The following is a 49,432-nucleotide window of genomic DNA, read 5'->3' on the forward strand; positions in this document are numbered from 1 at the left end:
GGAATGACTGGTTCTGATAGAAGAGAAGATATCGTCCGGCGGATACAGGAGAGCGGCCGGCCTGTCCCTGCAAAGGAGCTGGCCGCTCTCTACCATGTGAGCCGGCAGGTCATCGTGCAGGATATCGCGCTGATCCGCGCCGCGGGCTATGAGATCATATCCACCAACAGAGGATATATACTCGGTACGTCGCCCTTTGTCAGCCGGGTGATGAAGGTGCAGCACACGGACTCCCAGCTGGAGGAGGAGCTGTGCGCTGTCGTGGACCTGGGGGGGACAGTGGAGAACGTCATGGTCAATCACAGGGTGTACGGGCATCTTGAGGCGGATCTGCACATTACCTCCAGGAGGAGAGTGACGGAGTTTATCAATGGGATCAGAAGCGGTAAATCCAGTCCTCTGAAAAATATCACCGCAGGCTATCACTACCACAGGATCACAGCGGACAGCGAGGAGACTCTGGACATGATCGAGGACGATTTAAGAAAAAGGGGGTTCCTTGTGGAGCCGAAGGAGGATGGAGGAGAGGAGCATGACAAGGCTGAGTACACTGTGCTACATTGAACAGGACGGAAAATACCTGATGCTCCACCGGACCGTGAAGAAGGCAGATGTCAACAAAGACAAGTGGATCGGCGTGGGCGGACACTTTGAGAAGAATGAAAGTCCGGAGGAGTGCCTCCTGCGGGAGGTGTGGGAGGAGACGGGATACACCCTCACCTCCTGGCAGTATCGGGGGATCGTTACCTTCATCTACGGGGAGGATACCACAGAGTATATGTCCCTCTACACGGCGGACGGGTTTACGGGTGAGCCTCATCCCTGCGATGAGGGACAGCTGGAGTGGGTGGACAAGGAGGAGGTTCTCCGGCTCAATATCTGGGAGGGGGACAAGATTTTTTTCCGCCTCCTGAATGAGGGCCGTCCCTTCTTCTCTCTGAAGCTGGTCTACGACAGGGCGGACACACTCCTTGAGGCCGCCCTGGACGGAAGGCCTCTGGAGCTCTTCGATATTTTAAATGAGGACGGCACAAGGCGGGGCTTGTGAGGGAGAGGGGCGTTGCCCGCCTGGAGGAAAGCCTTCACTCTCCAGGAGTCGGAGGAGGAGGCTGGATGAACTGAAAATGGTGGGAGATTTCCTGTTTGACAAAAAAGAGAAGGAGCAAGGGTAAAAGATGGGAATGGAAGATATTAAGATAAAGCTGGAAAATGAAGTGCTGGAGGCCCAGGTCAGCCTCCACGGGGCGGAGCTGAAATCGCTGAAGCAGAAGGCGAAGGGGACTGAATACATGTGGCGTGCAGACCCTGCCTACTGGGGAAGGACATCCCCGGTCCTCTTCCCCTTTGTGGGAGGCGTGCGAGACAAAAAATACAGGATTGGAGACGCGGAATATCCTATGGGACAGCACGGCTTTGCCCGGGATAAGGACTTCGCCCTCGTCAGTGTGACGAAGCAGGACGCCTGGTTTGCCCTGGAGGACGACGAGGAGACAAGGAGAGTGTACCCCTTCCCCTTCCGCCTGGAGATCGGCTACCGCCTGGAGGGCAGGGAGCTCCTGGTGATGTGGAGGGTGACCAATACCGGCACCAGCGATATGTATTTTGCCATCGGCGCTCACCCGGCTTTCTGCTGCCCTGTGAGAGAGTGGGAGAAGCAGACCGACTACAGCATCTGTATCCGGGACAGGAAAGGGGAGAAGCTTCCCTCCTTTGTGAACCGGGTGTTTGGTCAGGGGGGACTCGCCACGGACCAGGAGGTCACCTTTGAGCTGCAGGACGGCTGTCTTCCCGTCAGCGAGCATCTCTTTGACGGGGATGCCCTCATCCTGGAAAGCGGGCAGGCCGGCAGCGTCTCTTTGGCGGACCCGAAGGGAAGAGAGTACCTGCGGGTGTCCTTTGACGCCCCCCTCGTGGGGATATGGTCCCCACCGAAGAAGCAGGCCCCCTTTGTCTGCATCGAGCCATGGTACGGGCGCTGCGACAGAGAGGGCTTTGACGGGGAGCTGAAGGACAGGGAGTGGGAGAACAGCCTGGAGCCGGGAAAGGCCTTTGAGGCGTCCTACCGTATCCAGATACTCAGGTAGCGCCCCTGCCGGGATTTTGCATACAGTAAGGCCCTGCGGACTGCAGGGCCTTTTCGACACTATTTTTCTCCGTTCAGAGAGAGGAAGTAAAAGAAGGAATGGTCTATGACTTCTGTCCCGCCTTCCAGGCTCCCCGGCGTATCTGCATAAGCTATGGCGGCCTGCTCCTCCACCTGTGTCTGGATATCTGCCGGCGCCGTGGCGATAGCATCTCCCTCTTCATAGAGGGGGAGTATCTTTCCCCCCTTTCCTACAAAGTAGGCACCGCCGGAGGAAATCGTGACCGGATTCAGCTCTTCTGCGGGGTCGCCCCGGTAGACGGAGGGCTCCGCTGGCAGCACAAAGCAGAGGGTGGAGACCGTGTCTGCCTGGTGGAAATCGGACCAGTACTTTTTCAGGGAGAGCCCGTTGCTGTCCCCCCAGGAGGAAAAGTCCAGGGCAGGCCCGTCCCCCTGGTCAGTGAGGATATAGGTGCTCTCAAAGGATGAGATGTAGGAGTGGACGGAAAAGGTAACGCAGACAGAGCCATCCTCCAGCTGGTATGCGTCATGGACCTCGATATCCTCCACGGGAATCCTCCTGTCCAGGAAGGGCACAGCTTCCAGCACCTTTTCCCTGGCAGCGTCGATGAGAGGTGACTGGGAGGAGGAGAAGACGGAGTAGATGCTGTAGGGGATGAGCAGGAGCAGGACGGCCGCGCTTGCAAACAGGATCGGCCGGTAGATAAGCCTTTGGCCGGCCTTTTTAAAAAAGCTCCAGTCCTCCGCGATCTGGGGGGAGCCCTCTTCGCCGGAAGAGATTTCGGGGAGCTCCCCGCTCATCTGTTCATAGTATTCCCGGCAGCCCTCGCAGCCGGAGAGGTGGTCCTCCACCATGTCTTTGGTGGCGTCACTGCATACGCTGTCCTTGTACAGCGGGAGCAGGTCCCGTATGATATCGCAGGAAATTTTCATAATATACACATCCTTTCAGTCGTTTACTTCAGGCTGCCTTCGGACAGCTCTTTTACGATCTTCATCCTGGCCCGGTAGTAGGTGACCCTGGCCCAGCTCTCCTGTTTGCCGAAGATATCTCCGATTTCCCGGAAGCTCAGCTCTCCCAGGGCTCTCAGGGTAAAGACTTCCTTGTAGGGCTCGTCCAGACAGTGCAGGACCCGGTAGATGGAGAGGCTTTCTGCCTTTCGGATACAGGCGTCCGATATATCCGGCACAGGAGCCTGCCGTTCTGCCAGGCTGTCTCCCGCGGTTTCCTCGCGCACCAGGCGTTTTTCCCTGCGGAGCTGGTCTATGTAGAGATTCCTGGCAATCTGGCACAGCCAGGATGTGACAGAGCAGTTTCCTTTGAAGTGCCGCATCTCTTTGAGAGCCCGGAAAAAGGTCTCCTGGGTGATTTCCTCTGCCGTGTGGGAATCCTTGCTCATGGAGAGGACAAAGAGATACACATCCTTAAAAAAACGCCTGTACAGCTCCTCAAAATCAATCTTCACCGTGTCATTCCCTCCCCTCTTTGCACATTAGACGAAAATCCTGCGACTTTGTTACAGATTTTCCTGAAAAAGTTTCTTTTTTTACAGAAACCGCTATATATGGTATGATAGCGTCAGCATGAGAAATTGTCTACCGGAGGGTGTGGGAGGAGAGGACTGTGCGCTCCGGGGCAGAAGGGAGGGAGAGAGACATGAAGATAGAGATCATAGAGGACGACCGGCTCCTGGGGCAGGCCCTGGAGATCTTTCTGAAAAAAGAGGGGTATGAGACAGTCCTCGCCCGTTCCTGCCGGGAGGCCCGGGAGAGGCTGGACCCCTCTGTATCTCTCCTCCTGGTGGATATCACGCTGCCCGACGGGGACGGGATCGGTCTGTACAGAGAGCTGACAGAACGGGGACATATGCCCGGCATCTTCCTCACTGCCCGGGATGAAGAGGAGGATATGCTGGCCGCCTTCGACGCGGGGGCCGATGACTATGTGGTGAAGCCCTTCCCCATGAAGGTGCTCTCCCGTCGGATAAGAGCCGTGATGAGGAGAAATGAGGGCAGCGCCGGCCGGGCCCTCACCTGCCGGGAGCTGATCCTGTATCCGGAGAGGAAGGAGGCCAGTCTGGCGGGACAGCCCCTCCCCCTGACGCCCAAGGAGTACCGGCTGCTGGAGCTCTTTATGAGAAATCAGGGGCGGGTCCTTGGAAAGGAGAGCATCCTGGAGCAGGTATGGGACGTGGACGGACAGTTCGTGGGGGAGGGGACTGTGAGCGTCACGGTGAACCGGCTGCGGAAAAAGATCGATATCTGTCCCGGGCAGGAGAGCTACATCCAGAATGTCTTCGGCCTGGGATACCGCTTTGGAGAGTGAGAGGGAGGAGAGGCTATGTGGATGTGGATCGCGGCGGGAGCCGTTCTGGGGGCAGGGGCTTCTTCTGCCCTTGTCCTCTATATCCAGAGAAGGAGGAGGGCGGCGGAGCTGGAAGAGCTGGCCGGCCTTGTGCGGGACGTGCTGGATGACAGGGAGATAGAAGAGAAGGCGGCTGGGGAAGAGACCCTCTACGGCCGCATAGAGCATATGCTGGTGCGCATACAGCGCATGAACCGGGGGCGGCAGGAGGAGCTTACGGAGAGCAGGAGCCGGGTCCAGAAGCTGATCACGGAGATCGCGCACCAGATGCGCACACCCCTGGCAAACGGAGGCACCTATCTGGAGCTCCTGGAGGGTGAGCTTTCAGAGAGGGAGGACCCTGTGGCCGACCCCGTGCCCATGTATCTGGAGGCTCTGCGAAGCTCCCAGGAAAAGCTCCGCTTCCTGACCGAGGAGTTTATCAGGATTTCCCGGCTGGAAAACAACATTATCCGCATCCGGAAGGAGGAGAGGGATATTGCCGGGACGATAGGGGATGCTCTTGCCCAGGTGCGCCCCATGGCGGAGGAGAAGGGCGTGAGGATTTCAGAACATCTGCCGGAGGGTCTCTCCTGCCCTCACGATCCGGGCTGGTTCGGAGAGGCCCTGTGGAATGTGCTGGACAATGCGGTCAAATACAGCCAGGAAGGAGGACGGATATGGGTGGAGGCATCCAGAGGCGAACTGTACCTGACCATCCGTGTGGCGGATGAGGGCATCGGCATCGACGAGGGGGAGGAGGCCCGGGTGTTCCAGCGGTTCTACAGAGGAAGGCGGACAGCCTCCTATGAGGGGCTGGGCGTGGGCCTCTATCTGGCTAGGGAGATCACGGCCAGGCACGGAGGCTTTATGGAGATACAGCGCAGGGACCCCGGCGTGGAGGTGAGGGTGTGCCTGCCGATCGGATTTGGAGAGATTTAGAGAAGACTGCATTTTTGTTAGGAGTCTGTAAGATTTATCCTCTATACTGAAAACAGAATACGGCGGCAGGGGCGCGTGTCCGCTCCTGCCGCCGCTGCATTATGAAGGAGGACAGGAAGATGGAGATAGTAAGAGCCGCGGGCTTAAAGAAATATTACGTGACAGACACCTATGAGGTCCGGGCCCTGGACGGGGTGACCCTCTGTGTGGAGGAGGGGGAGTTCCTGGCCGTTGTGGGCACGTCCGGCAGCGGCAAGACCACCCTTCTGAACCTGATGGGCGGCCTGGAGGAGCCGACGGCGGGCGGGGTGTGGATACGGGGAAGCAGCCTGAAGGATATGTCCCGGGAGGAGAGGACCGTCTTTCGCAGGAGGAATATCGGGTTTGTCTTTCAGCAGTTCAATCTGGTCCCCATGCTGGATGTATATGAAAATATTGTCCTGCCCCTGCGGCTGGACGGGGAGGAGCCGGACGAGGCCTTTCTGGAGGAGCTGGTGACGGCTCTTGGCATAAAGGGGAAGCTGGGCCGGATGCCCCAGACCCTCTCCGGGGGACAGCAGCAGCGGGCGGCCATTGCCCGGGCCCTCGTCACCAAGCCGGCCATCCTGCTGGCCGATGAGCCCACGGGCAGCCTGGACTCTGTGACGGGCATGGAGGTGATGGGGCTTCTTCGCACCTGCGCGGACCGGTTCCGCCAGACTGTGGTCCTTGTGACTCACCAGGAGGCGGCAGCCCAGATGGCGGACCGGGTCCTGCGCATGTCAGACGGAAGACTGTCGGGGGACAAAGGAGGGGGCAGGCTATGAGAGAGTACAGAGGGAGAATGGCCGGGAGTGCCCGGCAGGCCATGAGGATGCTCTCACGGCGGGGCGCCCGGGCGGCTGCGGGGAGAAACAGGATCCTCTTTTTTGCGGTGCTCTTTTGCACAGCGGCCATGGCCGTTATCTTTACCTTCTCCACAGGAAGGATACAGGCGGAGCAGATACGCTCTGTCCGGCAGGCGGGGACGGCGGCTTCCACCTGCCTTGACAGGGCGGACATGTCCCAGTATGAGTCTATCCGCAGCCTCTCCTATATCCAGGCTGTGGGGAGAAAGACCTATGCCGGCCGGGCAGTGAGTCCCAAGGGAGAGGGCTATGTCTGCCGGCTGTCGGCCCTGGATGAGGTCGGCTGGGAGGTCATGGAGAGCCCTGCCTACACGGAGATAGAGGGCCATTACCCGACCGGAGAGCAGGAGATCATGCTGCCGTTGCGGGCGCTTGACGACCTGGGGATCAGCCGGCCCCGGGAGGGAATGGAAATCTCCCTGGAGGTGGAGAAGGGACTTTTTGAGAAGAGCCGGGAGACCTTTCTCTTAAGCGGCTGGTACACGGACTACACGGAGGTCTCCGGTGGGGAGGCCCAGGGCTATATCTCCGTGGCAAAGCTGGAGGACTGGGGAGGCAGTCTGAAGGAGGAGACGGAGCTTCTCATCCTGCAGAGGGATACTCTTGACGGACAGCAGGCGGAGGAGCGGCTCTACCGGGATGTGGGGCTGGAGACGGACGCCCAGCGGTTCACAGGAGGGAACACGGCCTCCTACGAGGCAGTGCGGCGCCTGGCCGGGGGTTACGGGACGGCGGCATTGGCGGCGGCAGTCATCCTGACAGGCATGTTCTTCCTCATCTACAATGTGATGCAGATCTCCATGGCCGGGGATGTCCGGCAGATGGGACTTCTGCACATTCTGGGCATGACGGACGCGCAGCTTCGGGATTTTTATCTGGGCCAGCTAAAAGGTTCGGTCCTGGGCGGGGTGCTGGCGGGGACCGCCCTGTCTGCCATCCTTCTGCTTACGTGGGTGCCGCGGATACTGGGGGAGAAGTACCTGAGAGACTGGGGCGGAGCCGAAAGCGTCACATTTTTCCACCCCGGCATCCTGGCAGCCTGCGCCGCCTTTGCCCTGCTGGCAGCAGGCGGGGCGGCTCTTCCGGTCATCCTGAGGGCGGTCTCCCTGAACGCCCTGGAGGCCTCCGCCTACACCGGGGGAAGACCGGGAAAGAGGAGAAAGAGAAGAGCGGTCACAGGAGAGCAAAAGAGGAGAAGGCCCCGCTCACCAAAGAGAGAGCTTGTCTTCATGGCCTGGCAGAATGTGACCCGCCACCGGGGCAGGTTCCTCCTCACCGTCCTGTCCCTGTCCCTCGGGATGGAGGCGGCCCTGGGGGCTCTTGTGGTGGCCCGGGGTGCGGACTACAGGGGCGCCGTGGCCAAGAGGCCGGATTTTGTAGTGGCGGGGAGCTCCTGCTATCCCGCGGAGGAGGGGGAGGGAGACCTGGGAGGAAATCTGGAAAAGGACCCCTTCCTCACAGGCAAGGACGGATTTTCTCTTCTCTATGACAACGACTATGATGAATTCTCTCCCATCAGCCCGGAAGTAAAAGAGCAGCTCCTGACCGCGGAGGGCGTGGATCAGAGCAGCGTGAAGCTGGCAGAGGGCGGCTATCTGTCTCCCGCCTTCAGCAGGAAGGGGCTGGAACCCCTGAACGACAGCGGTGACAGCGTAGAAGAGCTAGAGGAGGAGTACGGAAGCACCGGACTTCCGGTGGAGGTCATGCTGGGGGCAGACTTCTGCACAGTCCAGATCCTGTCGGAGGAGGAGATACAGGAGCTGACAGATTTTGCCAGGGAGCAGGACATGGGGCTTGACATGGACAGCCTGGCGGGAGGAAACGGCGTCCTTCTCCTCCATGACCACATCCTGTCCCCGGCCAGGGAAAAGCTGGCCAGAGAGAGCGTGGGGGAGCCCATCACCTTTTCCGCACTCTGGACAAAGGAGGAGAGGGAGAGAAGGATGGAGGCCACACAGGAGGAGCTGGAGCAGATGGGAGAGGTGCAAAGACAGACCTCCCAGCCCCTCACTCTGTGCGGCTACATGAACACGAAGGCGGAGGGGTTCCCGGATTTTCCCAGGAGCTGGCACGGGGAGAACATCCTCTATTTTGTCACCAGCCGGGAGGGATTTGAAAAGCTCCCCACAGAGGCAAAGACGCTCCTTGTGGAGCTGGACGCAGAGGATGGCCGGGAGGCGGATGTCCAGAAGGACATCGAGAGGATCACCGCGGCGGAGAACAGGAAGAGGGACGAGGCGGGGGAGGCCGGTGTCTTCTTCATCAGCGCCGGGGACCTTCTTGAGGAGGCCGGAAGCTACATCTTTGTCAGCAACCTGGTCTTTGCTGTCATCGCAGTCCTTCTCATCTTTGCCGGGCTCCTGAACTACTTTAATGTCTGCGTCACCGGTATCTTGTCACGGCGCGGGGAGTTTGACATGATGGAGAAGATTGGCATGACCAGGCGGCAGCAGCGGTGGATGCTGGCGGCGGAGGGGGGCTTCTATGTCCTGACAGCGGCAGTTCTCCTCTTGACGGCGGGGAGCGCCCTCCTGGCAGTCCTGGGGGCCGTCATGGAAAGGAGGATATCCTGGTTTGCCTTCCACTGGCCCGCGGGTCCGGCGGCGCTGATGACGGCAGGGCTTTTTGTCATCTGCCTGGGAGTGCCCTTCCTGGCCTGCAGGAGGGGGAGTTTAAGCCGGTAAAATATGGAAACAAATAGGGAAACACAGCGGGAAGCAGAGACAGGAGCAGCGGCCTCTGCTTTTTCGCATAAGTTTTACTTATAGATATGAGGAGGCGAAGAAGCTGATGAGAGAGTATGCGCCGGAGGCCTCCTTCGCATCCTGGGCTTTTCGCTTTGCGGCCAGCCAGGAGGGCGTGGCGCGGGTACTGTCCGGCATGAATACCGTGGAGCAGGTGATGGACAATACGGCCACGTTCAGGGATTTCAGACCCATCACAGAGGAGGAGCTGGGGATCATCCGGCAGGTGACAGGGATCATAGAGAAGCATACGCCCATCCCTTGCACGGCCTGTTCCTACTGCACCCACGGATGTCCGAAGGGGATTGCCATCCCGGAGTATTTTGCGCTGTACAACAGCATATCCCGGACCACCGGCAGCTTTTCCAGCCATGCGGTCTACTATAACAATATGAGCCTGAGGCACGGGAAGGCCAGCGACTGTATCGGCTGCAGGCAGTGCGAGCGGGCCTGTCCCCAGCATCTGCCCATCACTGACTATCTGAAGGATGTGGCGGCCAAATTTGAGGCGGGCAGCAGCTTCCCGACAAGGAAATAGATGAGTGAGGAGCCGAAATAGAAGATCAGGCGGTTAAAGTAGGCAGTAGACAAACCGCCTTCCTTTTTGCTAGACTGTAACTGACAGACAGGGTACGGTCAGTGAGAAGGAAGGTGGTCTTTTGCTGCTCAGACAGATGAAATTGTTCTGGGTCAGGGAGCAGAGCAATTACTATATCGAGGAGTTTGCCCGGATGCTGAGGGGCCTCCTCGGGGAGCCCCGGGATGACTTTCGGGGGCAGGAGAGATGAAACAGATTAATTAAACATATTTATCATAACAGAAAAGGAGAGCGGACTATGAATTATCGTGAACTGGGAAATACGGGGCTGATGGTCAGCGAGATCGGACTTGGCTGTGAGGGATTTGCGGAGGACGGCTGCCGGGGGGCAAAGCTGCTCCTGGACGAGGCACAGCGCCAGGGTATCAACTACTTTGATCTCTATACATCCAATCCCCAGGTGCGCTCCGCCGTGGGGGAGGCCCTCCGGGGGAGGAGGGACAGATTCATCATCCAGTCCCATGTCTGTTCTGTCTGGAAGGACGGCCAGTACAAGCGTTCCAGAAACATTGATGAGGTAAAGGCGGGCATGGAGGAGATGCTCCGCCTGCTCCGGACAGACTATATTGACGTGGGGATGATCCACTATGTGGACTCCATGAAGGACTGGCAGGAGATCGCGCAGGGGCCGGTGCTGGCCTATGCAAAGGAGCTGAAGGAGCAGGGCGTGATACGCCACATCGGCCTGTCCAGCCACAATCCTGAGGTGGCCCTGGCGGCGGTAAAGAGCGGCTCCATCGAGGTGCTCATGTTCAGCGTCAATCCATGCTATGACCTGCAGCCGGCCAGCGAGGATGTGGAGGAGCTGTGGGCGGAGAAAAACTATGAGAGCCATCTGGTGAACATGGATCCGGAGAGGCAGGAGCTCTACGAGACATGCCAGAGGCAGGGAGTGGGCGTGACGGTCATGAAGGCCTTCGGCGGAGGGGACCTGCTGGATGAGAAGATGTCCCCGGCGGGAAAAGCGCTGACAGCGGTCCAGTGCCTCCACTATGCACTGACCCGCCCGGCGGTGGCCACCGTGCTGGCCGGGGCCCACAGCGTGGAGCAGCTTCGGGAGAGCCTTGCCTACGAGACGGCGTCGGAGGAGGAGAGGGACTATGCCCCCGCCTTTGCCTCCTTCCCCAACATAAGCTGGGAGGGACACTGCATGTACTGCAGTCACTGTGCTCCCTGCCCGAAGAGGATCGATGTGGCCTCTGTCACGAAATTCCTGAACCTTGCGAGGGCTCAGAAGGAGGTGCCGGAGACCGTGCGCGAGCACTATGAGGTGCTGGAGCACCACGCCGGAGAGTGCATCCGGTGCGGAGCATGCGAGACCAGATGTCCCTTTAAGGTGCCCATCATGGAGAATATGGCCAGGGCAGCGGAAATGTTTAGAAAATAGAGAAATACCGCCCGGATCAGGCGTTGGCTCTGGTCCGGGCGTTTTTTTGCATCCTGCGGGGAGAGGGAGCTGTAAAAGAGCATCTGGCTGAGGCTGTGTCCGCCTACGGCGCTAATGTGATGCTTGCCTACGGCGGAGGCTCCGTGAAAAAGAACGGTATCTACGACGAGGTGAAGTCCATCCTGGAAGGTGCGGGAAAGAAGGTGACAGATTTCTCCGGCATCATGTCCAATCCCACCTACGCCAAGGTGCAGGAGGGAGCGAAGCTCGCAGAGAGTGAGCATATTGACTTTATCCTGGCAGTAGGCGGCGGCTCTGTCATAGACTGCTGCAAGATCGTCGCGGCCCAGGCCAGGACAGACAAGGACCTGTGGGAGATGGAGATGAAAGAGCATAAGTTCCCCACGGACGTGCTGCCCATGGGAGCCATCGTCACAGCCTCCGGTACCGGAGCTGAGATGAACGGCGGCGCGGTCATCACCAATGAGGAGAAGGTGGTCAAGGCAGGCATGGCTGACGCGGCGCCCAGATTTGCCATCCTGGACCCGGCCTGCACCATGTCTGTTCCCAGGATGCAGGTGATCTCCGGCGCATTTGACACCCTAAGCCACGCCATGGAGACGTATTTCGGAAGCTCCGATGAGGACAATGTGTCCGATGATGTCGCCCTCGCTGTCATGAGGAACACGGTAGTCAACATGAAGCGCCTCATGGGAAATATCGATGACATCCAGGCCAGGGGCAACCTGATGTGGGACTCCGCCATGGCAGAGAACGGTATCCTGAAGGTGGGGAGGGTGACTGACTTCCAGTGCCATCAGATGGAGCACCAGATGGGAGCCTACACGGACTGCAACCACGGTCAGGGACTGGCTGTGATCCATCCGGCCTACTACCGCCATATTGTCAAGGATGCGGAGGAAAAATTCGCAAAATTCGGCAGGGAGGTCTTTGGCGTTGACACGGCGGAGAAAGCGGTGGAGGCACTGGCGGATTTTATCCGGGAGTGCGGCCTTCCCACAAAGATGAGCGAGCTGAGGTCAAAAGCGGAGATCACGCCGGAGCTCCTTAGAAACGTGGCGGACACATGCAACATCATCAAGACTGATCCGAGAGAGCTGACACACGATGAGATTTACGACATTCTGATGGAGTGCATGTAGGACAAAAGCGCAGGCAGGGCAAATGTCCATGCATGCGTGCGCACGGGAATGTGCAGCAGGAATATAAGAGGTGATCTTCAGATGCAGACATGGCTGATCACCGGCTGTTCCGGCGGCCTTGGCAGAGGGACTGCCAGGGCCGCTTTAAAAGCCGGAGAAAATGTGGCTGTGACAGGAAGGAATACTGAGACGCTCAGGGAGCCGGCCGGACGAGATAAGGCAGTGGAGCAGAGTGAGCAGCCGTACAGACTACAGATGATCTAACTGTTTCACTTGACCGCGTGGTACGCAAAAAAAGGAGAGCGAAAATGGTACAGGCAGATACAAAAGTGGTGGACGTGATCGACGACGCGGTCCGCTTCTGGGAGAAGAACAGAACGGGAAAGAAGGCGTAAAACCATGAGAAAAAAGGAAATATCGGAAAAAGAGCTGTTCGAGGATATGCCGGTCCCCAGGGCAGTGGCGACGCTGGCCATCCCCACCATCATCAGCCAGGTGGTGACCATGATCTACAACCTGGCTGACACCTTTTTTGTGGGGCAGATAGGCAATCCCTATATGGTGGCCGCAGTCTCCCTTGTGTCCCCCTGGTTCAACCTGCTCACAGCCCTGGGCAATCTCTTTGGCCTGGGAGGGGGCAGCCTGATATCCAGGATGATGGGGAAGAACAACCACAGGGACATCAAGCACGTCTCTGCCTTCAGCATCTGGGGCGGGGCGGCGGTGACTCTGCTTTTTTCTCTTCTCACCTGGCTGCTGCGGGAGCCTCTGCTCAATTTCCTGGGCGCCAGCTCCGACACCTACGGCTATGCCCAGAGCTACCTGGACTGGGTGGTGGTGCTGGGAGGCGTGCCCACCATGCTGAGCCTCTCCATGGGGCATCTGTTGCGGAGCGAGGGGCACGCCCGGCCGGCCAGCATGGGCATGATGTTCGGCGGCATACTGAACGTGATCCTGGATCCGGTGCTGATATTCGGGTTCCATCTGGATGTGGCTGGGGCGGCTATGGCCACGGCCCTCTCCAATCTTGCCTCCCTTGTATTTTTTGTCATCATGTACATAAGGCTTGGGGACAAGACATCCGTATCCCTGCTCCCAAGGTACTTTACCCTGCGTTTTATCCGGCCTGTCTTCTCTGTGGGACTGGCCTCCGCACTGGCCACAGGGCTTGGGAATCTGTCCAATATGGTGATCGTAAAGCTGGCCTCGGGATACGGAGATATCCCTGTGGCGGCCTACGGTATTGTCAAGAGGATCGACCAGTTCCCGCTGAACGTGTCCATGGGGCTGTGCCAGGGATTTATGCCCCTGGTGGGCTACAATTACGCGGCGAAAAATTATAAGAGGATGCGCTCGGTCTCCTTCTTCTCCTGGAAGACGGCCGTGGTCATGTCCGCCTGCTTTGTGGCCTGCTTTGCCGTGTTCGCACCCCAGATCCTGCACCTCTTTATCCCGGAGGCCCAGACAAGCACTCTGGGAGCCGGCTTCCTTCGGATCGCCTGTCTGGCAGTGCCATTTACAGCGGTGAATTTCCTCATCAGCTACACACTGCAGGCCATGGGCAAGGGAACCCAGTCCGCCATCCTCACCTTCAGCAGACAGGGACTGCTCAATATCCCGCTGCTGGTCATCATGGATATGACCATTGGCCTCTACGGAATGATATGGACCCAGCTTGTGGTGGAGCTGATCATGCTCCCGGTATCCCTTGGCATGTACATGCACACATGGAGAAAACTGAAATAGCGGCAAAGAGAAAAGGAGGACTCCAGTATGAGACAGAAGCTTGTGATATTCCTGCTGGCAGGCGCGATGGCCCTGCTGTCAGCCGGCGCCGGGCAGGCGGAGACGTCCTGGGCGGTAACGGAGGGAACGCAGGAGTACAGGGGGTTTGCCCTGGACAATGTGCTCCACTCGGAGGAACAGGGGGATATCCATTTCAATCTGTATGTGCCGGACAGCTACGACGGCAGCAGTCCTGTGCCCGTCTTCTTTACCCTGCCAGGCTATGAGGGCCTGTATTTCCAGGGGGTGGGCGAGAACCTGTACAGGGAGGATTTCGGCTTTACAGCCCAGGAGTATGACCCGGACATGATCATCGTGGCCCCTCAGCTCTCCGGATGGGATGAGGAGTCGGCGGACCAGACCATCGCCCTGGTGGAATATTTCCTGGACGCCTACAACATCGACAGGGAGCGGGTCTACGGGGAAGGCTACTCTGGCGGCGGGGAGACCATGTCCCGGGTGATGGGAAAAAGGCCGGACCTTTTCACTGCCTACCTCCAGTGCAGCTCCCAGTGGGACGGGGACTACGAGCCGGTAACGGAGAGCCGCACGCCGGTCTATATCGCGGTGGGAGAGGATGACGAGTATTACGGCTCCGGACCCTCCCGCGAGGCGTATGAAGCTCTCCGGGAGCTGTATCTGCAGGAGGGACTCTCGGACCAGGAGATCAATGAGCTCCTGGTGCTGGATGTGAAGGGGGCGGATTATTTTGAGAGCCGGGGCGCCTCCAGCCAGCACGGCGGCGGAGGCTTCTTTGCGCAGGACAGTGAAATTATGGGCTGGCTTTTTGGAAAATAGCGTATTAAAATAAATAAGAGACTTCATCCGTTAGGAGAGGACCAAGGAGGAGAGGCCTATGTATAACCTGCAACTGGAGACATTTATCGTTGTGGCGGACCTGGGGAGCTTTAACAAGGCGGCGGAAGCCCTCTACATCACGCCCCCTGCCGTCACGAAGCAGATCAATCTTCTTGAGAAGGATCTGGGCCTGAAGCTCTTTATCCGCACCCACCGGGGCCTGGCCCTGACAGAGGCGGGAAAGTCTCTGTATAAGGACGCAAAGTACATTATCCAGTACTGCAAGGAGTCTGTGGAGCGGGCGAAGAAGGCCATGCAGGAGAAGGACAATGTGATCCGGATCGGTACCTCTCCCATGACGCCGGCGGCTCCGCTTGTACAGACCTGGTCCAGGGTGCAGAAGGAGTACCCGGACATCAAGCTCCAGATGGTCCCCTACATGAACAGCCAGGAGAGTGCCAGGGAGATACTGAAGAACCTGGGAAAAAATATCGACATCGTGGCGGGCATTTTCGATGAGACCATGCTCAAGCTGCGGCAGTGTGCGGGGCTGGAGCTCTCCAGGCAGCGTATCTGCTGTGCCGTGTCCGTCAACCACAGGCTGGCGGAGAAGGATGTCCTCACCTTCCAGGATCTGTACGGCCAGAATTTCCTCATGATGCACCGGGGGTGGAGTAACTATGTGGATGAGGTCAGAGATGACATATGGAAAAACCATCCCCAGATCCATGTGGTGGACTTTGACATCTACAGTGTGGACATTTTCAATCAGTGTGAGAACAGCAGCGATATCCTGATGGTGGTGGAGAACTGGAAGGACGTGCATCCTCTCCTGAAATTTATCCCTGTGGAGTGGAAATATACCATCCCCTACGGTATCCTGTACTCTCCCCAGCCCTCTGAATTGGTAAAGCGGTTCCTGAAAGCTATCAAAAAGGCAGTATAAAACAGCTGTATCACAGCTATAAAGCGAAAGGTATCAACTGGGAAACAAAAGGAGACTTCTTATGAGGTTTCTTTTTTATTACAATGAAACCAGGAGCAGAGGAGGAAGTATATATGAATAATTTTATATATGAGAACAGGACAAAGGTCTACTTCGGACAGGGATGTGTGAAGGAGTTCCTCACCTGCCTTTTGAGGGACTATGACACAGTCATGATGGCCTACGGCCAGGGCTCTGTGAAGAGGAACGGGATCTATGACGAGATTTTGAACATTCTCATGAAGGAGGGAAAGAATGTAGTGGAATTTTCCGGCATCATGCCCAATCCCACCTACGAGAAGGTCCTGGAAGGGGCAGCGCTGGCAAGGGACAGGCAGGTACAGGTTATCCTGGGGATCGGCGGGGGCTCTGTCATGGACTGTGCCAAGGCGGTTTCCCTTGCCGCCAGGTGCAGCGGGAACGCCTGGGAGAACTACTGGGCGAGAAGGGGCATCATTGACTTTGAACCCATACCGGTGGGTGTGATCCCCACCACGGCGGGGACAGGAAGCGAGTGCAACGGCGCCGATGTCATCACCAACGGGGAGCTGAAGATAAAGACAGGCTACGACTACCCGAGGTGCAATCCCAGGTTTGCCCTGATGGACCCTGCCTACACCTTCAGCGTGCCTGGAGAGCAGCTGGCGGCGGGCGCCTTTGACAGTCTCTCCCACGTCATGGAGACCTACTTCAGCGAGCCCGACGAGCAGAACGTCTCTGACGAGATCGCGGAGGCGCTGATGCGCAGCATCATAAGGAACGTCCGCCTGGCAGTGAAGGACCCGGAGGACTATACCGCCAGGAGCAACCTGCTGTGGGACTCCACCCTGTCAGAGAACCGGCTCATCAAGCTGGGAAAGAAGTGCGATTTTTCCTGTCACCTCATGGAGCACCAGCTGGGGGCTTACACAGATTGCGGCCACGGGCAGGGGATGGCAGTGCTCCATCCGGCCTACTATCGACATATCTTCAGGGACGGGCTGGACAAATTTGGAAGGTTTGCCGCCAATGTGTGGATGATCCCGCGGGAGAAGAAGAGCAGGGAGGAACTGGCCGCAGCCGGGCTTGATGCCCTGGAAGCGTTCATCCGGGAGCTTGGCCTTCCCACATCCCTTCGCCAGCTGGGAGTCAGAGATAAAAAGCAGCTTCCGGTCATTGCAGGCTCCTGCCATTTTTCCCCGGGAGGCTACCGGAAGATGATGCCGGAGGAGATACTGGAAATCCTTCAGGAGTGCTTTTAGGGAGGAGTTTGCGGGAGGCTGGCGTACGGTCGACCGCTCTTTCCGTTTATCTATGCAAAAATTTAAAAATTCTTAAACATTTTCCCAACATTATTTAAAAAAATCTCCTGTATATTTAAGTCATTAAAGACAGGAACGGTATTTGGCGGACTGATGAGAAGCTGAGCAAGACTTCCGCAGTGGGAGGGAAAAAGATGAATATGAGAAATTTTGTCATGAAGGAGAAGGAGGCCCGGGATTGCTGCATTTCAGAAGAAAACGCACAGGTCGAGATACGTGACGGGTTTAACTGCAACCTGGTAGTCCAGCACTACACAGAGAGCAGAAGGGTCATCATCTACATTCCGCAGAGCTGGCAGAAGACCATTACGGTAGAGGTAAACGGCGGGGCGATATTCTGCCGCCAGAGGGAGCCCTACAGAGGGCTCAGGCTGTCTGTGAAAAGGGGAAAGATATTTTGACATTTTGAGGGATCTGTCTATACAGAGCGCCTGTATTGAGAATGGCAGGCGGCGCTCCGTTCTGGTATAAAAAGTATAGAATAATGCGGAAACGGAGGAGTTGCTTTGAATATCCTGATCACCCTTGACGAGAACTATTTTCCCCGGCTGCGTGTTCTCCTCACGTCACTGAAGATGAACGATCCCGGGGAGCATTTTGACATCTATCTGCTGTACAGCGGCCTGTCGGAGCGGATGCTGCGGGCAGTGGAGAGATGGTGCCGGGCTGCGGGCTACGAATTCCACCCCATCCGGATGGACGGGGACCTGTTTGAAAATGCACCTGTGAGCAGCAGGTATCCGACTGAGATGTACTACCGCCTGCTGGCGTCCCGTCTGCTGCCGCAGGAGCTGAACCGCATCATCTATCTGGACCCGGACATACTGGTCATCAACCCCCTGCGGCCCCTCTGGGAGACGAACATGTCCGGATGGCTCTTCGGAGCCGCCGCCCACACGGGAAAGACGGAGCTGGCCAACGATGTGAACCGGCTCCGCCTGGGAGTGGAGCACGATTACTACAATTCCGGGGTGCTCCTGATGGACCTGGAGCTTGGGAGGGAGGAGATCATCCCGGAGGAGATATTCCGGTATGTGGAGGAGCACCGCATGGAGCTGCTGCTGCCGGACCAGGATCTGTTGAACGCCATGTTCGGGGAGCGCATCTTCCCCCTGGACGACGCTGTCTGGAACTACGATGCACGCAACTACAACAACTACGTCATGAGGAGCTCCGGGAAATACAGTGTGAAGTGGGTCATGGAAAACACGGCCATCCTGCACTTCTGCGGGAAGGCAAAGCCCTGGAAGCCGGGCTATATCTACCGTTTCGGGGTGCTGTACCAGCACTACGAACAGCTGGCCGGACGCTCCTGGCAGCCCTATCTGTAGCTGCGCTATATACTTACAGGTTTATACAGAGAAACTAAACGAGTCTTCTTAGGAGGACTCGTTTTTTCTATAATAAAACTGTAAAAGCCAGTTTCAATATGAAAAGAAAGGACAGTGAAGATATGAAAAAGCAGATTGCGGCCATACTGACTGCAGCCGTATTTGCCCTTGGCGTGACCGCCTGCGGGGCCGCCGCGGATGAGATTACTTCCTGGGCGGAAGGCCTGGGGCTGTAGAAGGCCCTTTACAGGGACCGGCGGCGTAAATGGGTTGCTGGTCTTTTCAGATGAGAAGACAAAAGGAGGAGAGAAAAATGGTAAAAAAAGTATTGATCATATCGGCAAGCCCGAGGACGGGCGGCAACTCAGACCTGCTCTGCGACCAGTTTAAAAAGGGAACGGAGGAAGCGGGAAACACGGTGGAGAAGGTACAGCTGCAGAAGCAGAAGATAGGCGGCTGCCTGGCCTGCTACGGCTGCCGGGGAACCGGCGTCTGTGTCCAGAAGGATGATATGGAGGAGCTGCTTGACAAAATGGTAGAGGCGGACGTCCTTGTCCTGGCCACACCCGTATATTTCTACTCCATGGACGGCCAGCTCAAGACCATGATCGACCGGACGCTGCCCCGGTACACCCAGATAAAGGACAAGGAGCTGTATTTTATCGCCACAGCGGCAGCAGGGCGAAGAGCCATGGAGAGGACCATGGACGCCATGCAGGGCTTTGCCGACTGCCTGCCGGGAGCCCGGGTCATGGGCCGCATCTACGGGGAAGGCGTGTACCAGAAGGGGGAAGTGGAGGCTACTGCCGCCTTTGAACAGGCCTATGAGGCGGGCCGGTCTCTGTGACAGAGAAAAATCAGACAGGAAAGAAGGAATGAAGAAGATGAAGAAGCGTATTTTGGGAAAAGACCTGGAGGTGTCAGCCATTGGGCTTGGATGCATGGGGATGAGCCATGCCTACGGGCCGGCGGCGGACAAAAAGGAGATGACGGAGCTGCTGGCGCAGGCCGTGGACAAAGGATACACCTTTTTTGACACAGCGGAGGTGTACGGGACGCCGGAAAATCCCCACGACAACGAGGAGCTCCTGGGGGAGGCGCTGAAGCCGTACCGCAGCCAGATCGTGCTGGCATCCAAGTGCGGCATCCGCTTTGACGAGACCTCCGATGCGGTGAACAAGCCCCTGATACCGGACGGCAGGCCGGAGACCATCAAAAGGTCCATTGATGGCTCCCTGGAGCGCCTGCAGACAGACCACCTGGACCTCTACTATATCCATCGGATCGACCGCAGCGTGCCCATTGAGGAGACGGCCGGGGCCATGAAGGAGCTGATGGAGGCCGGGAAGATCACCCACTGGGGGATCTCCGAGGCGGACGAGGAGACCCTGAGGCGGGCCCACGCAGTCTGCCCTGTGACGGCGGTGCAGAACCGGTACTCCATGATGTACCGGAACTACGAGGCCCTGTTCCCGGTGCTGGAGGAGCTGCAGATCGGCTTTGTGGCCTTCTCCCCGCTGGCAAACGGCTTCCTGACCGCAAAGTACGGCAAGGAGTCAAAGTTTGAGAAGGGCACAGACTACCGCAGCGCCATGCCCCAGTTCACCCCGGAGGCCATAGACAAGAACCAGGAGATGATAGGGTTTATCCAGGAGATAGCGGGGAAAAAGCAGGCCACTCCCGCCCAGATATCCCTGGCCTGGATGCTGGCAAAGGAGCCCTGGATCGTACCGATCCCGGGGACGAGAAAATACGACCGGCTTGTGGAGAACGCGGATGCCTCTGAAGTGGAGCTGACGGACCAGGAGGTGCAGGAGATTGACAGGATACTGGACACCGTGCCCATGTCGGCTGTGTTCGGCGGATTGAGAGTGGAGGAAGAGAAGACAGGAAAATAGTCCGAAAACAGAAAGGAAGATGCGTTATGGAATATGTGACACTGAACAAGCTGGGCCTTACCTACATGGACCTGTACCTCATCCACCAGCCTCTGAACGACTACTACGGGGCGTGGCGCGCCATGGAGGAGCTCTATAAGGAGGGGAAGATACGGGCCATCGGCGTGTGCAGCTTCTATCCGGATCGGCTGGCGGACCTGATATCCTTCAACGAGGTGGCTCCGGCAGTGGACCAGGTGGAGGCAAATGTCTTCTTCCAGCAAAATGAGTCCCGGAAATATATGCAGTCCAAAGGGGTTGTCATGGAGGGATGGGCGCCCTTTGCGGAGGGAAAGAACGACCTCTTCCACAACGAGACGCTCATGAAGATAGGGGAGAAGCACGGGAAGAGCGTGGCCCAGGTGGTCCTTCGCTGGCTCCTCCAGAGGGGCATCGTCTGCATCCCCAAGAGTGTGAAAAAGGAGCGGATGGAGCAGAACTTCGACGTGTTTGACTTTTCCCTGGACAGCGAAGACCTGGCCCAGATTGGGGCTCTGGACACGGGAGTGAGCTGCTTCTTTGACCACCATGACCCGGCTGTGGTGGAAAATCTGGCCGGCCTGGTGAGAAACGTGTAGGGGAGGTGCCGGTTTGAAAAAGAAGGTTGCCATTGCAGTGATCGCAGTGCTCTGTATCATTGCCTACTATCTGTACCGGATGTGGCACATGCTCAGCACTACCATGGGAAGGGTGGAACAGACACAGGAGCACCAGTCCCACAGGGCGTCCGGCGGGTCTTCGGATGAAGAGGACGTATCTGTTGTCTATATGACAGAGGAGATCACGCCGGAGGGGCTGATGAACGCCTATCAGGCTCTGGGCGTGGAGCTGACAGGGGACAATATTGGCGTGAAGCTGTCCACGGGAGAGCCGGGCAGCAATTATCTGGACCCGGACCTGATCGCAGACCTGGTGCATCACGTGAACGGCACCATCGTGGAGTGCAACACGGCCTACCAGGGGTCCCGCACAGAGACCCAGATGCACTACCAGGTGGCCAGCGACCACGGCTTTACGGATATTGCGGATCTTGTCATCATGGACGAGGACGGGTCTGCCACTATCCCTGTGGAGGGAGGCACCCGGATGACGGAAAACCTGGTGGGAGCCCATTTTCCCGAGTATGACGGCTTTCTGGTACTGTCCCATTTTAAGGGGCATGCCATAGCCGGCTTTGGAGGAGCCATCAAGAACATTTCCATAGGTATGGCCTCCCAGGAGGGGAAATGCCTGATCCACACAGACGGCCAGAGCCATACAAGTCCATGGGGTGGTGCCCAGGACCCCTTCCTGGAGTGCATGGCGGAGGCGGGCAAGTCTGTCCGGGACGCGGTGGATGGAAACATCCTTTACATCAATGTGCCGAACCGCCTCTCGGTGGACTGCGACTGTGACTCCAGCCCGGCGGAGCCGGATATGCACGACATCGGAATCCTGGCGTCCACCGATCCTGTGGCCCTGGACCAGGCCAGTGTGGACCTGGTCTACGAAGCGGAGGACGGGGCCTCCCTTGTGGAGCGGATGGAATCCCGCAATGCGGAGCACGTCCTGCAGCACGGGGAAGAAGTAGGCCTGGGAAACAGGAGCTATGAGCTTGTGTCCATAGATGAGCAGTGAGAAAATAGTGGGATAAAGGAGTGGAAGGAGGCGGACATGGCGGAAGTGCTGGAAAGAGAGTTCATCTACGTCAGCTATTACTTTATGGTGCAGCTCCGGCAGATATTCCTCTACTGGGTGCTTGGAATGGTGATCGGGTCTTTTATCTCCGTCTTTGCCAAAAACGCTATCCACAGCCTTTTTGCGGGGCTGAGGGACAAAAAAATAGGAATCTGGGGCGTTGTGCCCGCAAGCTTCCTTGGCATCCTCTCCCCTCTGTGCATGTACGGGACCATTCCCATAGCAGCCTCCTTCTCCAGACAGGGGATGCGGGACGACTGGCTGGCGGCTTTTATGATGAGCAGCATCCTTCTCAATCCTCAGCTGGTGCTCTACAGCACGGCTCTTGGGGGCACGGCCCTGGCTGTACGCGTGATAAGCTGCAGTCTCTGCGGGATGGCGGCTGGCGCGGCGGTGCGCTTTGTCTTCAGGGAGAGGGAGTTCTTTCACTTTGACGGGTTTGCCCCGGCAGCCAGCAGGGACACTGACCCCAGCCCATTGTGGCGTTTCCTCAAAAACCTGGGGAGGAATGTCCGGGCTACAGGACTCTATTTTCTGATGGGAGTCCTTCTTTCGGCCCTGTTCCAGCGCTATGTGCCGGCGGACGCCTTTGCGAGCCTGTTCGGGGAAAACGAGGGGTTCGGCCTCCTGCTGGCGGCCACTATCGGCGTGCCCCTCTACGCCTGCGGCGGGGGAACCATCCCCCTTCTGCAGCAGTGGCTGGCATCAGGGATGAGCATGGGAGCTGCCGCCTCCTTCATGGTCACCGGGCCGGCCACCAAGATAACAAATCTGGGAGCCCTGAAGATCGTGCTGGGACTTCGGCATTTTCTTCTCTACCTGGCGTTCGTCATGGGATTTTCTCTCTTAACGGGACTTGCTGTAAATATCATCGTGTAGGGCGGGCCCGGAAGCGGAGCGCTCCGGATAGCAGCCGGGAGAAGAGGCGCCGGAGTGCGCGCAAGGGTACATACCAAACCTCTGGGTTAATACTAAAAAACTAATAGAAACTTCTGATACACTGCCTTTTCTTTTATACTGGAGCTGTAAAAGAAAAGACAGTTTTTCTATATTGGAAAGGAAGATTTCTATGACATCCAAGAAAAAATATGCAGCTCTGTTCCTGACCGCTGCCCTGGCGGCCTCACTCACCGCATGCGGGGCAGGGGAAAATCCAGACTCCGGCAGCGCAGGAGAGAACACAGATTCCGGCAGCAGGATACTCATTGCCTACTTTACGGCTGCTGAGAACAGCGGTGTGGACGCGGAGGCCTCCGCGAGCTATTCCGATGTGGACGGGGAGGCCAAGGGAAGGATGCAGGCCTTAGCCGAGATGATCCAGGCACAGACCGGAGGAGACCTGTTCTCTATCCAGACTGAGGAGGTGTACCCGGCGGACGGAGGCGACCTCATCGACTATGCGGCGGATGAGCAGGATGAGGACGCCAGGCCCGAGCTCTCCACACACATCGAAAGCCTGGATGACTACGACACCATTTTTGTCGGATATCCTAATCTGGAGCAGGGTTTTGCCCGTGTATAGAGTGTATAGCGTTTGAAAAATGAGGTAGAAAACTACGCTATACACAAATAGAAAGACATACTGTGTATAGCGATGATATAGATCAAGAAAGAGTGAAAGGAGACTCTAAGCATGAAAACGAGATTATTATCATTACTTATTGCAGGTGTTATGACAGCAGGTTTGCTGAGTGGATGTGGTGCTTCAGAAGATACTCAGGATCAGAGTGACAGTACGGCACAGTCCGATCAGTCTGCAGATGAAACAAGTTCAGATACAGAAGCGAATACGGAGAATACGTCAGACGGCGTTGCATCAGATGGGAAAACGCTGGTGGTTTACTATTCCGCAACAGGAAATACCGAAGCAGTGGCAAATTACATTGCAGATGCCACAGGAGGAGATTTATTTGAACTGGAGCCGATAGAACCTTATACAGATGAGGATCTGAATTATAATGATGAGAACAGTCGTGTATCTCAGGAATATGCAGATGAAAGCCTGAGAGATGTGGAACTGGTTTCTGCGACGGTAGAGGGATTTGATGAGTACGAAAATATTTTTGTGGGTTATCCTATCTGGTGGCAAGTAGCTGCATGGCCGGTAAATCAGTTTATTGAGAATAATGATTTTACTGGAAAAACTGTAATTCCATTCTGTACATCGGCGTCTTCTGGAATAGGAGATAGCGGACAACTGTTGGAGGAAATGGCAGGAACGGGCAACTGGTTAGAAGGTGTGAGATTCCGGTCAAGCGCTTCTGAAGAGGATGTTGTAGTTTGGGTAGATAGTTTAGGATTGTAATTAAATATTCGTTTTTTAAAGGCATGATCTGAGAGAAGGTCATGCCTTTCTGGATTTTTTTAATTTTGACCAGTAAGTAGTTTGCAAGATTATCTATTTCAATTAAGCAGAAAAATGATATACTTTAATAAAAAGTATGGAGTCTAAATACATGATTTATACAGATAAAACAAAGCCAGGAATGGGTGATCCTTATTGGTATGAATGGTCCGTAGGACAACAGTATATTATTGATATGCTTAATCCAGATAATAAGATTTTGTATGTAGAACTGCAGGCAAATGTTCAACTTGGATTAGATGATGTAGTTGTTACATATGAGAATGGTAAAAAACTATTTGTTCAAGTCAAGCACACTCGAACAGAGAATACGCTTACTTTTGGAGATCTTGTTTCGGTTAATCAAGATAAAGAAGAAACTAGCAAATATTCTCTTTTGGGTGAACTTGCAAAATCTTGGAATGATGAAAAAAATAATTATCAAGATGCAAAGATTCTTTTATTTACAAATAGAAAAAAAGGAACGCGTCCTGCGTCTGCTGGGGAAAATAGATGTATTAAACGTCCTGCATTAAAGAAATTTTTAGAGTCTTTACATGAGCAACTACTTAGTATTAAAAGCTTTGAGGAATTAAAATTTCCAGGCTATGAAGATGCTTGGGAAGAATGGAAGAATCAGTTGATTTGTATCGAAGATGATAAAGATAAATTAGCCTTTTTGAAAAATCTTCATATTAAAACTGATCAAATGGGGTTGGAAGAAATAGAAAAAGATTTACTAAAGCGTTTAGAGGTAACTTTTAATGTTAATGGCGCTATTGCGCAAATTTTGCTAACAAGGTTGGATCATGCATTAAGAGAGTGGACTTCATCTATAAGAAAAGGTACAAGAATTACAGGGGAAGATGTATATAACAAGCTTTCACTGTCTGAGAATTATAGTACTTATAATCATGATCTTATTCCAGCTGATCCGTTTTTTGAAAGTCGCAATGGCTTAGTAAATGAAATTGAGGGGGAGATACTGGAAGGGAACAGCAAGGTGCTTTTCTTGTCAGGGATTCCTGGAACAGGAAAAACAAACATTATCAGTAAAATATGCAATAAACGTTCAAGTGTTGTAGATATAAGGTATTATGCATATGAGCCAATTAATCCAGCTAAAGAATATTTGCCGATGGATGTTTCACAGCGTGTCAACATAGTAAACTTTTGGAATGAACTATTTAATCAGCTTAGAAAAGTATTAAAAGGCAGTTTGCTAAAATATCATGTTCCTGTAGTAAATGATTTAATGGATACAGAAGAACTACGAAATAAATTTTTTGAAATAGCATCAGCATATGCTTCCGACTGTGGACGAACTTTTGTAATTGCGATTGACGGAATTGATCATGCAGCAAGGGCAGGGGTTTATGAAGATACTTTTTTGCCAACATTGCCCAATCCTGAATATATGCCTGCAAATGTTAAAATTATTCTTGCTGGCCAACCAAAAGAAAGTTATCCCAATTATCCTTCTTGGCTATTTTATGATTCTATTTATGTTAAGCAGATAGAAGCTCCGCAATTGAGTGGGAAAGATATAATGTCATTGGTTGAGGATAAGTTCCCAGGGCATACAAGGGAACAAAATTTCCAAATGACCGAGTTGATAGAGAAGTACGCAGAAGGAAACACTTTAGCTGCTATTTTTGCGACTCATGAAGCTGTGAAACAGCCTAATTTGATTCTCTTGGAACAGAACCTCAAAAATAGAAAATTAAGTGGAAATATTCAAGAATATTATAAAGCTATATGGGATGAGGCAAAAAGTAGAATCTCATCTATTCCATTTATTGACTATAAAATTGCCGGTGCGTTTGCTTTTTTTAATGAACCTATCACAGCTGAAAAATTGCATAATATATATGCAAAAGAGTCTGTGTCAATCTCTATATGGGAAAACGTCTTAAAAGCATTAAGTCCATTGCTTGAGGAGCACGATGGTAAGTATGTTATTTTACATAATGATGTGAGAGTATATCTTTCGGGAGTAATAGGTTTAGATACAGATCATGTAAAAGAAATTTACGGAAATTTAGTAGATTATTATTTGAAATTAGAACAAAAGAGCAGGGCTTATTACTATGATATTTTCAGATTTCTAAAAGGAGCTGGACGTGAGGACGAATTCGAAAAGGTATATTCAGCGGATTTTATAATTGAAGCATATGTAAATGGAGTGGAAACTAGTGAATTAAGAGAACTATCAGCAGAAATATTAAAAAATATAATTTCAAAGAAAAAAATAAATTGGGATCAGATGCGAACATTGGCAATTGGGTATATGACAATTGACCAAATAGAAAAAAGCCAATATGAGATAGAGGATTGTGATTTTCGGAGAACTGTACATGTAATGGACATCCATCCATATGAATGTTTTGTGGAGCCGGTAACATCATGGAATATTGATATATTAAGTAATGTTTTGACTGTGATAAAATCGTTATATTTGAATAATGAGTGTCAAAGGGCTATTGGTTTATTTTGTCGTTGGTTTTCAGGAACTAATATTACACAAATATGGACAATCATTAAGTATGCTCAGGAAGAGGAGGATTTTCTTTCTCCAAAATTGAAAAAATTTGCGGTAGATTTTGGGGAGTGTATTGGTTTATCTGGAGCGTTGGATATCATGAAAGGAAGCAGATTGTTGGCAAAAGATAATAGTCCTTTTGTCTATAACCTTGTTGAAGCTATATTAAAGTATGCGTTCCAGCATTTGCGCGGTAAGAAATTAGTAAATGTATTAGGAACGTTAGAAATAATTTATATTAATCCACTAGTTGAAGGAATAAAGAAACTCTTAGATGAAAACAGATATTCTGATATTCATTATATAGAGAGAACTGTTTATAAAAGACTATTTGATAGTAGTATGGGTATCTTAATAGATACTTTTATGCAGATAATATCTAGCAGAATTTATTGGTCAGCAGAGGATACAGATAAACTATGGGATTCGATTAAAAAAGTTGAACTGCCGGATGAAACGATTGAAAATCTTATGACCTATTATAGTATGTATGCAATTGTAGCGGCATATTTACAAGAGGGAGTATCAAGAACAGAAATTGCTTCTGTAATAACAGATAGATATATGGCGAATCATTCTTATCAGAAGAGAGCATATTTTGGTGTGTATTTTAATAATATGTGCTTTTTAGGCAAATGGTTAAAGAAAAAGCATTCAAATCAAGAACTGTTAGAAGATCCTCGCGAATTAAGGCAACTTATGAGTGCATTGTTTTTGAAAACATGGCATCCAAATGACAGGGATTTCGAGACAATGTATTTAAGAGCCTATATTCTTAAAGCTTACATTATCCTTTCTTCCAAGGGCGGTATGCAGTATAAGAAGGTCGTAGATGAAATATGCATACAGATATTTTCTACTAATCCAGTTAATCAATTGCTTGAGGCGGGGATATTTTATTATCAAAACGATAAAGAACGCATACAGATGTGGTTTGATGATTGGTTGAAAGAAAATGGAAAAGTCTGGACTGAGAGTTTGAGTGAAAGAAATAGAATAATCCAATCATTTATTCGGGTAAAAGAGAAATATGATACAGAAGATGTAATTGATGTATCTGAAGCGTTAGAAAAGGCTCAATGGTCAGTCATTGGATATGTGTCTCATAAAGAATATTCTGGAGATGATATGCTACAGTGGTATAGTAGGTTAGTTGAATATGATGATAGTTATATATTTAAGTATGCTGAGACAATAAAAGAAATTTCAGATAAGATGGAAGAAATAGGGGATAATCGTCTTGAATATAGACTTAATTGCAAAATCTATTCGGATTTATTTGGATGTGGAATCCTTAAAATCAAAGATATATTACAAAATCAGCATTATTTATCACAAACATTTTCAACACCCTCTTATTTTGTAGAGGGACTTATAGGATATTTAAAAAAAGCGCATTTAGACGAGAGTGAATTAATTGAGATATGGGCAATTGGAATGGGGTTATTGGATTGGAGAAATGAGGATAACCATGATACAATTCATTCTTTGCAAAGAGCAATTGAAATCTGTGCAGAAAGTAACGGAATTTATACAATTTATGATCAGTTAAAATATTATGGTGCCGCATATATTGATTTGATTGGTGATCCCGTAAAGTATATAATCCCAGATCGGTGGTGTGATGGAAAAGTCTGCAAAAGTACAAAAATAGTTTCAGAGGCTGATATTGTAGCTTATATGGAAGACAATAATAATTCGTTGAGCCAGTCTGAACTAAAAGAAAATGTAGAATTATTGAAAAGCGAGGGAGCTATACATGACAAAGTATTAGAGAATTTATTGAAATTTGAATTTGAAAAAGAATCATATAGTATACAACATAATTCTCTTATTGAATACCTGATGGAGGTTGTTGGAGAGGACACCTCTGATCAGATCATAAAAGCGTATTTGGAAAATGTATTGCAGAAAGAACATAGATATTTTGAGTATGATTTGCCAGAACTTGTTAAATGGAAGATTTTCCAAAAAGGGGAAGACTATTGCAAGTCTGGTTTAGATGACATTATTTGTATGCAAAGAAGTTGGATGACTGCAGCAGGACACTTTGAGGAGCCAGAATTATCGGAAAACTATAATTTTTGTAGTTTGATTGATTGGAAGAAATCTACTAGCATAGGGACATTATTTTACCAAATTCTGAAAAATATAATCTTATCTGAGGATGCAGATGCTGTGCGAGTTGCTTTGACAGGATTATATGCATTAATAAAGAACAACAATCTATATATTGAAAATATAGAAATAGATTGGAATCAATATCATTATCGCGCGAAAGAATGGTTAATGATGCTATATGAATTATTATGGCACGAGGACGTTAAAAGCAAGCCTATACTTCAAAAAATTATAGCTTTACATAGGGCGGATGAAGATTTTAATGTAGCTCTTTATGCCAATTTATTATTTGAAAATATGTGTCCGGAGCTATTTTCGGGGTATATAAAAAAGACACAGCAATACTTCGGCGATATTCCGGCTTATGGATTAAAACGTTTGATTAAAACCAAACGAAATACAACCTGGATTAATGGTTCGGATTGCGTTATGGAGATGAAAGAGCTTATTGAAAACAAATTGAATGTAAATTTAGATGATGTTGAAAAAAGAACAGCGGATTATTCACATACGATTTCGGATATTCAAGGACTCATTAAATTAAATCGGCCATCTTTAAGTTACAAAATCGTTGTTGATAAAGTTAATAGAGCATTCCTAAGGGTATTATATAAAGATTGGGTTGCTGGTAGGTGGGATTATGAAGAGATGACAATTGCAAGGACAATTTTATCTGCTTCTGAGCCATTTATTATGTTAGTGACACCAATGCATTGGAATTATAATAATGGGGCATTAATAGACAATGTTGAAAAATTTCCAGAAATTAGCAAGTCGAGCCAAATTAAGAGTATCAAAGAAATCTTGAATACCGGATTGGCAGAGGATGAAATACTACTTGGTGGATGTGTGGTTGATTATACCTATAAGAAAGAGATTTTGGGGTACTTGCTTTCCTATTGGAATATACCTGGAATGAAACCAGAATATGCTGCATACTCATATGAAAGAAACTCCCGAATGTTTTTGCAATGCCGATATGATTTTATCGAAGATACACATTTCAATATTACCTTGCATCATAACGGAATAGAAAGCTTTAAACAGAGCAACATTGTCTGTGGATTTAGCAAAAAGGCACTTGAATTTTTTGAATGGCAAGTTGAAGTATGCTATGATGGATTAAAAGTGATAGATAATAAAGGAAAAATAATTGGACGATTTGAAACTTATTATGGAAATAGGGGAAGTATCGGAAACCGCTATCATAGCAACCAGCCATATTTGCAACGATGGATTATATATAAAAAAGAGTTGGAAAAAACCTTATATCAAGTTGGTGTACCAAATTTAATAAATGATGTGGCAGATATAGTGATTAAGGAATTTGATTAGGGATATAAGTATCAATATTACTGCCCTAGAAATCAGCGTTTTTGAGAGGATTGTCATATGGACAGTTATAAAACAATAAGAGGATATTATGGTGAAATTTACACCTCTAATGGGCGCTAAAGTTCCAAAGGGACAAAATGGCACTTTGGATGGCACTTTAAATGACGCTTTGGAAGAAAAATATTATTTATAATAAAGAAAAATTCTCATATAACGCAGTCACAGATTGCCCTAATGCTTGATTGTTCCGAACGAAAAGTAAAACGTCTTATGAAAATGATGCAGGAAGATGGAATGATTGAATGTGTCGGTGGTTGTAGATCAGGACAATGGATTGTAAAATAGGATTTTACTAAGAGAAAAGATATGAAGAAAAAACTTCCGCTTGAACAGGAAATCTATCTGCCGGAATATCTCAGCGGTACTGTTGCCAGATCTTTTGAAAAAGAAGTGGACCAGAGAATACTGTACTGGGATTTCAGCATAGCTCTTGATGAAAAGATTAAGATGCAGATAGAATTACTTCTGAACGAGATTGTAAAATCAATAAAAAATCGAGAAGAGAGACGAAACAGGTACTTGCTTCCACTCAAGTGCCTGTTTTGCTATGCTGAAAAAAGTGGATTGAAAGATATTATGAAGATGGAGAAGGCTCAGGAGCAGGAATACTCTTTCATGCTTAAGCGGCAATATGGCAATCCTTGTTCGAGTCCGAAAAAATTTATTCTATTTTGCCGCAAGTTGTTGTTTCTGGAATCTAAGAATATAAACTGGGAAGCTAATGTCTGGTTTACGGAAAGGCTGAATATTTCCTCAGAGAGATATAGCCGTAGTAATGCTGTTGAGAGTTTTTCCTTTTTAGACATTCATTTTTACGAGAATCGTCAGGGTCAGGGCTTGCAAAGATACCTGAAATATCTTTTGACAGTTACATCTTTAAATTTAGGAACCATCCGTATTCATCATACCTATATCAAAGAATTTTTAAGTTTTCTGGAAGACTGTGTGGAAAGGTCATAACAGATATTGATCGCAATTCCATGGAAGAATATTTAAAAAGCCTGTCCATGAGTCATATTACTGCTCAGAGTTATAATAATAAGCTGCAGGTCATTTCAATATTTTTACATTATTTGCAAGTGACAGATTATATTGAAGAGTTTTCAAATCCGATTCCACTGTATTATAAGAAGAGTTATCCGGGTGTAAATGAAATCGATAACCTGGATCAAAAACTTGATCTGCTGATAGCTCAGAATTCCCGGAGAATCTGCGGATTATGAGCCTCATCCTGCTTACTACAGGTATAAAAAAGGGCCAACTGTTTCTTTTGAGAAATGCAGATTTTTACTATGAAGATGAAAATAGTTGGATGAAGGTACCGGATACCACCAGAAGTATACCAATTCCGGATGTTTTGCATTGGCTTGTTCTGAGATTTTCGGATAGAAACCACATACCTGTGGAGAAAATCTGCTTTTCCTAAATAACGGCAAAAGGTTTACTGCTGAAGGATTTCAAAATGCGATTATGAAACAATGCAGTCCGATATTTTGATGGATGTGTATGTGTTTAAAGGTAATGGCTACCAAAAAGAAGTGTGTAAAGCATTTTATAGAAGTGGCACTTCGATTCAGGTAATTCGTGATTATATGGGTTATCAAACAGATGAAATTGTAAAGAAAAATATCGGATTGCTGGATGAAGAACTGGTGAAAAAGTCGATGGAGTTTTATGCAAAAATGGAAAGCAGCCTGGGAGAAAATTTAGTGATGGCAAAATACGATAAGATGAATGAGGCTAATCGGCAGGAAAGCAGAAGAAAAATTGAACTTGCTGTAGAAGAAATACGCAGAGCTGCTTCGGAAGGTAAAGTGCTATCGGTGTCTGAACTTTCACAAAATACAGGGCTGTCCAGAGGTTTCTTTTACAAAAATGAACAAGTAAAGTCTGTGCTGGAGGAAGAGCGGGAAAAGATAGATCAGGGTAAATTGGCGCAGATTAAGCGGGAAGTTCGCGAGAAAAGCATGGAGAAACAGGTGGAAATCTATCAGAATGAGATAAAAAAGTTGTTAGAAGAAAATGAACGCTTGAAAAGAGAGAATATAATGCTGACAAGAAAACTGGAAAGGCTGACAATGAAATAGGAGATCAGATTATAAGAAAGCATGAGAATGCTGAAAAAGTGTGTATTGTGTTAAAATGCTAAAAATAGGCATTTTTTATAAATCAACCGGTTTTATACCCCTATCTGGTGGGGCGAAGCTGCGTGGCCGGTGGACAGCTTTGTGGAGAACAACGACTTCACAGGAAAGACAGTGATTCCCTTCGCGACCTCCGCTTCCTCCGGACTTGGCGACAGCGGACAACTGCTGGCAGATATGGCCGGGACAGGCGACTGGCAGGAAGGCATGAGATTTGGCTCCAGCCCCGATGAAGCGGATGTGCAGGAATGGGTGAGTGGACTGGGACTGTAAATATTGAGAACAGAATAGTCAGAAATGCGGGCGGGGTGTATGTGCATCCTGCCTTTTTATGTGCCATTTAAAGTGCTAAAAGGTATTTTTAAATGACATTTTGAATTTCTTGAAAATAAGTAAAAAGATAATTCACTTATTGTGAGGAACAATAACTATGCTGATATTCTGATAGATATTGCTATGATTCTATGATATACTATGTGGAAAAAGAAGCCAAGAATGCATAGGACAAAGGCTGCTTCTTTTGTGGGCAGGATAATATCAGAAAAGCGGAAACCGCTCATTTTATTATATATTAGGAGGCAGATACCATGCCATTATTTGACAACAAAAATAGAATCTTACAGATTGAAACACAAAAAGAGGAAATTTTTAAGCTTATGGAAAATCCGTTGATCAGTCAGCCGTTTGTCGAAGATTTTGCTAAGAGGTTTTCCTGGAGTACAAATGCAATCGAGGGGAATACACTGTCGCTGGAAGAAACAATTGCAGTGATCGATTACGATGAAGTAAGATCGAACCATACTTATTCAGAATATACAGACGCAAAAAATGCGCACTATGCAATTCAGAAAATGCTGCTTCCCTTTGCGAAAGCAGTCATTGATGAAGAGTGGATCCAGAAGGCGAATGGCTATATCAGACATATGCAGGGAGAGTATAGAGATACCACGGTTTATATTGGAAATCTGTCGGAAGCTGTATACTATCCGCCAGATCCGCAGGATATTCCGGGGCTTATGAAAAGCTGGATCAGAGAAACAAATATAGAAGCGGTGACAGTGAAAGAGATTTTTGAAAAAATTGCAGCCGATCATGTCCGGTTTGAACGGATCCATCCTTTTGCAGATGGAAACGGAAGAACCGGGAGGATGATCATTAATCAGCAACTGATCAATAACGGGTTGCTGCCTGTCTCAATCCCGCCGACCGGAAAGTACAGAGAAGCATTCAGAAGGTACGACAAAAGGAAAGACCTCTCAGAAATGGTCTATGTTTTGTTGAAAAGCGAACTGGAATCTTTTGAAAGAGTCCGCAGCCTGGCTTTGAAACTTTCCAAAGATCGGGAGAAACAGAAAAAGGAAATGAAACATATTTAAAACAGATAGAATCGATAGGATCTGTAACAGAAGGTCATCCGGACAAAATGTAACCCAATCGTGGACATTATACTGGATGTGTGTCTGAAAGAAGATGCCACACTTTTATATCCTGTTAAGCCCAGTAAAATCAAGGACTAGGAGAAACGACCTTCGGTTTAGTATCCGATCTGGTGGGGGATTGCGGCATGGCCATGAATACCTTTGTGGAGAACAATGGTTTCACAGGAAAAACAATGATTCCGGTCAGGAGCGGATGTTCAGGAATGGGTGAATGGACTGGGACTGTAAATATTGAGAACAGAATAGTCAGAAATGCGGGCGGGGTGTGCATCCTGCCTTTTTATGTGCCATTTAAAGTGACAAAAGGTATTTTTAAATGGCATTTTGAATTTCTAAAACTGTGTTTAATAAGATATTAATAGGACATTAATAGGGCAATATGTCCTGTTAAACAGTGATGTAGATGGAAACAATATGAATAAATCAGATGCGATGGACAAAGAAAATAATTTTAAGTATACTAACGATAAGTAAATAAAATATTTACTTAATGAAAGGAAAGCGATTATGTTATATGAATATTTGAAAGAAAATTATATTCCAGGAGAACCTATTTTTACCGGAGATATTGATATCCCAGGGATGACAGAAGAAAATCTTAGATATCATTAAAAAAACTTACTGACAGTGGAACCATATGCCGATTTGAACCGGGAGTATACTATTTCCCTAAAACGGATATTTTCGGTGAGCGAATGTCTTTGTCCCCGGATACAGTAGCTGTTCATAAGTATATCTTGCGCAGGGGAAAGCGGGTGGGTTACTATTCCGGCTATACATTGGCAAACCGCATGGGATTATCCACGCAGGTTCCGCTTACTCAGGAGATAAGCAGCAATTTTGCTCCGGCATTGGTAAGGAAAATAACGATTAAAAACAGGCAATACCTTATCAGAAGACCAGTGGTGGAGGTGACGAAAGAAAATGCGCCGGTGCTGCAGTTTCTGGATTGTCTGAAGGATATTGAAAAATGCACAGAGATGGAGCCGGAAAAATGCGGAAGGATTTTGACAGAATATGCCAGAAAAAATGCTATTACAAAGAAAAAAATCGACAGGTTTATTGCAAATTATCCGATTAAGATATATAAAGCAATATATGAAACGGAGGTGGAGTATGTATCTTCATAAGGATAGAGAAATGTTTAAGGATATGGTGGAACAGACTGCTGAGCAAAGTGGAAGAACACCTATAGTAGTAGAAAAAGATTACTATGTTACACTGATCCTGAAATTATTGTCAGAGCAGCTTGATCTGTGTATTTTCGATGGAGGGACGTCTTTATCCAAAGGATATCATGTAATCAATCGTTTTTCTGAAGATATTGATATTACTTTCAAAGAGCATATAGGAGAGAGTAGAAGGAAAAAACTTAAGAATTCTTTTTAGAAATCAAACAGGTAAAAATATGGATAATAAAGATAAGATCATTCAGGAACAGAGAGAAGAAATCCGTTTATTAAATGAAGAAATTAAGTGCCTTCAGTTACTTTTGTCCCAAGCAGGTATTCCCTATGGAAAAGGTATTCAGGAAAAGGAAAGACCGGCTGCCCTGCAGAAGGATTCTGTCATGAGTAAAACGGAAACAGTCAGGGAGCAATTTATCATCCCGGAAACAATCACTCAGAAGCACGTCCAGTATTTCTATTCTTTTTTCAAAGGACGGAAAGATGTATACAGTAAAAGGGCAGGAAAGCCGAATCCTAAGACCGGGAAAACAGGATATTATACGCAATGCTGGAATTACTGGAAGCCGGGTATTTGTCCGAAATATGAAAAAAAGAAAATAAAATGTGCGGACTGCCCGGAACAGCATTACAAAGAGCTTACAGGCAAAGTGATCATGCAGCATTTGACAGGTGCAAGAGAAGACTGTTCGGACGTGATAGGCGTCTACCCGATGCTGCCTGATGAGACTTGCAATTTCCTTGTATTTGATTTTGACAATCATGATGATACTACGAATGGGGATGATTATGCCAATACAGATGAACTCTGGAGGGAAGAAGTAAATGCTCTGCGCGAGATTTGCAGGATTTATGGAGTGGATATCCTGACGGAGCGTTCTCGTTCTGGAAAAGGAGCGCATATCTGGATGTTTTTTCAGGAACCTGTTCCGGCGAGAACAGCAAGGCTTTTTGGCACTGCACTTCTGACAAAAGGAGCGGAGTCTGTAAATCAAAAGAGCTTTCGGACATACGACAGGATGCTCCCGGCTCAGGATCATATGCCTGTGGGCGGACTTGGAAATCTGATCGCGCTTCCTTTACAGGGACAGGCATTAAAAAAGGGAAACAGCGCATTTATAGATCAGGATTGGAATGTATATCCGAATCAGTGGCAGCAGTTACAGAACGTAAAGAAACTGTCGAAAGAATATATTGATAAGAAGATAAATGAATGGTCAGAAGAGGGAGTCTTAGGCGCACTCTCAGATTTTGAAAATATGGACGAAGAGGAAAACAGTCATCAGACTGCAAGTCAGAAATCTGGTAAGAAGTCAAAACCCTGGAAGAAGAGAAAACTTCAGTTTTATCCGGAAGATGTTTCCGGACAGATTCAACTTGTCCTTGCAAATGGAATATACGTTGAAAAGGAAAATCTTCAGCCAAGGCTGCAGAACACCTTACGTCGTATGGCTGCGTATAGCAATCCTCAATATTATAAAAATCACGCGATGGGGTTCTCTAACAGAGATAACCCGAGGATTGTGGCATGTTTTGAAGAGTTTGATGATTACATCAGCATTCCACGAGGCCTCAGGGAAATCCTGTCAGAAAAGCTGAAGGAAGCAGGAATCCCGTATGAGGTCAGTGATGAGAGACAAAAAGGAAAGAGTATCTGTGTGGATTTTTCTGCGGAACTTTATCCGGAGCAAAGAAAAGCGTCAGAACAAATGCTGCGGTATGAAAATGGAATCCTGCATGCAGCGACCGCCTTTGGAAAAACAGCAGTAGGTGCATATCTGATTGCAGCAAGAAAGATGAATACTCTTATATTGGTACATAATAAGGAAATTATGAATAACTGGGTGGAAGATCTTCAGAAATTCCTTGATATTAACGAAGAACCGCCTGAGTACACGACGCCGAAGGGGCGTGTGAAACGGAGAAAAAGTGTGATCGGAACCCGCTATGCAGGACATGATTCCATGACAGGGATTATTGATGTGGTGATGATATCATCTCTTGGAAAACCTGGAAATATTGATACAGTTGTGAAGGATTATGGAATGGTACTCATAGATGAATGTCATCACTGTGCATCGGATACCGCAGAGGCAGTAGTGAAAGAAGTCTCTGCCAGATATGTTTATGGCCTGACCGCAACTCCCAAACGGGATGACGGACAGGAACAAAAAATATTTATGCAGATCGGACCAGTCAGATACCGTTTCAGCGCAAAAGATAAAGTGAAACTTCAGGGAATTGCGCATTATGTATATCCGAGATTTACAAGGCTGATCAATACTACAGGACAGGACTGGAAGATCAATGAAGCATATGCCGCAGTGCGCGGCAGTGATGTGAGAAACAGGCAAATTATATCTGATGTAGAAGAATGTCTGAGGCAAGGCAGGACTCCACTCGTTTTGACAAAATTCAGAGATCATGCAGATATATTGCTTGCTATGCTCCGGGATAAGGCGGATCATATATTCCTGCTTAAAGGCGGCAGAAGCAGAAAGGAAAACGAGCAGATCCGTGAGAATATGAAAAATGTTCCGGTAAATGAATCAATGGTTCTTGTTGCCATCGGACAATATATCGGAGAAGGTTTTAACTACCCAAGGCTAGACACAATGATGCTGACAACTCCCATTGCCTGGCAGGGGAATGTGGAGCAGTATTCCGGAAGACTACACAGGGATTATGAAGGCAAACGGAAGGTCATCATATATGACTATGTGGATGCGCATATCCGTGTATTGGATAAAATGTATTATAAAAGACTGAGAGTATATAAGAAGATCGGATATGAGATCGTTATGAATGAGGCAGAGAAAAAGCAGGAGACTAATGCCATATTTGACAGCGAATCCTATACGTCTGTATTTGAAAGAGATGTGGCGCAAGCCGATACGGAGATTGTGATTTCCAGCCCTGGAATCGGTGTAAAGGGGGTACACAGAATTTTAAAAACTTTGGAAGAACGACATGATAGCGGTGTGAAGATTACACTACTGACGCTGTCGGCGGACAATTACCCACAACAGCGAATTGAAAAGACGAAAGGACTGATTGCCGAACTGATAGAATCGGGAGTGACTGTGCTGGAGAAGACGGGGATGCATGAACATTTTGCTTTGATTGACAGAGAAATCGTCTGGTATGGAAGTGTGAATCTGCTGTCTAATGCAAAGGAAGAAGATGGTTTGATGAGAGTGAAGAGTAGGGAGATTGCTCAGGAACTGCTGGAGATTGGGTTTCTGGAATAACTATTCTGGGGAATGTGGAAACACAAAACACACTTTTGTATACCGTTAAGCTCAGTAAAATCAAGGGCTGGGGAAAACGACCTCCGGTTTAGTATCCTATCTGGTGGGGCGAAGCTGCGTGGCCGGTGGACAGCTTTGTGGAGAACAACGACTTCACAGGAAAGACAGTGATTCCCTTCGCGACCTCCGCTTCCTCCGGACTTGGCGACAGCGGACAACTGCTGGCAGATATGGCCGGGACAGGCGACTGGCAGGAAGGCATGAGGTTCCGGTCGGGTGTTGATGCGGCGGATGTTCAGGAATGGGTGAGCGGACTGGGATTGTAATTGTCAGGAATAGAATATGCAGAAATGTGGCAGGGTGTATATGCATCCTGCCTTTTTTGCATGGGAAAAAGAAACAGTTACAGGGCTATTTTCAAAAAATAAAATGTATTGCTTTTTTGAAAGCGATATCTTGCATATACTCTATGCAAACGATATAATAAGCACAACAAGACGGTTTCGAAAAAATAAAAAAATATAATTTTTGAAAGTGGTGACAATATGAAAATAATTACGAGAAGAAAATACCTTGATAGGATTATTGAACTGAATGGAACGCCTGATATTAAAATTATTACTGGTATTCGACGCTCAGGCAAGTCGAAGCTGATGCAGGCGTATATTGAATATTTGAAAAGTCGATGTGAAAATATTAACATTATTTTTATTGATTTTATGGACCTGGCATATGAAGAAATTAAGGAATACCATGCATTGCATTCCTATGTGGAAGAAAATTATCAGGCAGGAAAAATAAATTATCTTTTTGTTGATGAAGTCCAGATGTGTCCTAAATTTGAACTTGCGGTCAATAGTCTGTATTCTAAGGGAAAATACGATATTTACGTAACTGGCTCAAATGCCTTTTTGCTGAGTGCTGATCTGGCAACTCTTTTCACAGGACGTTTTATTGAAATTCATGTGTTCCCTTTCAGTTTTCAGGAATATTGCCAGTATTATGATGAAATCAGCGATAAGGACAAGCTTTTTGATAGTTATTTAATGCAGGGCGGTCTTGCAGGTTCCTATCTGTATAGAACAGAGAAAGACAGAACGAACTATATCAAAGAGGTTTACGAAACGATTGTTACAAGAGATCTGGTGCAGAAATATGCCTTGCCTGATACTTTTGTTCTGCAGCGGCTGAGTGAGTTCCTTATGGATAATATCAGTAACCTGACATCTCCGAATAAGGTCAGCAAACTGCTGACAGCTAATACGATTACGACGAATCATGTGACGGTTGGAAAATATATTAAATATTTGTGTAATGCCTTTGTTTTTTATGACATTAAACGTTACGATATTCGGGGGAAAAAATATCTGGAAAGTTCAGAAAAATTCTATTTATGTGATACAGGTATCAGGTACGCGGTTCTCGGAAGCAGAAACATGGATTATGGCAGAGTATATGAGAATATAGTCTGTATCGAACTTCTTCGCCGTGGATATGATGTTTATGTCGGAAAATTGTATCAGAAAGAAATCGACTTTGTGGCACAGAGAGGGAGCGAAAAAATATATATTCAGGTAAGTGATGATATTTCCGGACAGGAAACATTTGAGAGGGAGTGTTCACCGCTGCTTCAAATACGAGATGCTTATCCCAAGATGATTATCGCCCGGACCAGACATCCGAAATACAGCTATGAAGGAGTTAACATTCACGATATAGCTGACTGGCTGCTGCAGGAATAGTTTGATGGAGTGGGGAATGGACTGGGTCTGTAACTGATGAGGACAGAATATTTTGGAAATATGGGCAGGGTATTGGTGTCTGAACCCCTGGGTTTTGACATGGAAACTTCCTCCTCTCCCCGGCAGAGGCCGAGGAGTCCGTATACCAGGCGCTGAAGGCCGGCGCTTTTTCCAGGAGGGATGGTGGAGACAGAGGGGCAGAGTATGCGTTTGAGTTATAGACTTCTGCCAAATTGGCATTGTACTTTTTGGGCGGGACCTCCTACAATATTACACGAAGACAGGAAAAGGTTTCTGTACAGGCAGTGGAACAGGAGGTTTTTATTTATGAGAAAAGATTTTGGAGCAAAGCCTTTTTTATTTCCCCAGCCGGTCATGATCATCGGCACCTACGATGAGAAGGGAAAGGCGAACGCCATGAATGCGGCCTGGGGCGGCATTGTGGGACCGGACGAGATCATGATCGATCTGTCCAGCCACAAAACGACGGACAACATCCTTCTGCAGAAGGCCTTCACGGTCAGCATGGGGGATGAGGAGCATATGACAGCCTGCGACTATGTGGGCCTTGTGTCCGCCAACAAAGAGGAGGACAAGATGGAGAAGGCCGGGTTTACGACCACAGAGAGCGCTTTCGTCCATGCGCCCATCATCAACGAGCTCCCGGTGACCCTGGAGTGCAGGCTTGTGAATGTGACAGACGACACGAAATTCCTTGGAAAGATCGTGAATGTCAGCATTGACGAGAGGGTCCTGGGGGAGGACGGGGAGCTGAGCCTTGAAAAATTCAGCCCCATTACCTACGACACCGTGCACTACGGATATTACCGCCTCGGCGAGAAGGTGGGAAATGCTTTCAAGGACGGCGCCGCGCTCAAATAGGCTGCCATCAGGCAGGCCGCGGCAGAGCAGAAAGCAGCAGGATTTTCAGATATTTATTTTCAAGGAGGACAAGAACATGGAATTTGTGACATTAAACAACGGAGTGAAAATGCCAAAGGAAGGCTTTGGCGTGTTCCAGGTGCCGGACCCGGCACAGTGCGAGCAGGCTGTCCTGGACGCCATCGCCAGCGGATACCGCCTCATCGACACAGCGGCCGCCTATATGAATGAAAAGGCAGTGGGAGAGGCAATTAAAAAATGCGGCGTCCCGAGAGAGGAGCTCTTTATCACCACAAAGCTGTGGGTGCAGGACGCAGGCTACGAGGAGGCAAAGAAGGCCATCCAGACGTCCCTTGACAACCTGGGCCTTTCCTACCTGGACCTGTATTTGATCCACCAGCCCATGGGGGACTACATCGGAGCCTACAGAGCTATGGAGGAGGAATATAAAGAAGGCAGGCTGAAGGCCATCGGCGTGTGCAATTTCTATCCGGCACGTCTGGCGGATCTGTGTGAGACAGTGGATGTGATGCCGGCTGTAAACCAGGTGGAGCTGCATCCCTTCTTCCAGCAGGAGAACGCCCTGGCTCTCATGAAGGAGTACGGAGTTGTTCCGGAGGCATGGGGTCCCTTTGCCGAGGGCAATCACGGCATCTTTACCCACCCTGTGCTGACGAAGATCGGTGAGAAATACGGCAAGAGCGCAGCCCAGGCAGCTCTGAGATGGAATGTGCAGAGAGGTGTGGTAGTCATTCCCAAGTCCGTACACAAAGACCGCATGGAGCAGAACATGGACATCTGGGATTTTGAGCTCAGCGCTGAGGATATGGCTGAGATCGCGAAGCTGGACCTGGGACACAGCGAAATTGTCAACCACGATGACCCGGCCTTCGTAAAGATGCTGCACAGCATGAAGATCCACGAGTAAGACAACACAGAGGTGCCGGTCGGCCGTGTGTCCTTTTTCTTCCTTCCTGACACATGGGGCCGGCACCCCGGAGGCAGCGCCGGCGGACATTAGCGCGTTCAGCGGGAGCGGGCGGTGAGGATATGCTCGAAGACCTGGCGGAACCTGGCCTTCTCAGACTGCAGGCAGGTGCAGTGGTAGGTGACGCTGGCCTCCGCATCCAGGATGGGGATGACAATGCGGTCTGGCACTGCGCCTGTGTGCTGCATCACATAGTCTGTGGTGAAGGCGGGAAAGGCGGAGTTGGCCACCAGCTCTCCCAGCACGTCCATGTCCTGCTGCAGGAGAAAGCGGGCGGAGGGCATCTTCCGGCGGCACAGTTCATCCCAGAACCCAATCTGGGAGTAGAGGAGAAAGGTCTGGCCGTCCAGGTCCTCCAGGTAGAGGCCGTCCGCATCCGCAAGGGGATGCACGGGAGGCAGGGTGACATAGAGCCGCTCGCTCTCCATGGGGACCGAATAAAGGTCCTCCCCCTCCGGCTTTTCGTGGAGGATGGCCATCTGATACCGCCCCTCCCTTACATACTCCGGGAGGCGGGGGTCGCCGGTCAGCTCGGTGGAGATGGTCATGCCCTTGTACAGGCGTGACAGGAGGGTGACAAAATCCGGAATCAGCACAGGGGCACAGGACCCCACGCAGATGGTCCGCCTTTTCCGGTCAAAATCCCGGAGCTGCTGGATCATGGACTGCTCCTGCAGGAGCAGGTTCCTGGCGTATCTCACGGCCAGCTCCCCGGTCTCGTTCAGTGTCAGACGACTCTTCTGGCGCTCGAAGAGGGAGACACCCAGCTCCTCCTCCAGCCGCTGCATAGAGCGGCTCAGGGCAGGCTGGGAGATATGGAGCTGCTCCGCCGCCGCGGACAGAGTGCCACAGTCGGCAAAGGCAGCAAGCTGTTCAAACAGATGGATTTCAATCATGGATGTTCTCCTTTAAAGTGTGTGGACATATCTTATTTTATTTTACAGGAACCGGAGAGCTATTACAAGTGACAGGAGGAAGACAACGATGGACTCTGTAACTCTGAGAAATGGAGTGAAAATGCCGCTCCTGGGATTCGGTGTGCTCCGCATGAAGGACCCGGCGGCGTGTATCCGGTGCGTGCGGGAGGCCTTTGAGAGCGGATACCGCATGTTTGATACAGCGGCCTCCTACGGAAATGAGGAGGCGGTGGGGCGGGCTCTGAGAGAGCTGATAGAGGAGGGAAAGGCGAAAAGGGAAGACCTGTTCATCATCACGAAGCTGTGGATAGACGATGCCGGGGAAGAGGCCGCAGGAAAGGCCTTTGAGGAGTCCTGCAGGAGACTGCAGACAGACTACATCGACCTCTATCTCATCCACCAGCCGTACAGCGACTACTACGGCGCATGGCGCACCATGGAGCGGCTGTACAGGGAAGGCAGAGTGCGGGCTGTGGGCGTCAGCAATTTCAGCCCGGAGCGGCTGACGGACCTGTGCCTGAACAGCCGTATCCCTCCCATGGTAAACCAGGTGGAGCTGCATCCCTTTTACCACCAGGACGGAGCCCTGCGGGTCATGGGGGAGCTGGGAGTGCAGCCCCAGGCCTGGGCGCCTCTGTGCGAGGGGCTGAAAAAAATCTTCTCCAACAAAGTCCTGGAAAAAATAGGCGGAAAGCACGGCAAGACGGCGGCCCAGACGGCCCTGCGCTGGAACGTTGACCGGGGTGTCAGCGTGGTCACAAGGAGCAGTGTCCCGGCCCATATGCAGGAGGACTACGACATCTGGGATTTCACCCTGTCTGAGGCGGAGAGACAGCTCATCGACCAGCTGGACCTGGGCTACAGCGAGATCCTGGATTACGGAAACCCCTGCATTGCCAGGATGTTCCTGAAAAAGAGGTAGCTCGGCCCTATTCGGCCCTGTCAGGACTTTTTGTCAGGATTTTCTATAATGGGTGTAATGGATGGGTCCGGTACCCGGCAGGCTTCACAAAGAAAAGCTTGCCGGGTACTGTGATATATGTTATCTTTTAGATACTACCGGTGGCGGACAAAGCTCTGCCGCCGGGGTTCCAGATGCGGTCCGCGCATCTGCATTCTGTTGTTTTCAGCCCGGCTTCCGGGCAGATTTCCACTTTTTAAGACCATTTATTTTTAACTGTATATTCGCAGGAGCTCACAGGGGAGGGGATGCCGTTGGTGGCGGGAGAGAGACGTATATAGTTGCACAAACGAAAGGATTTATATTATACTGAAGGAGAACATATATGGAGAAAACAAAGCTGCAGTGGCATCCCGGGTTCTGCGCGGCGCTTCGGATCACGCTGGGGGAGGACCTGGATTTCCTGGAGAACAGGGAGGAGCATCTGCTGGGCAAAAAGCCCCTCCAGATAGACGCGCTGGTCCTCAAAAAGCTCCAGGACAGGACGGTGGAAAAGGCCATCGGGAAGCTGTTCCGCCGATACAATATCATTGAGTACAAATCTCCGGAGGATTATCTGAGCGTCAATGATTTTTACAAGGTGTATGCCTACGCCTGTCTCTATCAGTCAGGCACGGACAGAGTAAAGGAGATCGATCCCCAGGAGCTGACGATCACATTTATTACCTGACAGGTGACGCCATCCCCATGCAGCTCCTGGTCACGCCCCAGTTGGACAGCCAGGAAAACTACTGGCTGCAGAGCCTGCGGACGAACCTGAAGGCGGGAGAAGAAATCCGGGGGCTGATGGAGAAGTATGAGAGAAATAGAAAAAAGAAGGATTATGAAGCCGTGATGAACCTGATCACGCGGGCAAACTGGGAACAGATGGAGGTGGAAAAGAAGATGTGCGATGCATTGAAGGAATTGTTTGCGGAAGAGCTGAAGGAGGCGGACCAGCAGGGGGCGAAGCGCGGCCGTACTGAGGGGATAGAGCGCGGCCGGACCGAGGGCCTTAAGCTTGCCAAGTCCATTTTCAGGCTGTCAGCTCAGGGCATGCCGGCAGAAAAGATTGCGGAGACATGCGGCCTTTCCCTGGAGCAGGTGCAGGAGGTGCTGGAATAAAGCCGCTGAGGCTGCCTGAGGCAGCCGGTCCCCGGGAGGAGAGGCCGCGGGAAGAAAACGGAAGAGAGGGAGACAATGACACTGACACAGTTAAATTATATCATCACCATAGCAGAGACAAAGTCCATCAACAAGGCGGCGGAGCTTCTCTATGTCTCCCAGCCCTCCCTCACCAGCGCTGTCCGGGAGCTGGAAAAAGAGCTGGGGATCACCCTGTTCTACCGCAGCGGGCGGGGCGTGACGCTGACAGGGGACGGGGCCGAGTTCCTCCTCTATGCCAGGCAGCTCTACAGCCAGTATGAGGAGGTCATGGAGAAATATGGAAAGGGCGGCTCCCTGAAGAAAAAGTTCGGCGTCTCCACACAGCACTACTCCTTTGCCGTGAAGGCCTTTGTGGACATGGCGAAGGAATTTGACATGTCCAAGTATGAATTTGCAATCCGGGAGACCAGGACGGCGGAGGTGATCCGGGATGTGAGCACCATGAAGAGCGAGATAGGCGTCCTGTATCTGTCTGGATTCAACCGGAAAAGCCTGGAGAAGATGCTGCGGTCAGCGGGGCTTGCGTTCCACCATCTGATCGACTGCCAGGCTTTTGTGTACCTCTGGAAGCGCCATCCCCTGGCCGGGGAGGAGTCCATCCGGTTCGGGCAGCTGGAGCCCTACCCCTGCCTGGCCTTTGAGCAGGGGGATGACAGCTCCTTCTACCTGGCGGAGGAGATCTTGTCCACCAACGAGTATCCCCGCATCATCCGGGCCAACGACAGGGCCACCATGCTGAACCTGATGGTGGGTCTGAAGGGCTACACCCTCTGCTCCGGCATCATCTGTGAGGAGCTGAACGGAAACGAGTTTGTGGCAGTGCCCTTCCAGGACGACGAGGAGAACAGGAACAGCACCATGGAGATTGGATACATTGTGAGAAAGAACATGATCCCCAGCAGGATGGGGGAGCTCTACATCCGGGAGCTGAGGAAGTACCTGGGGACAGGGCAGTGAGACCTGCGAAAGACAAATACAGACAGGCCGGTTATAGTTTCAAACTATAACCGGCTATTTTTTTTCTGTATTAGCCAGAACAGGACGGTCATGGTAGGATAGACCCAGACAAAAAAGATACAGTCAAAAACAGACCCAGATGAAAGCAGACACAGATGCAAACAGACAAGAGGAGGAACGACCATGAAAGATGTGAGAAATACAGAAAACTGGAGCTTTGAGACAAGACAGGTGCATATCGGACAGGAGCAGCCGGACCCGGCCACGGGAGCCCGGGCCGTGCCCATCTACGCTTCCACAGCCTTTGTTTTCCAGGACTGCCAGCATGCCCAGGACCTGTTCAGCCTGGAAAGCGGCGGCAACATCTACGGGAGACTGACCAACCCCACGGAGGAGGTGTTCGAGAAGAGGATCGCTTCCCTGGAGGGTGGCACGGCGGCCCTGGCGACAGCCTCCGGCGCAGCGGCCATCACTTACACCTTCCAGGCACTGGCAAAGGCGGGTGAGCACATCGTGGCCTCCAGGACCATATACGGCGGGACCTACAATCTCCTGGCCCACACCCTTCCGCTGACAAGCGGCATCACAGCCACCTTCGTGGACCCGGAGGAGGAGGGAGCCTTTGAGGCGGCCATCCAGGAGAACACAAAGGCCATCTTCGCGGAGACGCTGGGCAATCCCAATTCCAACCTGGCGGACATTGAGGAGCTGGCAAGGATCGCTCACAGGCATGGCATCCCTCTGGTGATCGACTCCACCTTTGCCACCCCCTATCTGGTGCGGCCTATCGAGTACGGGGCGGATATTGTGGTCCACTCCGCCACCAAATTCCTGGGGGGACACGGGACGGCCCTGGGCGGCGTCATCGTGGACGGCGGAAGCTTTGACTGGAAGGCGTCCGGCGGATACCCCTGGCTTGCAGAGCCAAATCCCAGCTACCACGGCGTATCTTTTGCCGAGGCGGCGCCGGGCAGCGCCTTTGCCACCTACATCCGGGCCGTGCTCCTGCGGGATACAGGGGCCACATTGTCTCCCTTCCATGCCTTCCTTCTCCTCCAGGGACTGGAGACCCTCTCCCTGCGGGTGGAGAGACATGTGGAGAACGCGCTGAAGGTGGTGGAGTACCTGGCAGCTCATCCCCAGGTGGAGGCTGTCCATCATCCTTCTCTTGACAGAGAGCCCACTCATGCTTTATATAAGAAGTATCTGCCAAATGGAGGCGGCTCTGTTTTTACCTTTGAGATCAGGGGAGATGAGGAGGACGCCCGGAAATTTATCGACAGCCTGCCCATCTTCTCCCTGCTGGCCAATGTGGCGGACGTAAAGTCCCTGGTGATCCACCCGGCTACCACCACCCACAGCCAGTGCACGCAGGAGGAGCTGGCGGAGCAGGGGATCCGGCCCAACACCATCCGCCTGTCCATTGGGATCGAGCGGGCGGAGGATCTGATCGCCGCCCTGGAGACGGCCTTCCAGGCAGTTAGAAACGGAGAAAGATAATATGGGAAAGAGCATGGAAAAGACAGATTTCAGAGAAGTATTCCGGGCAGGCCGCCTTGTCACGGACGGAGCCATGGGAACCTACTACCGGGAAATATATGGAGGGGGCGGCCGCTTTCCGGAGATGGACAATGTGGCGGCGCCGGAGAGGATCGAGGCCATCCACCGGGAATATATCAGGGCGGGGGCGGACATCCTGCGGACCAACAGCTTTGCCTCCAACACGGAGACCCTGTCCCAGACCTGGGGAGAGGCCTCCAGGGAGGAGCTCCTGGGGAAGGTGTATGAGAATGTCCGGGCGGCCTGCCATATCGCCGCGGGGGCGGTGGAAAAGGAGGCGCCCGGAAGACCGGTCTACATTGCGGGGGACATAGGGCCCATACCGGAGCACGGCAGCGGGGACGACGAGGACGGCGAGGAGGAGATACTGGAAGAGTACAGGACCATCGCAAAAGCCCACCTGGATGCGGGGGTGAAGCTCATATGGTTTGAGACCTTTTCCGATTTTAAGAGGATACTCCCTGTGGCCCGGTGGATACGCTCTGTCAGCGACGCCTTCGTTATGGCCAGTTTTTCCGTCAACATGTACGGCTATACAAACGCCGGGCTCAGTGCGGCGGAGCTGGTCAGCATCGCCAAAGAGAGTCAGGAGATCGACGGCATCGGCTTCAACTGCGGCGTTGGGCCGGCTCATCTGGCCAAGGTGCTGCGCAGGCAGGATTTCGGCGACCTGGTGGTGTTTGCGGCCCCCAACGCCGGCTATGCGGACCGGATACAGGACCGGAACATATACAGGGACAACATCCTCTATTTCGGGGAGGCCATGGAGGAGATCGCGGGGCTCGGGGTCAACATCATCGGCGGCTGCTGCGGCACCAGCCCCGCCTACATACGGCAGCTGTCCCGGATGCCCGGGGGAAGGATGATACCCAGGCGGTTCACAGACCGGCCTGAGAAGAGGGCGGACAAGGATATCAGCTACAACAACAATCCCTTCATCCGCCGGCTCTACTCCGGCGAGAAGGTGGTCATCGCCGAGCTGGACCCACCCCACGACGGAAATGACGCTAAGATGATGGAGGCGGCGGCCATCCTGAAGGCCGCCGGGGTGGAGATGATCACCTTCTCCGACTCCCCCATGGGAAGGATGCGGGCGGACTCCGCTATGTCCGCTGTGAAGGTGGCGGGCCGCCTGCAGGTGGAGACTATGCCCCACATTGCCTGCCGTGACAAAAATGTCATCGGCATGGGAGCCCAGATACTGGGGGCCTACATGAACGGCATCCGCAATTTCCTCCTTGTCACCGGGGACCCGGTGCCCTCCGGGGAGAGGGATGTGGTCACCTCCGTCTACGACTTCCACTCGGTGAGCCTCATGAAATACCTGGAGCGCATGAACCGGGAGCACTTTGCCCAGGACCCGGTGGCCTACGGCGGGGCCCTCAATTACGGCAGGGCCAATCTGGACGCGGAGATACGGAGGATGGAGAGAAAATGCGGGGCAGGAGCTTCCTTCTTCCTGACACAGCCCATCTACTCTGACGAAGACATGGAGCGCATCCGGTATATTAAATCCCGGATAGACACGAAGGTCATCTGCGGCATCATGCCCCTTGTGAGCTATCGCAACGCCCTGTTCATGAAAAACGAGATTCCCGGCATCAGCGTGCCCGACGGGATCGTCGACCGGTATGACAGGGACATGAGCAGGGAGGAGGCCCAGCGGGTGGGAGTGGAGACTGCGGTGGAGATCGCGGAAAAACTCCGCGATATCACAGACGGATACTATTTCATGGTGCCCTTCAACCGGGCCGCGCCATGATTGCGCAGATTTTGGAGAAAATGCGCTGATCACGCAGAAATAGAAAAACTGGTACTTCATTCACAGAGCATTTTCCTGTATACTGGAGAAGGACGAAAAATCACAGACAGG

48 protein-coding genes are annotated in these 49,432 nt (G+C 50.8%); 45 read left to right on the top strand and 3 right to left on the bottom strand.

The genetic code is table 11. The features are described from left to right. Positions 1 to 3 precede the first annotated feature (3 nt). The 3 genes from B5E62_RS11615 to B5E62_RS11625 all read left to right on the top strand — a co-directional run bounded on the left by B5E62_RS11615 (position 4) and on the right by B5E62_RS11625 (position 2,084). Positions 4 to 564 (top strand): transcription repressor NadR, encoded by a 561-nt coding sequence (locus B5E62_RS11615; RefSeq protein WP_087174736.1) that lies wholly within the window; start codon positions 4 to 6, stop codon positions 562 to 564. Further along, complete coding sequence (locus B5E62_RS11620) at positions 533 to 1,048, top strand: NUDIX hydrolase (protein WP_087174737.1); 516 nt, start codon at positions 533 to 535, stop codon at positions 1,046 to 1,048. The genes B5E62_RS11615 and B5E62_RS11620 overlap by 32 nt, the downstream gene beginning before the upstream one ends. Before the next feature lie 133 nt (positions 1,049 to 1,181). Further along, positions 1,182 to 2,084 carry an aldose 1-epimerase family protein gene (locus B5E62_RS11625; protein ID WP_164488615.1) on the top strand — a complete coding sequence of 301 codons (903 nt, stop codon included), beginning with the start codon at positions 1,182 to 1,184 and terminating at the stop codon, positions 2,082 to 2,084. Positions 2,085 to 2,143: 59 nt separating this feature from the next. Here the strand turns inward: B5E62_RS11625 and B5E62_RS11630 are convergent, their stop codons facing one another. Beyond that, positions 2,144 to 3,037 carry a zf-HC2 domain-containing protein gene (locus B5E62_RS11630; protein WP_087174738.1) on the bottom strand — a complete coding sequence of 298 codons (894 nt, stop codon included), beginning with the start codon at positions 3,035 to 3,037 and terminating at the stop codon, positions 2,144 to 2,146. A 23-nt stretch (positions 3,038 to 3,060) separates the two neighbouring features. Next, positions 3,061 to 3,570 (bottom strand): RNA polymerase sigma factor, encoded by a 510-nt coding sequence (locus B5E62_RS11635; RefSeq protein WP_087174739.1) that lies wholly within the window; start codon positions 3,568 to 3,570, stop codon positions 3,061 to 3,063. Positions 3,571 to 3,761: 191 nt separating this feature from the next. Between B5E62_RS11635 and B5E62_RS11640 the strand changes: the two genes are divergently transcribed. The 36 genes from B5E62_RS11640 to B5E62_RS11800 all read left to right on the top strand — a co-directional run bounded on the left by B5E62_RS11640 (position 3,762) and on the right by B5E62_RS11800 (position 41,958). After that, positions 3,762 to 4,430 (top strand): response regulator transcription factor, encoded by a 669-nt coding sequence (locus B5E62_RS11640; RefSeq protein ID WP_087174776.1) that lies wholly within the window; start codon positions 3,762 to 3,764, stop codon positions 4,428 to 4,430. A gap of 15 nt (positions 4,431 to 4,445) precedes the next feature. Continuing rightward, positions 4,446 to 5,390: a sensor histidine kinase gene (locus B5E62_RS11645; RefSeq protein ID WP_087174740.1), complete on the top strand. Its 945-nt coding sequence runs from the start codon at positions 4,446 to 4,448 to the stop codon at positions 5,388 to 5,390. A gap of 119 nt (positions 5,391 to 5,509) precedes the next feature. After that, a complete protein-coding gene (locus tag B5E62_RS11650; RefSeq protein WP_087174741.1) occupies positions 5,510 to 6,196 on the top strand; it encodes an ABC transporter ATP-binding protein in 687 nt (228 codons plus the stop codon). Next, positions 6,193 to 8,961 (top strand): FtsX-like permease family protein, encoded by a 2,769-nt coding sequence (locus B5E62_RS11655; protein WP_087174742.1) that lies wholly within the window; start codon positions 6,193 to 6,195, stop codon positions 8,959 to 8,961. Before B5E62_RS11650 ends, B5E62_RS11655 begins: the two co-directional genes overlap by 4 nt. A gap of 106 nt (positions 8,962 to 9,067) precedes the next feature. After that, positions 9,068 to 9,559, top strand: coding sequence for a 4Fe-4S dicluster domain-containing protein (locus tag B5E62_RS11660; RefSeq protein WP_087174743.1), 492 nt, complete (start codon positions 9,068 to 9,070; stop codon positions 9,557 to 9,559). A gap of 298 nt (positions 9,560 to 9,857) precedes the next feature. Next, positions 9,858 to 11,006 (top strand): aldo/keto reductase, encoded by a 1,149-nt coding sequence (locus tag B5E62_RS11665; protein WP_087174744.1) that lies wholly within the window; start codon positions 9,858 to 9,860, stop codon positions 11,004 to 11,006. Positions 11,007 to 11,029: 23 nt separating this feature from the next. Then, a complete protein-coding gene (locus B5E62_RS11670) occupies positions 11,030 to 12,169 on the top strand; it encodes an iron-containing alcohol dehydrogenase (protein ID WP_087174745.1) in 1,140 nt (379 codons plus the stop codon). A gap of 81 nt (positions 12,170 to 12,250) precedes the next feature. Beyond that, on the top strand, positions 12,251 to 12,433 hold the full coding sequence (locus tag B5E62_RS11675) for an SDR family NAD(P)-dependent oxidoreductase (protein ID WP_087174746.1): 183 nt from the start codon (positions 12,251 to 12,253) through the stop codon (positions 12,431 to 12,433). Between the two features lie 135 nt (positions 12,434 to 12,568). Then, positions 12,569 to 13,915 (top strand): MATE family efflux transporter, encoded by a 1,347-nt coding sequence (locus tag B5E62_RS11680; RefSeq protein ID WP_087174747.1) that lies wholly within the window; start codon positions 12,569 to 12,571, stop codon positions 13,913 to 13,915. Positions 13,916 to 13,942: 27 nt separating this feature from the next. Then, positions 13,943 to 14,752: a prolyl oligopeptidase family serine peptidase gene (locus tag B5E62_RS11685; RefSeq protein WP_087174748.1), complete on the top strand. Its 810-nt coding sequence runs from the start codon at positions 13,943 to 13,945 to the stop codon at positions 14,750 to 14,752. A 58-nt stretch (positions 14,753 to 14,810) separates the two neighbouring features. Then, entirely contained in the window at positions 14,811 to 15,698 is an 888-nt protein-coding gene (locus B5E62_RS11690; protein ID WP_087174749.1) for a LysR family transcriptional regulator, read from the top strand. Positions 15,699 to 15,811: 113 nt separating this feature from the next. Beyond that, complete coding sequence (locus B5E62_RS11695; protein WP_087174750.1) at positions 15,812 to 16,978, top strand: iron-containing alcohol dehydrogenase; 1,167 nt, start codon at positions 15,812 to 15,814, stop codon at positions 16,976 to 16,978. 194 nt (positions 16,979 to 17,172) lie between these two features. Beyond that, on the top strand, positions 17,173 to 17,439 hold the full coding sequence (locus tag B5E62_RS11700) for a hypothetical protein (RefSeq protein WP_087174751.1): 267 nt from the start codon (positions 17,173 to 17,175) through the stop codon (positions 17,437 to 17,439). Positions 17,440 to 17,544: 105 nt separating this feature from the next. After that, the gene (locus B5E62_RS11705) at positions 17,545 to 18,369 is read left to right on the top strand and encodes a glycosyltransferase family 8 protein (RefSeq protein WP_087174752.1); all 825 of its coding nucleotides are present in this window, start codon (positions 17,545 to 17,547) and stop codon (positions 18,367 to 18,369) included. A 313-nt stretch (positions 18,370 to 18,682) separates the two neighbouring features. Then, positions 18,683 to 19,216, top strand: a complete 534-nt coding sequence (locus B5E62_RS11710) for a flavodoxin family protein (protein ID WP_087174753.1) — start codon at positions 18,683 to 18,685, stop codon at positions 19,214 to 19,216. Between the two features lie 28 nt (positions 19,217 to 19,244). After that, entirely contained in the window at positions 19,245 to 20,267 is a 1,023-nt protein-coding gene (locus B5E62_RS11715; RefSeq protein ID WP_330398114.1) for an aldo/keto reductase, read from the top strand. Between the two features lie 26 nt (positions 20,268 to 20,293). Further along, complete coding sequence (locus tag B5E62_RS11720; RefSeq protein ID WP_087174754.1) at positions 20,294 to 20,884, top strand: aldo/keto reductase; 591 nt, start codon at positions 20,294 to 20,296, stop codon at positions 20,882 to 20,884. Between the two features lie 190 nt (positions 20,885 to 21,074). After that, on the top strand, positions 21,075 to 21,923 hold the full coding sequence (locus B5E62_RS11725) for a DUF362 domain-containing protein (RefSeq protein WP_442911357.1): 849 nt from the start codon (positions 21,075 to 21,077) through the stop codon (positions 21,921 to 21,923). A gap of 36 nt (positions 21,924 to 21,959) precedes the next feature. After that, a complete protein-coding gene (locus B5E62_RS11730; RefSeq protein ID WP_087174755.1) occupies positions 21,960 to 22,862 on the top strand; it encodes a permease in 903 nt (300 codons plus the stop codon). Between the two features lie 190 nt (positions 22,863 to 23,052). Continuing rightward, a complete protein-coding gene (locus B5E62_RS11735) occupies positions 23,053 to 23,505 on the top strand; it encodes a flavodoxin (RefSeq protein WP_087174756.1) in 453 nt (150 codons plus the stop codon). Between the two features lie 111 nt (positions 23,506 to 23,616). Beyond that, complete coding sequence (locus B5E62_RS11740; RefSeq protein ID WP_087174757.1) at positions 23,617 to 24,288, top strand: flavodoxin; 672 nt, start codon at positions 23,617 to 23,619, stop codon at positions 24,286 to 24,288. Positions 24,289 to 24,439: 151 nt separating this feature from the next. Beyond that, positions 24,440 to 30,325 carry an AAA family ATPase gene (locus tag B5E62_RS11745; protein WP_087174758.1) on the top strand — a complete coding sequence of 1,962 codons (5,886 nt, stop codon included), beginning with the start codon at positions 24,440 to 24,442 and terminating at the stop codon, positions 30,323 to 30,325. 234 nt (positions 30,326 to 30,559) lie between these two features. Next, positions 30,560 to 30,670, top strand: a complete 111-nt coding sequence (locus tag B5E62_RS17675) for a hypothetical protein (RefSeq protein ID WP_242957880.1) — start codon at positions 30,560 to 30,562, stop codon at positions 30,668 to 30,670. 21 nt (positions 30,671 to 30,691) lie between these two features. Next, the gene (locus tag B5E62_RS17285; RefSeq protein ID WP_242957881.1) at positions 30,692 to 31,345 is read left to right on the top strand and encodes a hypothetical protein; all 654 of its coding nucleotides are present in this window, start codon (positions 30,692 to 30,694) and stop codon (positions 31,343 to 31,345) included. A 20-nt stretch (positions 31,346 to 31,365) separates the two neighbouring features. Then, on the top strand, positions 31,366 to 31,608 hold the full coding sequence (locus tag B5E62_RS17290; RefSeq protein WP_242957883.1) for a hypothetical protein: 243 nt from the start codon (positions 31,366 to 31,368) through the stop codon (positions 31,606 to 31,608). 255 nt (positions 31,609 to 31,863) lie between these two features. Further along, on the top strand, positions 31,864 to 32,472 hold the full coding sequence (locus B5E62_RS17295) for a DUF6262 family protein (protein WP_242957885.1): 609 nt from the start codon (positions 31,864 to 31,866) through the stop codon (positions 32,470 to 32,472). A 102-nt stretch (positions 32,473 to 32,574) separates the two neighbouring features. After that, the gene (locus B5E62_RS11760) at positions 32,575 to 32,802 is read left to right on the top strand and encodes a flavodoxin (RefSeq protein ID WP_330398116.1); all 228 of its coding nucleotides are present in this window, start codon (positions 32,575 to 32,577) and stop codon (positions 32,800 to 32,802) included. Between the two features lie 314 nt (positions 32,803 to 33,116). Then, complete coding sequence (locus B5E62_RS11765) at positions 33,117 to 33,905, top strand: Fic family protein (protein ID WP_087174760.1); 789 nt, start codon at positions 33,117 to 33,119, stop codon at positions 33,903 to 33,905. Positions 33,906 to 34,093: 188 nt separating this feature from the next. Further along, positions 34,094 to 34,327, top strand: a complete 234-nt coding sequence (locus tag B5E62_RS16790; protein ID WP_143468864.1) for a hypothetical protein — start codon at positions 34,094 to 34,096, stop codon at positions 34,325 to 34,327. A gap of 243 nt (positions 34,328 to 34,570) precedes the next feature. Further along, a complete protein-coding gene (locus B5E62_RS16795; protein WP_330398117.1) occupies positions 34,571 to 35,098 on the top strand; it encodes a DUF6088 family protein in 528 nt (175 codons plus the stop codon). Continuing rightward, on the top strand, positions 35,085 to 35,357 hold the full coding sequence (locus tag B5E62_RS11775; protein ID WP_087174762.1) for a nucleotidyl transferase AbiEii/AbiGii toxin family protein: 273 nt from the start codon (positions 35,085 to 35,087) through the stop codon (positions 35,355 to 35,357). The genes B5E62_RS16795 and B5E62_RS11775 overlap by 14 nt, the downstream gene beginning before the upstream one ends. A 19-nt stretch (positions 35,358 to 35,376) precedes the next feature. After that, positions 35,377 to 38,406, top strand: coding sequence for a TOTE conflict system archaeo-eukaryotic primase domain-containing protein (locus B5E62_RS11780; RefSeq protein WP_087174763.1), 3,030 nt, complete (start codon positions 35,377 to 35,379; stop codon positions 38,404 to 38,406). A gap of 98 nt (positions 38,407 to 38,504) precedes the next feature. Then, complete coding sequence (locus tag B5E62_RS11785) at positions 38,505 to 38,732, top strand: flavodoxin (RefSeq protein WP_087174764.1); 228 nt, start codon at positions 38,505 to 38,507, stop codon at positions 38,730 to 38,732. A gap of 219 nt (positions 38,733 to 38,951) precedes the next feature. Next, positions 38,952 to 40,148, top strand: a complete 1,197-nt coding sequence (locus B5E62_RS11790; protein WP_087174765.1) for an ATP-binding protein — start codon at positions 38,952 to 38,954, stop codon at positions 40,146 to 40,148. A 327-nt stretch (positions 40,149 to 40,475) separates the two neighbouring features. Next, positions 40,476 to 41,030: a flavin reductase family protein gene (locus tag B5E62_RS11795; protein WP_087174766.1), complete on the top strand. Its 555-nt coding sequence runs from the start codon at positions 40,476 to 40,478 to the stop codon at positions 41,028 to 41,030. A gap of 76 nt (positions 41,031 to 41,106) precedes the next feature. Further along, positions 41,107 to 41,958 carry an aldo/keto reductase gene (locus B5E62_RS11800; RefSeq protein ID WP_087174779.1) on the top strand — a complete coding sequence of 284 codons (852 nt, stop codon included), beginning with the start codon at positions 41,107 to 41,109 and terminating at the stop codon, positions 41,956 to 41,958. Positions 41,959 to 42,056: 98 nt separating this feature from the next. Here the strand turns inward: B5E62_RS11800 and B5E62_RS11805 are convergent, their stop codons facing one another. Continuing rightward, positions 42,057 to 42,914, bottom strand: a complete 858-nt coding sequence (locus B5E62_RS11805; RefSeq protein WP_087174767.1) for a LysR family transcriptional regulator — start codon at positions 42,912 to 42,914, stop codon at positions 42,057 to 42,059. Positions 42,915 to 43,002: 88 nt separating this feature from the next. Between B5E62_RS11805 and B5E62_RS11810 the strand changes: the two genes are divergently transcribed. From B5E62_RS11810 to B5E62_RS11835, 6 genes are all read left to right on the top strand, one after another. Next, positions 43,003 to 43,857: an aldo/keto reductase gene (locus tag B5E62_RS11810; RefSeq protein WP_087174768.1), complete on the top strand. Its 855-nt coding sequence runs from the start codon at positions 43,003 to 43,005 to the stop codon at positions 43,855 to 43,857. Between the two features lie 364 nt (positions 43,858 to 44,221). Continuing rightward, a complete protein-coding gene (locus tag B5E62_RS11815) occupies positions 44,222 to 44,566 on the top strand; it encodes a hypothetical protein (protein WP_087174769.1) in 345 nt (114 codons plus the stop codon). A 17-nt stretch (positions 44,567 to 44,583) separates the two neighbouring features. Then, positions 44,584 to 45,000, top strand: a complete 417-nt coding sequence (locus tag B5E62_RS11820; RefSeq protein ID WP_087174770.1) for a hypothetical protein — start codon at positions 44,584 to 44,586, stop codon at positions 44,998 to 45,000. Between the two features lie 75 nt (positions 45,001 to 45,075). Further along, positions 45,076 to 45,999 carry a LysR family transcriptional regulator gene (locus B5E62_RS11825; RefSeq protein WP_087174771.1) on the top strand — a complete coding sequence of 308 codons (924 nt, stop codon included), beginning with the start codon at positions 45,076 to 45,078 and terminating at the stop codon, positions 45,997 to 45,999. Between the two features lie 183 nt (positions 46,000 to 46,182). Further along, on the top strand, positions 46,183 to 47,499 hold the full coding sequence (locus tag B5E62_RS11830; RefSeq protein WP_087174772.1) for an O-acetylhomoserine aminocarboxypropyltransferase/cysteine synthase family protein: 1,317 nt from the start codon (positions 46,183 to 46,185) through the stop codon (positions 47,497 to 47,499). A gap of 1 nt (position 47,500) precedes the next feature. Beyond that, complete coding sequence (locus B5E62_RS11835; RefSeq protein ID WP_087174773.1) at positions 47,501 to 49,321, top strand: bifunctional homocysteine S-methyltransferase/methylenetetrahydrofolate reductase; 1,821 nt, start codon at positions 47,501 to 47,503, stop codon at positions 49,319 to 49,321. Positions 49,322 to 49,432 lie beyond the last annotated feature (111 nt).

This window comes from Lachnoclostridium sp. An118, assembly GCF_002160985.1.
GTDB classification, from domain to species: domain Bacteria; phylum Bacillota; class Clostridia; order Lachnospirales; family Lachnospiraceae; genus Claveliimonas; species Claveliimonas stercoravium.

What these genes read in the sequence shown, in the direction of transcription:
- B5E62_RS11625 (WP_164488615.1), top strand. Translation starts at nt 1,182, where the DNA reads ATGGAAGATATTAAGATAAAGCTGGAAAATGAAGTGCTGGAGGCCCAG.
- B5E62_RS11630 (WP_087174738.1), bottom strand. Translation starts at nt 3,037, where the DNA reads ATGAAAATTTCCTGCGATATCATACGGGACCTGCTCCCGCTGTACAAG.
- B5E62_RS11775 (WP_087174762.1), top strand. Translation starts at nt 35,085, where the DNA reads ATGTATCTTCATAAGGATAGAGAAATGTTTAAGGATATGGTGGAACAG.
- B5E62_RS17675 (WP_242957880.1), top strand. Translation starts at nt 30,560, where the DNA reads ATGCTTGATTGTTCCGAACGAAAAGTAAAACGTCTTATGAAAATGATG.
- B5E62_RS11725 (WP_442911357.1), top strand. Translation starts at nt 21,075, where the DNA reads ATGACAGAGGAGATCACGCCGGAGGGGCTGATGAACGCCTATCAGGCT.
- B5E62_RS11655 (WP_087174742.1), top strand. Translation starts at nt 6,193, where the DNA reads ATGAGAGAGTACAGAGGGAGAATGGCCGGGAGTGCCCGGCAGGCCATG.
- B5E62_RS16790 (WP_143468864.1), top strand. Translation starts at nt 34,094, where the DNA reads ATGGCCATGAATACCTTTGTGGAGAACAATGGTTTCACAGGAAAAACA.
- B5E62_RS11690 (WP_087174749.1), top strand. Translation starts at nt 14,811, where the DNA reads ATGTATAACCTGCAACTGGAGACATTTATCGTTGTGGCGGACCTGGGG.
- B5E62_RS11650 (WP_087174741.1), top strand. Translation starts at nt 5,510, where the DNA reads ATGGAGATAGTAAGAGCCGCGGGCTTAAAGAAATATTACGTGACAGAC.
- B5E62_RS11645 (WP_087174740.1), top strand. Translation starts at nt 4,446, where the DNA reads ATGTGGATGTGGATCGCGGCGGGAGCCGTTCTGGGGGCAGGGGCTTCT.
- B5E62_RS11820 (WP_087174770.1), top strand. Translation starts at nt 44,584, where the DNA reads ATGCAGCTCCTGGTCACGCCCCAGTTGGACAGCCAGGAAAACTACTGG.
- B5E62_RS11740 (WP_087174757.1), top strand. Translation starts at nt 23,617, where the DNA reads ATGAAAACGAGATTATTATCATTACTTATTGCAGGTGTTATGACAGCA.
- B5E62_RS11620 (WP_087174737.1), top strand. Translation starts at nt 533, where the DNA reads ATGACAAGGCTGAGTACACTGTGCTACATTGAACAGGACGGAAAATAC.
- B5E62_RS11795 (WP_087174766.1), top strand. Translation starts at nt 40,476, where the DNA reads ATGAGAAAAGATTTTGGAGCAAAGCCTTTTTTATTTCCCCAGCCGGTC.
- B5E62_RS11695 (WP_087174750.1), top strand. Translation starts at nt 15,812, where the DNA reads ATGAATAATTTTATATATGAGAACAGGACAAAGGTCTACTTCGGACAG.
- B5E62_RS17295 (WP_242957885.1), top strand. Translation starts at nt 31,864, where the DNA reads ATGCAGTCCGATATTTTGATGGATGTGTATGTGTTTAAAGGTAATGGC.
- B5E62_RS11735 (WP_087174756.1), top strand. Translation starts at nt 23,053, where the DNA reads ATGACATCCAAGAAAAAATATGCAGCTCTGTTCCTGACCGCTGCCCTG.
- B5E62_RS11800 (WP_087174779.1), top strand. Translation starts at nt 41,107, where the DNA reads ATGGAATTTGTGACATTAAACAACGGAGTGAAAATGCCAAAGGAAGGC.
- B5E62_RS11615 (WP_087174736.1), top strand. Translation starts at nt 4, where the DNA reads ATGACTGGTTCTGATAGAAGAGAAGATATCGTCCGGCGGATACAGGAG.
- B5E62_RS11810 (WP_087174768.1), top strand. Translation starts at nt 43,003, where the DNA reads ATGGACTCTGTAACTCTGAGAAATGGAGTGAAAATGCCGCTCCTGGGA.
- B5E62_RS11745 (WP_087174758.1), top strand. Translation starts at nt 24,440, where the DNA reads ATGATTTATACAGATAAAACAAAGCCAGGAATGGGTGATCCTTATTGG.
- B5E62_RS11815 (WP_087174769.1), top strand. Translation starts at nt 44,222, where the DNA reads ATGGAGAAAACAAAGCTGCAGTGGCATCCCGGGTTCTGCGCGGCGCTT.
- B5E62_RS11660 (WP_087174743.1), top strand. Translation starts at nt 9,068, where the DNA reads ATGAGAGAGTATGCGCCGGAGGCCTCCTTCGCATCCTGGGCTTTTCGC.
- B5E62_RS11765 (WP_087174760.1), top strand. Translation starts at nt 33,117, where the DNA reads ATGCCATTATTTGACAACAAAAATAGAATCTTACAGATTGAAACACAA.
- B5E62_RS11640 (WP_087174776.1), top strand. Translation starts at nt 3,762, where the DNA reads ATGAAGATAGAGATCATAGAGGACGACCGGCTCCTGGGGCAGGCCCTG.
- B5E62_RS11730 (WP_087174755.1), top strand. Translation starts at nt 21,960, where the DNA reads ATGGCGGAAGTGCTGGAAAGAGAGTTCATCTACGTCAGCTATTACTTT.
- B5E62_RS17285 (WP_242957881.1), top strand. Translation starts at nt 30,692, where the DNA reads ATGAAGAAAAAACTTCCGCTTGAACAGGAAATCTATCTGCCGGAATAT.
- B5E62_RS11665 (WP_087174744.1), top strand. Translation starts at nt 9,858, where the DNA reads ATGAATTATCGTGAACTGGGAAATACGGGGCTGATGGTCAGCGAGATC.
- B5E62_RS11685 (WP_087174748.1), top strand. Translation starts at nt 13,943, where the DNA reads ATGAGACAGAAGCTTGTGATATTCCTGCTGGCAGGCGCGATGGCCCTG.
- B5E62_RS11790 (WP_087174765.1), top strand. Translation starts at nt 38,952, where the DNA reads ATGAAAATAATTACGAGAAGAAAATACCTTGATAGGATTATTGAACTG.
- B5E62_RS11825 (WP_087174771.1), top strand. Translation starts at nt 45,076, where the DNA reads ATGACACTGACACAGTTAAATTATATCATCACCATAGCAGAGACAAAG.
- B5E62_RS11675 (WP_087174746.1), top strand. Translation starts at nt 12,251, where the DNA reads ATGCAGACATGGCTGATCACCGGCTGTTCCGGCGGCCTTGGCAGAGGG.
- B5E62_RS11720 (WP_087174754.1), top strand. Translation starts at nt 20,294, where the DNA reads ATGGAATATGTGACACTGAACAAGCTGGGCCTTACCTACATGGACCTG.
- B5E62_RS11835 (WP_087174773.1), top strand. Translation starts at nt 47,501, where the DNA reads ATGGGAAAGAGCATGGAAAAGACAGATTTCAGAGAAGTATTCCGGGCA.
- B5E62_RS17290 (WP_242957883.1), top strand. Translation starts at nt 31,366, where the DNA reads ATGGAAGAATATTTAAAAAGCCTGTCCATGAGTCATATTACTGCTCAG.
- B5E62_RS11680 (WP_087174747.1), top strand. Translation starts at nt 12,569, where the DNA reads ATGAGAAAAAAGGAAATATCGGAAAAAGAGCTGTTCGAGGATATGCCG.
- B5E62_RS11710 (WP_087174753.1), top strand. Translation starts at nt 18,683, where the DNA reads ATGGTAAAAAAAGTATTGATCATATCGGCAAGCCCGAGGACGGGCGGC.
- B5E62_RS11715 (WP_330398114.1), top strand. Translation starts at nt 19,245, where the DNA reads ATGAAGAAGATGAAGAAGCGTATTTTGGGAAAAGACCTGGAGGTGTCA.
- B5E62_RS11805 (WP_087174767.1), bottom strand. Translation starts at nt 42,914, where the DNA reads ATGATTGAAATCCATCTGTTTGAACAGCTTGCTGCCTTTGCCGACTGT.
- B5E62_RS11830 (WP_087174772.1), top strand. Translation starts at nt 46,183, where the DNA reads ATGAAAGATGTGAGAAATACAGAAAACTGGAGCTTTGAGACAAGACAG.
- B5E62_RS11700 (WP_087174751.1), top strand. Translation starts at nt 17,173, where the DNA reads ATGAATATGAGAAATTTTGTCATGAAGGAGAAGGAGGCCCGGGATTGC.
- B5E62_RS11780 (WP_087174763.1), top strand. Translation starts at nt 35,377, where the DNA reads ATGGATAATAAAGATAAGATCATTCAGGAACAGAGAGAAGAAATCCGT.